Below are 57,671 nucleotides of genomic sequence, written 5' to 3'. Positions count from 1 at the left end.
AAAGCCATTACCTTATTTAGAAGCTGTGGCGGTTACTTTTTTACCCGATAAACAAAGTGAATTTCTGCAATTTATACAAGGTAATTTAGACTTTATGAAAAGCTTAGATGCTTCGTATAAAGATGAAATTTTAGCGACTGATGGCACGTTGCAACCCAAATATGCCAACCGCATTCACATGCAAACAGGTGCGTATTTGAATACAGAGTATTTAGGTATTTATTTAGAGGGGGAAACTAGCGAACCAACGCAATCTAAACTGATACGACAAGCCATTAACTACGGTTTTGATCGTGAAAAGATGGTCAAATTCTTACGTAACGGAATTGGTACACCGGCAGTAAACGGATTTATACCTAAAGGATTACCCTCTTTTAACAACCAACAAGGGTATAGCTACCAACCGCAAAAAGCCAAGGAATTACTAGCACAATACATTGCTGAAACTGGTAATAACAACCCTCAAATTACCATAACTACCAACAGTAATTATTTGGATTTATGTGAATTTATGCAACGCGAATTACAAAAATTAGGGTTACAAACGAAGGTAGATGTAATACCGCCCTCAACCTTACGACAAGGAAAAGCCAATGGTAAATTGCCTATTTTTAGAGCGAGTTGGATTGCCGATTACCCCGATGCCGAAAATTACCTGTCGTTGTTTTACAGTAAGAACTTTACCCCAAACGGACCTAATTATACGCATTTTAAAAGCGAAGCTTTTGACCAGCTATACGAAGAAGCCGTACAAGAAACCAATGACTCAAAACGCTACCAATTGTACCAACAAATGGATAGCATTATTATTGCCGAAGCACCCATAGTACCACTGTATTATGATGAAGTAATACGCTTTACCCAAAAAAATGTACACGGTTTGGGTATAAACCCTATTGATTTGTTGAATTTAAAGAGGGTTAAGAAGGAGTAGGCGAGAACAAGCAATTGCTTATAGCTTATTGTTGTGGACAGTTTTTTTTACCATCTTCCCATTTCCTCAAGTGTCTCAATGTCATAATATTTTTTTTCTTCAAACCCATCATTGTGTGCTTTCTCAAATAGAGCTATTACTTTTCTCTCATTTTCATCAAATTCATCTAAGTTGAGATTATCCAACCTACTTTTTATATTTTCCTTAATTAAACTAGGGTAAAATTGATATTCAGCGAGTTGGTATCCAACTCTACTTCCAGAAGTCATCCAACTACGCTTTATGGATAGCCATAAATATTTAATCAGTTCAGTATCTTTTTCAATTAATTTAGGGAAGTTTTCTTCATAATGGTCTTTGTAGTTTTTATATACAACATCTAAGATTGAGCCTATTTCATCTTCAGCCAAAAATTCGTTATTGGTTAATAATTGATTAAAAAGTTCTTTTGCTATCGAGTTTCTTTCAGATAAAATTTTTGTGATAAACTCTTGGTCTATTTCTTTTTCAGATTTGAAAAGATAGTACCATTCATTATTTGAATATAATTTTCCTTTTTCTAACTGTTCGTTGGCATATAATATTCTGTCGCATAAATAGAAAGAAGAAAAATTCTTGTTTAATCTAATATGCTCCAAGATTAAGTTTTTCCTTGCTTCTTGGTCACTTATGTTTTTTAACATATCGGAAGCATAATGTAAAACAGTTATCAAATCTGAGCCTATTCCCCAAAACATACCACTTTTGTATTGTAAGTTTTTAGAATAGGTTAAAATTGAAAGAATTATATTTTGAAGTTTTGTTTCGTTAGATCCTTTACTTTTTATTTCAATCCAATTTAAAAACTGAAATAACTGTCCTTTATCATTAATTTCTTTTAAGGTATGCTCGTTTTCTTCTATTGAGTTTCTATTTATAAAGCTATCAAAGACATCTTCTTGAATATCGAAATGTGATAATTGAAGATTAAAATATCTATTAAAGTAACTTTTGTCTGCAACTCTTTTTCCGCGAATTAGGTCTCTTGGTGAATCAGGATTGAAACTATTAGCAGTATCAACTATAAACAATCTTTTTAATATTCTTTTAATTATTTTATCAAAATCTGTATTCTCAATGTATGCTTCTGTAGACTTTTCCTTGTCCGTATGAAATCCGAAATTATTTATGTTGTTGTTACTTTTGTATATAAGACTTTCTTTATTGTCGATAACAAAATGATATGCTTTTTGGTCAAATACTCTTAAGGATTCGATTAAAAGAAAATCCAAAATATTTAATTCGTTAAATATTGAAGGTAATCGAAGTTTGATACTATTGTTATATCTGTAAATATCTCTTAATGAAGAAAAAAAATCTATAAAAGGTTCATCTTTGATTGAATCATTTAAATCTTTAATTTTATTTGTTATTTCCTCAACATTAAAAAGTTGATTTAAGTTATCTATAAATAATCTAGCTATATCTTCTCTGGATATAGATGGTAATGTATAATCGACTTGTACTATTTTTTCAATGTATTTTTTTCCATTTCTTCCAAATTGATTTTTCAGTGCAGTTTCGACTACATTTTGGTCATAAGCCAAAATGAAAATGGTATTTGCAAAATTTCCATTTAATTTAATCAATTGAAAAATATCAGTTATTTCAGTAGGTGTTAATCTGTCTATATCATCAATTGTTATATATAATTTTACTTTTGATTCAATTAGAATATCATCTATTTCCATTTTTAATTCAACAAGTTCTTTTTCTTTTCCTGCTGTTTTAAATAGGTTTTTTAACATTTTTATAGCTTCTCCTGCACCTGAATGTACATAATTAACCCAATTTAAGTATTCTAAAAATTCAGCAATTTTTTTTGAAGCGTTTTTTAGTTTCTCCGAATTGTTTTTGAGTTTCAGAATTAATTCTCTTAAGAATACAGTTTGTAGTTCTTTTTGTCCAGAGAACATCCAAGGATTGAATCTTAAAATAATAATCTCTTGGTCATTAATTTTTGAGAGTTGTTTAACTTCGTTTATTATGAAATTTAGTAGGGTTGACTTGCCAGAACCCCAAGTTCCATTAATTCCAAGAACTATACTTTCATTATTATCTTTAAATGAATTAACTAAACCAGATGCAATTTCATAGGCAAAAGGATGTCTTCCTAACTTATCTGTTGAATTTTCTTTTAGTGGTAAATCTGTATGCATTCTTTGGTTAGGTTAAATTGCATACAACTTGTTTACATCCATGCAAAATATATATTTAGTAATCCTTTTTTGGAGTATAAACGTAGTTATATAGCAATTTTAGTTTTTCAATTTTTAGCAATTTAAAAGATAAACTCAATGTAATCAATTTAAAGCAGTAAAAGTTATTGACTAGTTTTTAACAGTTTAGCAGAGTTTGTGCATAAAAATGTGGTTTTAAATGAAGTAATGTGATAGTGATGTAGAGATTGCTTCGTACCTCGCAATGACGTCCCGTTCGTCATTACGAGGGAGTGTGCGACCGAAGTAATCTTTTTGTTGGTAAGCCATATGGTTTAGATTGCTTCGTTCCTCGCAATGACGTATTGTTTGTCATTACAAGGGAGTGTACGACCGAAGTAATCTGCCAAAAAGAAGAAAAAAATAGAGCATCAACCTGAACTTGTTTCAGGTTCTCATAATGAGATTAGCTCACGCTGAACTTCGTTTCCTGTCTTATTGAAATAAATTCAGCACAAGCCATAGAAATGACAAGTTTACCTTAGATTGTTTCGTTCCTCGCAATGACGTCCCGTTCGTCATTACGAGGGAATTTACGACTGAAGTAATCTTTTTGTTTGGAATTCATATGTTTAGATTGCTTCGTTTCTCGCAATTATGTAATAAAAAAACCGGTATTTAAAATACCAGTTCTTTAATTTTTTGTTTGATGGTGTTGGCAATATTGGTTGGGTAACTGCGGTCGCCCATAAATACATCTGCCATAGCTTCGCTAAAGCGTTGCCCGTGTTTTTTTAAGACCAGGTTGCGTATTTTGGTTTGCTCATAAAACCATTTAGAAAGCCACAATCCGGTTTTAATTTCAGGTATAAGTTTTACCTCCAATTTTTGGTTGTATAGGGCTGCTGCTTCGGTTGGGTTTAGTTGTGCCTCGGCAATACTTTCTGCTGCCAATACACCACTATAAATAGCGTTAGAGATACCTTCGGCAGTAATTGGGTCTGCAAAACCCGCAGCATCTCCAATTAAAAACACGTTGTTTTTTACAAATCCGTCTGTACGAGGCGCTACCGGTATTTGAAATCCGTGTTGGGTTTGGTTTTTTACTTCTTTAATTCCCAGGGTTTCTAAATATTCGGTGTAAAACTTCTTAAGGTTTATTTTGGTTCTTTTTCCAGAAGCTACTCCTAATGATAAGTGATTTTTTTTAGGGAAGCTCCACGCATACCCATGAGGTATGGCATCTATATCAAAACGCACTTCATTTTTAAGGCGATTAAAATCTTCTTCAGAAACTTCTACTTCATATTCCAATGCAGGAATCAATTTACGTGTATCTTCTTTCCAACCTGCAAGTTTTGCAGTTGGGCTTAAAGCACCATCGGCAGCAATCACAAAAGTGGCTGTAAGTTGTGTTTGAGAGGTGGTAATGATGTTTTTACCATTACTAAACTCTAAGCTTGTTAACTTGTGCTCTTGCAATAACGTAACGCCTAATTCTTTGGCTTTTTCTACCAATAAATTGTCAAAAGAATCACGCATTACCATACTTATAATTGGATTTTCTCTTTTGTTAGTAAAGTGCAGAGAGTCGCCTAAAAAAACATCTATTTTATAAAACTCACGTTCTACAATATCGCTAATGTCAAAAGGTAAGTCTTTACGTCCGCGGTATACAAATCCGCCACCACAGGTTTTATAACGAGGTAATTTTTCTTTTTCAATAAGTACCGTAGAAATACCGTTTTTGGCTAAATGAAATGCAGCCGAAGCTCCAGCAGGACCGCTACCAATAATAGCAACATCAAAATGATTCATAAATTTTTTTATTTGATTTAACCATTGTTCATTTTTAAGAAAATCCTGTCAATTCGAGTGAATTTTACGATTGAAATGAGTAAAATTTGTATCGAGAATAGGGTTTTTCGACTTTTGAATCAGTTCTCGATACATTTTTTCTTCCTGTAACCAGAAAAAACACTCGAACTGACATTTTAAGTCTAAGTTCATTTAAAAATACACAATGGGTTAGTTAGTTTTTACGAATATAAGAATTACAGTTCGTTAAGTTGCTCATAATGATATTTTTATTGTCATTACGAGAGAGTGTACAACCGAAGTAATCTGCCTAAAAGGAGAGAATGAAAAAGGAAGTTAACCTGAACTTATTTCAGGTTCTCATGTAGAGATTCCTGTTTTCACAGGAATGACAGTTTAAATTTATCAAATTGCTTCACTTTTATTTCAATTACACTCAAGTAATACGCATTGACATACCACACGTCATTATGAGAGAGTGTACGACCGAAGTAATCTTTTTATTGGTAACCAATATAGTTTAGATTGCTTCGCACAATGACAAAAAAGGAGGCTCAAAGCCTCCTCATTATTATAATTCATTTACAAAATCTAAAAATACTTTTTTATGGCGTTCTAAATCCATGTTTGCAGATAATGCTACACGTGCAATATAGTCTTTGTCACCTTCTTTAGTAGTTCCTTGGGTTGAGGTGGCAGGTATGGTCCAATAACATCCTTTTAATTGTCCGTAACTCACACAATACTTGCTTTCCTCTGGAATTTCAGTGATCATTTTGTTGATCAATTGTAAATTCAATGCGCGCTTATAGGCTTCTCTTTCTTCTTCTGTATTTCCTTTAGTAGGTAAGTCTAATGAAAATACCGATGGCGTAAATCCTTGTGCAGCTAATTCTTCCGACACAAAATTGATTTTAGCCGTAGGTAATACTTCTTCAATAAAATTGACAAATTCACGTGTGTTTTTGTACGCTCCTTCAATGCGTTGTAACATCGATGGTAATTGTTTTGCTAAAATGTCAAGCTGTAAATTGGTTGCTTCATTATCGCATAATTTTATGTGTACATCAATCTTATCCATTAACGAAGCGGCTTTGGTGTTGGCAACACAATAACCAGCAGTACATTTACCACCACTTGGGAATTTAGAGCCGCTTACATACGCAATAGTTCTTACCGATGAAAGTATTTCATCATCACCTAAAAAGTGAACATTCGGACAAAAAGTTTGGTCTAGTACAAACACAGGATCCACCGCAATATTTCCTGTCGCCGTTTTACGTGGTACGCTCAATACTTCTTTTAATTTGATAAGGTCTGGAACTTCCACTCTTGGGTTGGTAGGTATTTCTGCAATGATATACGGAACTGCGTCTTGGTTGGCAATTTCATTCAATACCATATCAATGCTCAGTACCATGTTATTACCACCATCTACAGGTAAATCCATTACTTCAACATGGTCTAAACAAGCCGCTACACGACGCGCTTGGTCGTTCGTACCTCCGTAACAGTTAGGAGGCACCACAATTTTAATAGCCTTTTCTGGGTGATTTTCCAAGGCGTGGTCTATTAACCCCATCATAATAGCATATTGTATAGAAAGTCCGCTTGAACCTACTATTGCATTGGTTTTAGACTCGGTAATGTTTTTTACCGAATTGATTACCGCTGTTTTGTTCGCTTGCCTATCATACGCAACGTTATTTACAGGAAGTCCGGTTAACTGTTGCAACGCCACCAACGTGTTGGCAGGTGTCATAGCTATGGTTTCGCGTCTTCGTACATGCTGAATTTCGGAAATATAGTGTTCGTTATCTTTTCCGTTAACTAACAAAATACTTCCTAAATCGGCGTTGGTGTTGATAAAGAAATCCACCTTTGGTGATAGGGTAAAGTCACAAACATTCTCTTTTTCAGAAACGAATACTGTGCTTCCGTTAAAATCCGCAATATCGTCTACACTACCAATCTTTTTAACTTCGAATTGATATCCGTATACGCTTTTAACCAAATCCACATCAAAATGTGCTGGTAATTGATTGGTATATACAATTTGAGTGTTTGTGTTGGTCAATAAATTTTTACGTAACACCGCTAAAATAGGGGTGGTTTTTGAAGAAAAACTAATTACATTGTTGGCCTTTAAGTTATGCAAATTAGCAATTGTCCATTCTAAAACAGATGATAACGGGTGACCAAGTCGAATATAGTCATAAGCAGTAGGTAGTTCGCTTAAGGTTTCGGTGTCTGAAACATGGTTGCTGTATAAATTTTCAAACTCTTCTAAAAACTCGGTTTTAGCTAAGGATTCGTTGTAAATATCTAATCGGTGAGTTGTTAAATTCAACCAATCGGCAGGCATATTTTTAACAACGTCTTTTATGTAGTTTAGTAGTGTATTACTGTGCATAATTGTAACCTTAATTTAGGTCAGCAAAGATACGGTAAATAGAATTTTTAAGAATAAGGTATTGGGTATTATTACCAATTTACACGTGCCATAATAGGGAAGTGGTCGGAGTATTTGTGCTTAAAGGTTTGGTAATTATTTATTTCTGATGATGGATCGGTCAAAATAAAATCAATACGCATCGGAAAAACATAGTTAAAGCTTTTTCCTAACCCCGAACCTGCTTGTGCAAAGGCATCTTTTTTACCCTTGCTAATTTGTCTGTATACCCAAGAGTAAGCAGTGTTGTTAAAATCGCCACACACAATTTTTTTACCTTTCCATTGTTTTTCATGTGCTAAAAACTGTTCGGTTTGAGTGGCTTGTTTTTGGAATCCTATTTCCAAACGTTCAATAAGTTTTTCAGAGTTTTCTTGTCCGAAGTTTTCTTTTGTTGGATTTATTTTTAACGATTGCAAATGCACGTTATACACACGCACAGTATCTTTTCCTTTTTTGATATCGATGAAAATAGCATTGTTGGCACTTTCTTTAAAGTCTAATGAACCCTTGTTAATGATTGGGAATTTTGAGAAAATAGCCAATCCAAAGTTTTTGTGTTTAGATTTAGGGACAAAATATGAATACGGGTATTGTAGGTTTCTTTTATCAGAATGATGATACTCTTGAATGGCTAAAATATCCGGATCTTTTTGATTGATGAATTCCACTATCTTTTCATCTACAGCCTCGTCTTCAATCCACTTATAAAAGTTAAACATACGCACATTGTAGCTCATTACTTTTACATCGTCATTTAAGAAAGTTTTCTTTCCGGAAATTTTAAAGAAAGGCGATGAAAATACAAGTCCGATACCCAATACTACCCCTGAAAGAATTAGGTATTTTTTTAAGCGGATCAACCAATACACAAAAAAGCCGACATTAATAATAATCAATAGTGGAACAGCTAAACTCAATACCGAAAATAACGGAACGGTTTTAGGAGAAATATAAGGCAAAAAATAGGCAAACAACAGAATTGCTGCACATAGTGAGTTGACAAAATATAGGAGTTTGTCAAATAAAGAAAATGATTTTTTAGTAGCCACTAATTTTTTCCTTGTTTAAATAAAAACTCTTTTTCAGCTTTGGTTAATGCATCGTAACCCGATTTGCTAATCTTATCTAAAATAGCATCAATTTTTTCTTGATTATTTGATTTAGGGGCAGTTCTGTTTCGTTTGTTACCCGAATTATGAACTGTTTTTAGGGGCTTATTTTTTTTAGTAAAAAGCTCTTTTACAGGTTTAAAGATATCAATTTCTTTGTTACTAGCCTTGCGTACATATAAAAAACCGAATAGAGCGCCCCCTAAATGCGCTAAATGCCCGCCTGCGTTACCCGCAGGAATTTGAATAACATCTAACAACACCCAAAAAGAGGCTAAATGCCATAGTTTTATATAGCCTATTAACGGAATTCGTAATTGGTAATTGGGTAAATACGTAGCAATACCAATAAATATGGCAGAAATACCCGCAGAAGCACCCACTAAAATATTGTTATGGGCATCTTTGGCAAAGGCAGGTAAATAATTGTAGCTTACCAAGAATAGAATACCTCCAAACACGGTTCCGTATAAATAAAAGTTTAGGAGTTGTTTACCGGTAAAATATTGTTTAAACAAATGACCAATGTAATATAAAGCAACTAAATTTAGTAGAATATGAATAAAACCTCCGTGTAAAAATCCGTAGGTAACTATAGTCCAAGGTTTGGTAATAAAATCGTCAAAATTAGCAGGTAATGCAAACCATTTAATTAAAAAATTGGTACGCACTTGAAACATATAACCAAAGGTGTTGAATACAAAAACAAGGATGAAAACAGCTACATTAATATAAATTAACTGCTCTACAATACCTGCGTTTTTAAACCGATGTTTTAAGTTGTTTAATTCGTTCATTACCTAAATGTGAATTGATTTTTCCTCCAGTACCAAGCAATTAAAAATCCGATAACAGCACCACCAATATGAGCAAAGTGTGCAATATTTCCTACTGAATATTTGGTTACACCAAAGAATAAATCGGCAGCAATCATAATCGGAATAAAATATTTTGCGGCAATTGGCACCGGGAAAAAGATCAATGCCAGTTTAGCATTTGGGAATTGCATAGCAAAAGCCACTAGAATACCATAAATGGCTCCGGATGCACCTACAGCAGGAGTGTGGTATAACGAGTAAAACTCTCGCATAGTTTCATTAGGTAAAGTAATTATGCTTTCATTATACGAACCAGTATCTAACACATTTTGAATATCAGCTGCAGAAACACCTAAATTGATCAGTTGGTCATAAATACCGTTGAATTGGTAATAATTTACCAGTGTATAAATGACACCTGCACCAATACCTGCTGAAAAGTAAAAGAATAAAAATTTATTGCGTCCCCACATGTGTTCTAACGGAGAACCAAAAGCCCACAAAGCATACATGTTAAAAAGAATATGGTAAAAACCACCATGCATAAACATGTGGGTTACATATTGCCAAATACCAAAATGCTGGTTTTTTGGGAAGTGTAACGCAAATAAGTTGGTAAGATCCATGTTTAATAACATAGGAGCAACAAACATAATTACGTTGATAATAATAAGGTGTTTTATAGCTTGAGTTAAGTTTTGCATATTATTTATTAAAAATAGTATCTATTTCTGCTAAAGATAAGGTTTTAAATGTTGCTTTTCCAAAAGGAGAAATACTTGGTTCTTTGCATGAAAAAAGATCGTTTACTAAGTTTTCTTGTTCTTTTGCATTAAGAATAGTACCGGTTTTAATAGCTAGTGATTTGGCAAATGACTTTGCCATTACGTCAAAATGACTGAAACTAGCATCGGGTACTTCCATTTTAATATCGTCTAAAAGTTGTTCTAGTATTAAAGTGATTTGACTCTCGGTTATTGAAGTGGGTATTCCACCAATAACCACGCTTTCTTTGGTGAATTCGTTAAATACAAACCCTGCACTTTCTAAATCGGATTTTATGCTGTAAATCATTTCAATATCAGAAGAAGACAGTGAAATATTAACCGGGAATAACAATTGCTGACTACTGGCTTCTTGTACCGTAATATTGTGCAAGAACTCTTCATACAACACACGTTGATGTGCTAACGATTGGTGAATTAAAACCGCACCCGATTTAATAGAACTTAAAATATATTTTTTTTGAATTTGAAAGGTTTTGCCCGTTTCCGTTTCTTGTTCTGTGGTAAATAGTTGCTCTTGTTGTGGGGCTTCAAAAGTATCGGTATTCGTGTATAAAGATTCCCAACTACCTACTTCTTTTTTATACGAAGGTTGAAAGGGCCTTGCTCCGGAACTCGATGAAGCACCGACTGATTGCTGACTGATTTTTGCTTCCTCTTTAAAAGGGTTAAAGGTAGGATCTACAATAATTTTAGGAGTAGTAACTGGCTTTTTGTCTTTGAAATCATAAGGAGTATCCAACGTAGCATCTCTGTTAAAATCTAACACCGGAGCTACGTTATACTGACCTAAACTGTGTTTAACGGTAGCACGTAAAATGGCATACAAAGCTTTTTCGTTATCAAATTTGATCTCCGTTTTAGTGGGATGAATGTTAATATCAATACTTCCCGGAGGAACAGATAAATACAAAAAGTAAGAAGGGTGTGCATTATGCTCTAACAGTCCTTCAAACGCATTTGCCACAGCATGATTTAAATAGGAACTTTTGATAAAACGATCGTTAACAAAAAAGAACTGTTCACCTCTTTTTTTCTTAGCAAATTCGGGTTTGGCTGCAAATCCGCTAATGGTTAAAATATCAGTTTGCTCTTCAATAGGTACCAATTTTTCATTCATTTTACCTCCAAAAATTGCTACAATACGTTTACGTAAGTTGCTTTCTTTTAAGTGGTATACTTCATTACCGTTATGATGTAATAAAAATGAAATAGAAGGATGTGCTAAGGCTACACGCTGAAACTCATCAATAATATGACGCGTTTCAATGGTATCTGACTTTAAAAAATTTCTTCGCGCAGGTATATTGTAAAACAAATTTTTAACCGCAATACTTGTTCCTTTGGCAGTACTAATAACTTCTTGAGAAACTACAGTACTTCCTTCAATTTTAATGGCGGTACCTAAATCGTCATTTTCTTGTTTGGTTTTTAGTTCAACATGAGCAATAGCGGCAATAGAAGCTAATGCTTCACCTCTAAATCCTTTGGTATTTAAGTTGAATAGATCTTGTGCTTTACGAATTTTTGAAGTAGCATGACGCTCAAAACACAAACGTGCATCGGTGGCACTCATTCCTTTTCCATCATCAATTACCTGGATTAAAGTTTTACCGGCATCTTTTAATAGTAAAGTGATAGAAGTTGCTCCGGCATCAATAGAATTTTCAAGCAATTCTTTCACTACAGATGCAGGACGTTGAACTACTTCACCTGCCGCTATTTGATTGGCAACGTGATCTGGAAGTAATTGAATGATATCAGACATTAATTTTTGGATAAAAATATTGAAAGGTCAAAATCGATTAAAAACAAGAAAATAAACGTTAAGATCAAGGCAATAATAACGATGGTTTTATTAAAACGATACCCAGAAGATTTTAAATCATCCATTGCATCATTAAATTTGCCTTTCAAGCTTTTTTTCTTACCAACGGTAGTGCGAAACTCATCAAACTTATGCTTAAATTCATACGGATTGCCTTCACCTTTGTAATAACGTGGTTTGTAATCGAATTTTTTATTCTCTTTTTTAAAAATAGCCATAAATACTAGTATTGTTTAGTTAATTGTGCTCAAAAACCACACCAAAACAATAGCCTCAAATTTACTGAATTATAGAGAAGTGGTCAAGCAATGTTAATAACTATCATGAAAAGAAAAAGAACCAAGAAATTTAGTTGTTTATATTTCTTGGTTCTTTAGTTTATAAAGCTGTATGTAGTTAAAAACCGATGTTGTTTGAATGGATTTTTTGATTTTTAATAGCCGCCATTTTAATAGCCGCTACTGCACATTCAATACCTTTGTTTCCTAATTTTCCTCCCGAACGATCTATAGATTGTTGTTTGGTATTATCAGTTAACACACAAAAAATTACCGGAACGTCATATTTGATGTTCAGATCAACAATTCCTTGGGTTACACCTTCACAAACAAAATCGAAATGTTTGGTTTCTCCTTGAATAACGTTTCCGATGGCAATGATTGCATCTAACTTTTCAGTTTCAACCATTTTTTTGCATCCGTATATTAATTCAAAACTCCCGGGAACGTCCCAAGAAATAATGTTTTCTTGCGTAGCACCACAATCTAAAAGGGTTTCAATAGCACCTTTGTGCATGTTGCCGGTGATGTCTGCATTCCATTCAGAAACAACAATCCCAAATCGAAAATCTTTCGCATTTGGGATTGTGTTTTTATCGTAATAAGATAAGTTTGTTGTTGCCATTTTTTATAGTCATTGCGAATGAAATGAAGCAATCTCAAAAAGATTACTCCGTCATTCTATTCCTCGTAATGACGAAGAATTATGTTCTATTGAGCGTATTTAGCGCTGTTAATGTATTTTTCTATATCTCTACCTTGATCGGTTTTTGGATATTTATTTTTGATCGTTGTAAACAGCTCTTCTGCTTTTCCGTATTTTTTTAAAAGCATAGCTATTTGACCTGCTTTGAATAAAAATAATGGAGAAGTAAATTCATTATCTTTTTTGTTAGCTGCTTTTTCATAATATTCTAGAGCATCTTCAGGTTGGTTCACATCAGCAAAAGCATCACCAATAGCACCTAAAGCAGTTGGACCTAATAATTCATCATCAGAATCAAACTTTTCTAAATATTCAATAGCTTGTTCGTATTTTTTCATGTTTAAGTAAGAAATACCAGCATAATAATTTGCTAAATTTCCTGCTTTAGTACCACTATATACATCAGCAACATCTATGAAACCATATTTTCCGTCTCCTCCTTCTAATCCTAATACATATAAACTATCGGCAGCAGTTCCTGCAGAAGTTTGTGCTTTGTCAAAGAATGATCTTGGATATGCTAAATCATTTGAAGCCTTTACCTCAGTTGGCTCACTTACAAATTTAGTATATGCTAAATATCCTAAAATTAAGGCTGCAATAGCTATTAAACCATAAAATAAAGGCTTGCTATTTTTTTCAATCCATTGCTCAGATCTGTTAGCCGTTTCATCTAACGTATTAAATACTTCTGCAGTAGTACTTTGTGTTTCGTCAAATGTTTCATCAATAACTTCGTCTACAACCTTTTCTTTCTTAGGTTTATAACCTCTTTTCTTATATGTTGCCATAATTGCTTTAAAATTAGTGGCGACAAAAATAGTTTTTTTAATTGGATTTTAAAAACTGATTTTTCGTTAATTTGCGCTTCCTTTTGTAATTATAATATTGTTCATGTATCTGCAAAAAATATCATTAGTTAATTTTAAAAATATTGAAGCTCAAACTTTCGAATTTGAACAGAAAATTAACTGTTTTGTAGGTGATAATGGAGTGGGGAAGACCAATATTTTAGATGCTATTTATTATTTGTCTTTTGCTAAAAGTTATTTTAACCCCATAGCTGGTCAAAATATTAGACATCATCAAGATTTTTTTATGATTGAAGGAGAGTATTGGTTGCGTGATAGATTAGAAAAAATAGTTTGTTCTTTAAAAAAAGGACAAAAGAAGGTATTAAAACGTAACGATAAAGCTTACGAGAAGTTTTCTGAACATGTGGGGCAATTCCCGTTAGTAATCATATCGCCTGCTGATAGAGATTTGATTGTGGAAGGAAGTGAAACCCGAAGAAAGTTTATTGATGAAGTTATTTCTCAGCAAGATAAAAAATACCTGCAAGCGCTAATTGCTTATAATAAGGTGATTAGTCAGCGTAATGCGTTGTTAAAGTATTTTGCGGCTAATAGAACCTTTGATGCGCTAAACCTTAAAGTTTATGATGAGCAGTTAGTGAATTATGGTACTGTAATCTATGAAAAAAGAAAGGCTTTTTTAGAAGAGTTTGTATCTATATTTAATGAAAAACATCAAATAATTTCAGGCGATAAAGAGCAAGTAAATTTACGCTATAAAAGTCAGTTACACGAACACTCTTTGGAAGATTTATTACAGCAGAATTTAGAGAAAGATAAAATACTGCAATATACTTCTGCCGGAGTTCATAAAGATGATCTAAACTTTGAAATTGGAGAACACCCAATTAAAAAATTTGGATCTCAAGGGCAACAAAAAACATATTTAATTGCACTAAAACTAGCGCAATTTGAGTTTATAAAAAAACAATTGTCTATTACTCCTATATTGTTGTTGGACGATGTTTTTGATAAGTTAGATGAAAATAGAGTGTCGCATATTATTTCATTAGTAAACACCAATGAATTAGGGCAGATTTTTATTACAGATACACATTCTGAAAGAACAGAAAACGTATTACAGCAAAGTAACCAACCGTACCAAATTTTTAAATTGTAACCAATGACCAAACGAGAAAATGATAGCTTTTCTATAAAAGATTTAATGGGAAACTTTATCAAAGAAAATAAACTTGAAAAAGGATTTACAAAAATCCATATTCAAGAGGCTTGGGAAAAGTTAATGGGCGCAGGAGTAGTGTCATATACTAAAGAGGTTAAATTACAAAACGGAACTTTAATTGTAAGTTTAACATCTTCAGTATTACGAGAAGAATTAAGCTATGGTAAAGAAAAGATTATGAAAATGATCAATGAAGAAATGGGAGAGGAGTTGGTTAAGAAGCTAATACTGGTTTAGTTTTTTTATGTTTGCATCTTAAAATTAAAAACTATGAAATTAAAAACTTTAAAAATTACTTTAGTTTTAGTACTAAGTTTTCTATTTGTTAATTGTTCTGAAGAAAGAATTTCCGAACCGATTAATGAAATTGAATTAAATAAAACCAATATAACTTTAAATGTAGATGATACAGAGGTTCTTGAAGTTATTACGGAAATTAATGGTAAGAGTATTGAATGGATAAGTAGTGATGAAGAAATAGCAATAGTAGATTCAGATGGGATAGTGACTGCTAAAAAAGGAGGAGAAGTTATTATTATAGCTAAAGTAGATGAAGTAATTGCAGAAGCTTTGGTAACTGTAAATCCTGATGTTTTTGTTGTTGGATATATAAATGATGGTGATAAAGATATACCTGCTATATGGAAAAATGGAGAACTTCAACTGTTAGATGTAGGATTTGAATTCAAATATTTATACGGAACATCAATATTTGTGTCAGGACAGGATGTTTATGTTGGTGGGTATGGTTTTGATCTTGGTATAGATGATCAAGTTGCAATAGTATGGAAAAATAGTGAGCCAATAATTTTGTCTAGAGAAGGAGAAAATGCAATAACAAATTCTATATTTATAAGAGATAATAATGTGTATGTTTCAGGGCATGTCACATATTCTGGTTCAAATAACGGAATAATTTGGAAAAATTTTTCACAACAAAATATAATTGGAATAGAAGATGGTTCGATTGAAACTACCTCAGTTTATGTTTCTGAAAATGGAGATGAATATGTTTTAGGAAAAAGCATGTCTTATCATTATTATATGGTGTGGAAAAATGGAGAGCTTATTGAGCCAACATTTCAATCTGATCTTAGATCTGTTCAGTCTATTTACGAAAAAAATAATAATATTTACGTATTGGGGCATAGAGGGGAGTTTACTACATTTACTCCCACTATATGGAGGAATGGTATTCCAGAAAATGTTACCAATGAAACTGGACGTTATGAAGCTTCTTCTATGTTTGTTTCAGATGAAGGAGATGTTTATGTAATAGGTTCTAGGTTAGATTCAAGTAGAGAGAGCGGTATGGTGTGGGTAAACGGTGTGCCTCAAATGTTAGAGAGTACTACAGGTAATCATGTTAGACCTTATTCTATATATGTTGTTGGGGATGATGTTTATGTTTGTGGAATTGAGTGGTTCAACAATGGATATTCTTCAAAAGCAAAACTTTGGGTAAATGGAATTGAGAGTGAATTGCCAAACCAATCGGAAGATTCTGCAGCTTTAGCAGTTTTTGTTCGATAGAAGTCGAAATTGCATAGAATAATAAAAACTTGCTAATTTTTAGCGAGTTTTTTTATAATATAAATCCGTACCAATTATAGTAGAAAATAATTTTTAAATACTTGTAAAGAATAATTGCTTGCAATTTTAGATACAAAACGCGGAAAATCCACCAAAGCATTATCATTGGCTTTATCAGAAATAATTCTGAAAATAGAAAAAGGGACATCGTATTCATAACATACCTGAGCAACAGCAGCACCTTCCATTTCTACACATAAAACTGAATTTAAATTAGAGGTGATAAAATTTACTTGATCAGGCTTGCTTACAAATTGATCTCCACTAGCAATATCACCAATAAAAATAGAAGGATTGTGAATATTGAGTTTTATTGCTTCTTTCTCAGAAATAAGTTGTTTGTAATTATTGATAAACTCTTGACTTGCTTTTGATAATTGTTCTCTTTTAAAAGGGTGAGTTTCAAAAAATGTTTTTTGTAAAAGTGGTATTTCAAAGGTTTCGTACAACGGAAAAGTATCCATATCATGCTGAACCAAATTTTTCCCAATCACTATATCTCCAATATTTACATCAGAATTTACAGAACCAGCAACTCCTGTAAAAATGAGTTCATTTAAATTAAAATCATTGATGAGTTGTGTAGCTGTGGTAGCTGAGGCTACTTTTCCCCAACGTGAAAACACCAATACTACTTCTTTGTCAAAAAGAGTCCCGGTATAGTAGTTTCTTTTTCCTTTGGTATAGGTTTTAGTGTTTTCTGTATGATTTAATAATGCTTGAATTTCTTCTTGCATTGCACTCATAATTCCAACCATCTTGTAAGATTTATATTTATTTGATAGGGTAAAAATAATGAAACAGAAACAGATATATACAACAAAAAACTCGCTAAATATTAGCGAGTTTTTAAATAAAACTTGTGTAATTATTATTACTCTTCGTTTTCAACTACAGGGTTTGCTGGATCGAAAACATTTTGACCTTTTAACCATTGATTAAACCCTTCTTCACCCATAGCAGTTTTCATTGCTCTAGTGCTAACAGCTGTACCTTCAACCGAAACACTTGCTACGAATGGATAGCTACTGTATCTTACTACTCCATCAATTAATAAGTCATAATCTTGACCAGCTTGTTCTAAAGCTAAATCTAAAGCATCTTTTATGTTCCATCCAATGCCCAAGAAATAAGATTTGCTAGCCTTAACTTTTTTTCCGTCAGCTCTACTTAAATCTAAGTTTACATTTTTAGAACTGATAGTAGTAAAGTCTACAAGTCTCACGGTACAGCTAGAAAAAGCTAATCCAGCAATGATTAATAAAGCGTAAAGTTTTAATTTCATAGTAATTATTCAATTAATTATTTTTCCTACTCGTTTGGTTTTTCGGTTACACCTCGTTTTTAATGGTTTCTGAACTCCATTTTATTTCGTCTGCTAAACTATACAAATAAAACTTTTATGCAAATAAAAACTCGCTAAATATTAGCGAGTTTTTCTATTAATCAATTTAAAATCTATCTAAAATTTAGAACATTTCTCTACCAGAGAAGTGGAAAGCACCTTCAATAGCAGCGTTCTCGTCAGAATCTGAACCGTGAACAGCATTTTCACCAATTGAAGTAGCATATAGTTTACGAATAGTTCCTTCAGCAGCTTCTGCAGGATTTGTAGCACCAATTAAAGTTCTAAAATCTTCAACAGCATTATCTTTTTCTAAAATTGCAGCTACAATTGGTCCGCGAGTCATAAACTCTACTAATTCCCCAAAGAAAGGACGCTCACTGTGAATAGCATAAAAAGTTTCAGCATCACGCTTTGTCATTTGAGTTTTTTTCATTGCTACAATTCTAAATCCTGCAGCGTTGATTTTTTCTAAAATAGCACCAGTGTGTCCGTTTTCAACAGCATCTGGTTTAATCATTGTAAAAGTTCTATTTGTTGCCATCTTTTGTGTTATTTCAATTTAATTGATCTTGAAGCAAGTCTTGCACAAAATCGGCGCGAAATTACACAAATTTTTAATTAAATTGTATATTAGCCGCTTATGATTTTAAAAAACATAGAAGAGTTAAAGAATTATTTGCAAACATCAAGGAATATTGTAGTAATAGGACACAGAAATCCAGATGGTGATGCAGTTGGTTCAACCTTAGCTTTAAAACATTATTTAGATAAAAAAGGGCATACTGCACAAGTATTAATGCCTAATGAATACCCTGATTTTTTACATTGGATTCCGGGATCTGAAACCGTATACCGCTTTGACCGCCAAAATAATCAATGCGTGAAAGCGCTTGAAAAATCAGAAATTATCTTTTTGTTAGATTTTAATGCCTTACATAGAGTTGGCAGCGACATGGAGAATACGTTAAAAGTATATGAGAATGATTTTGCGTTGATAGACCACCATCAACAACCAGATGAATTTACTTACATGTATTCTGATACCTCTATGTCATCGACCTGTGAAATGGTTTATAATTTTATTGAAATGATGGGAGATGTTGATCTGATCGATAAAAATATTGCCACTTGTTTGTATACCGGTATAATGACTGATACAGGTTCCTTCCGTTTTAGATCAACTACCAGCAGAACTCATCATGTAGTAGCTGATTTAATTGATAAAGGAGCAGAGAATGATCGTATTCATAGCAATGTGTACGATGCAAATTCATATAACAGATTATTGTTGCTAGGACAAGCATTGAGCAATTTACAGATGCTTACTGAATATAAAACTGCATTTATAACGTTATCTCAAGCTGAAAAAAAGCAATTCAATTATGAGAAAGGAGATACAGAAGGAGTGGTTAATTATGCACTTTCTTTAAAAGGAATTGTTTTTGCGGCTATTTTTATTGAAGATGAAGAACAAGGAATTGTTAAAATTTCTTTCCGATCTAAAGGAAGTTTTTCTGTAAATCAATTTGCTAGAAATTATTTTGATGGAGGAGGTCATGATAATGCTGCAGGAGGTAAAAGTGAATTAAGTTTAGAAGAAACGGTTGTTAAATTTAAATCGTTGCTACCTAAGTATGTTAAACAATTAGAAACATCATATAATGATTAAGCAAATATTTTTTGTTTTATTAACGGTGTTGTTTGTTTCATGTAAAGAACAATTGGTAAGACGCCCCAAAAAACATTCAACCACTAATTTTTATAAAGAGATAATTGAGGAAAATAAAAAATTAAACACTTTAGAAAAACAAAGAATTGAAGCGTATTTAGTAAAAGATACAGTAACAGTTTATAAAGCATCTTCTAAAGGGTTTTGGTATACCTACGTAAAAAAAGATACTCTCAATACTGTTTTTCCAAAAGCAGAAGATGTAGTTACTATAATATATAATATTGTTGATATGCAGGGGAATACCATTTATCAACAGCAAGAGAGAACTTACAAAATAGATAAAGAAGATTTTATTCCGGCCTTACAAGATGGAATAAAATTGATGAAACAAGGAGAAACCGTTACATTTGTCATTCCATCATACAGGGCTTTTGGAGTGACGGGAGATGGAAATAAAATTGGAATTAATCAAACAATAAAAAGTACCCTAACATTAAAAAAAATAAACACAAATGAAATTAAATAAGGTAATAGCTATTGCTGCTTTAGGATTAGTAGTAGTATCATGTAACAGTCAATTAAAAACAAAAAGTTCATTAGAAAACGAAATTGACTCTGTTAGTTACGCTATAGGATTAGATATGGCAAGTCAGTTAAAAACTAATTTTGGAGATGATATTGATAAAGATGTATTAATTCAAGGTTATTTAGCTGGAATTGATTCTACTAATTTGTTAATTAAACATGAAGATGTAAGAAAAGTAATCATGCCATTTTTTCAGAAGAAAAGAATGGAAATGATGCAGAAGAAACAGGAGGAAATGGCTAAAAAAGCTGAAAAAGAGTTTGGTGAAAATAAAAAAGCAGGAGAAGAGTTCTTAGCAGAAAATAAAACTAAAGATGGTGTAATTACTACAGAAAGTGGATTACAATATGTAGTGTTAAAAGAAGGAAATGGAGAAGCTCCTAAGGCTACTGACAGAGTTAAAGTTCACTACCATGGTACATTATTAGATGGTACTGTTTTTGATAGTTCGGTAGATCGTGGAGAGCCATCAGAATTTGGGGTATCTCAAGTAATTAAAGGATGGACAGAAGGATTACAGTTAATGAAACCAGGAGCAAAATATAAGTTCTTTATTCCTCAAGAGTTAGCATACGGTGCTCAACAAAGAGGCGAAAAAATTAAGCCTTTTTCAGCATTAATTTTTGAAGTTGAATTATTAGAAGTAAAATAAGAATGGTAAAATCAATTAAATTATTAATTGTTTTATCGTTAGTATTATCAGCATGTAAATCGGTTAAATATCCAGAGTTAAGTAACGGTTTATATGCTGATATTCAAACCAATCGTGGTGATATTTTAGTTAAACTTCACGAGAAGGATGTTCCTATGACGGTTGCAAACTTTGTGTCCTTAGCAGAAGGGAATAATCCTAAGTTACCTGCGGAAAATCAAGATATTCCTTTTTATAACGGAATCAAATTTCATAGGGTTATTAAAGATTTTATGATTCAAGGAGGAGATCCAACAGGTACCGGAAGAGGGAATGCGGGTTATCGCTTTGATGATGAATTTCCTATGGATGAAGAAGGAGAATTACTGTTAAAACACGACGGTTCAGGAGTATTGTCAATGGCAAACTCAGGACCAAATACTAATTCTAGTCAATTTTTTATCACTATTAATGAAGCGCCTTGGTTAAATGGTAGGCATTCGGTGTTTGGTCAAGTTCAGTTTGGGCAAGAAGTGGTAGATAGTATTCAGCAAAATGACTATATTAAAGCTATTGAAATAATTAGAATTGGTTCGGAAGCAAAAAAGTTTGATGCCCCAACAGTTTTTCAATTTGAACTAAATAATAGCGAAGCAAGAAGACATGAGTATAAAAGAAAGCTTGCAATTGCTAAAAATAAATTCAAAGAAAAAATGGGCATTGCAGAAGCTTTTAAAACAGAATCAGGATTAAAGATTCTTACTTTGCAAGAAGGAACCGGTAAAAAAGTAAATCCGGCTATACCTACAACAGTGCATTATACCTTATATACAGCTGACGGTAAGAAAATAGATTCAAGTATTAGTAAAGAAAAACCGTTTGTTTTTACTATTAATAAAGATCCGTTAATTGCAGGATGGAAAGAAGGAGCTTCTAGAATGGCTGAAGGAGAAAAATCTAGACTATTTATACCTAGTTATTTAGGGTATGGATCGGTAGGAAGACCGCCTATTATAGACCCAAACACCGATTTAATTTTTGAAATAGAGATATTAAAAGTTGGAAAATAGTTTTTTAAATACAATTTTAACAAAAGATAAAGAATTACTTATTTATCTTAACAATTTAGGAAATGAACAATGGGATTCGCTTTGGTTTTTTATAACCAATCAGCTTAATTGGATTCCGTTATACATTATTATATTATTTTTTATTTATAAAAAATTAGGGGTTAAAAGAACCATTTTTGTTTTTTTATTTATCGCCTTATTAATTGCTTTTTCTGACCAGATTACAAACCTAGTAAAAAATCATATAGGTAGGTTACGTCCTTGTAACACACCAGAACTAACTTCTTTTTTACGCGAGTTTACGTATAAACCAAGAGGACTAAGTTTTTGGTCGGGACATGCGGCTACTTCTACAACTTTTACAGTATTTGTAATTCTTTTATTAAGAAAAACATATAAATATATTTATTTTCTGTTGCTTTTTCCTTTAGTATTTGGGTTTAGTAGAATTTATTTGGGAGTTCATTACCCAATAGATGTAGCCTCAGGTTATGTGGCTGGTGCTATTATGGGTTCTCTATTGTTTATGCTTTTCAAGTTTTTATTTGAAAAAGTCTTTAAAGAAAAATTAATCTAAACTGCATTTTTCAAATAATTCATGCTTGCAAAGCTATGAAATACCTATGTTACTTAGTGAAAATATACACCTAAAGTTGATTTGCATATATTTTGTCAATAAATTTAGAATTTAATAACCTAGCAACGCCCATATAGTTGGGTTTAAATTTAATTTTGTCACCTACCTTATATTTAGGTTCTCCTTCTTTAGTTTTATTATTACCAATGTCAATCACTAACATGTCAGAAGTAACTCCAACAAAAGTAATGTTAGTATCATCTGTTTCTAAATCACTTTTATCAATATCTAACATTCCAAAATCTAAAATAGCTTTATAAGAAGTTTTTGATGTGTTTGTATTATCAACCTCAGAAGTATGGCCAATACTAGCATTGCTAATATTACCATCTGGTACAATTTTTTTCTCTTCTAACTCAATAATATTTGCATAAAATTCAAAAGTATTTGTAAAAAGATTTTTAAAAGGCTTGTTATTTAACGGACTTATGCCAAAAAAAGCAGTTTCTCCAATTCTACAATGATTTAGTTCTTTAGGTGTTTCTTTAATGTCTATTAAAGGTAAGGTAATAGAAGATCCACCAGAAATATATTTTAAATCCTTTTCAAATTTTAAAGAAATCAATTCTTTGTATAAAGATAGCTGTAATAATTTGTCATAAGTAGGTTCAACTCCATACATACATCCTAAGTTTGAGCCTATCCCTATTACTTCAATATTTGATAGTTCAAAAACTTGTTTATAAAAATGTAAAATATTATCTCTTTTTACACCTTCGCGTAATTCTCCAAGCTCTATCATTATAATTATTTGGTGAAGCTTGTTTTGTTCTTTAGCGGCTTTATTTAAAGCTTTAATGGTAGATAATGAGCTGTTTAAAGAGATGTCTGCAAACTTTACAATATCATCAGCATACATTTCAGCAGGAGGTTTTATGTAAATGGTTTTAATATCGGGATTTACTTGGCGTAAATTTTTTAAACTTGTGAGTCTAGAGTCCCCTACTGAACTGATATTTTCAATAACATCTTTAGTTAATATGTGTTTTAGGAAAGTTTTATCTCCAGAAAATACTTTGGTAACTAAACTCCATTCAATATTATTATTTTTAAAAAAATTACTTAATTCTTTAATGTTACTTTTTATTCTTTCAGAGTGAATAATTAATTCTGCCATTTACTATTTTTCCTGTTCTAAAAGGTATTGTTCTTTATATTGTGCTTTTTTAAGTTGCTCTCTTCTTGCAACAGAAGGTTTTGTGTATTCTTTTCTGTTTCTAATTTCTTTTAAAAGCTTTGTGTCTCTGTATTTTCTACGATATCTCTTAATGGCTCTATCTATATTTTCGCCTTCTTTGACTTGTACTATTAACATAATTCTTAAATTTTTAATTAAACATTTATCCTAAATATGATTTTAATACCTTTACTTTTGATCGGTGTTTTAATCGTCTTATAGCTTTTTCTTTTATTTGTCTTACTCTTTCTCTAGTAAGGTCGAAAATTTCTCCAATTTCAGTTAAACTCATGGCTGTTGTATTACCTAATCCGTAATATAGTTTTACAACATCTGCTTCTCTAGGAGGTAGGGTTTCTAAAGTTCTGTCTATTTCTATCTGAAGAGATTCGTTAATCAATTCATTGTCTGGTTTAGGAGATTGGCCTGTGTTTAAAACATCATAAAGATTTGAGGTAGTTTCACCATCTCTCAAAGGAGCATCCATAGATAAATGCCTTCCTGCATTTTTCATAGATTGCTTAACATCGGTAACAGTCATATCTAAAACTGAAGCAATTTCTTCAGCAGTTGGCATTCTCTCATTATCTTGCTCTAATCGAGCAGCGGCTTTGTTGATTTTATTAATACTACCAATTTTGTTTAAAGGAAGTCTCACAACTCGTGCTTGCTCAGATAATGCCTGAAGAATTGATTGACGAATCCACCAAACAGCATATGAAATAAATTTAAAACCTCTAGTTTCATCAAAACGTTTTGCAGCTTTAACTAAACCGATATTTCCTTCATTAATCAAATCGGAAAGTTTTAACCCTTGGTTTTGATATTGTTTAGCAACAGAAACGACAAAACGTAAATTAGCACCTACCAATTTGTCAAGAGCTTGTTGGTCTCCTTTTCTTATACGTTGAGTTAATTCAACTTCTTCATCAACAGTAATTAAATCTATTTTACCAATGTCTTGTAAATACTTGTCTAAAGATTTGGTTTCTCTATTAGTAACTTGTTTGGTAATTTTTAGTTGCCTCATACGTTTTCTTTTTTTAATCTCATTTCTAAATACGGATTCGTAAATCCTAACTTTTCATATAAGAACTTAGCAGGATTGTCTTTTTCAACATGAAGAGCAATGTCTCCTTGTGTGTAATCAATTGCATGCTTCATTATTTTTTTACCTAAACCTTTTCCTCTGTAGCTATTATGGGTGGCTATATACACCAAAATGTTTTCGGGTATATATTCATCCATACCAGTTTTATTAATAACAACAGCTGCAATAATTTGGTTATTATTTTCAATAGTAAATACATAACCGCCAAGACCTGTTCTTTCTTTGGCGGCATAGTTTATAGCTTTGGTAATGGCAGATTTGCTATCACCATATTCTTCTAAGTGATGAAATAAAAAGTTAGCAACACGTTCTATTTCTAAAGGGGTAATGCGATTAAATGCATCATAGGTTTTTATCTCCATACACTAAATAAATAAATGACAATCGTCACAGTTTTTAACTTCTCCATAATAGGTTTCTCTATACTTGTGTAAAGTTTTAATAGGAAAGCCTAAAAGGTATTTTTTTATATAGGTTACATTTGTAATAAGTTTTCCCATTTTGGGAGTAAATCTTTTTTCTGTTCTTGTTTTTCTTTTGATATATAAAAGTTTCATATAGATAAAAATAGTTTAGCCGAATACGGTTTAAAACCGCTCGGGATTAAAAAAATAAGTTAAGGGAATGATAAAAAGTGCTGTTGTTAAACTAACAACAGAGGTAAATTTTAGATATTCTCTTTTGGATTATATGAAACTACGACCCTGGAGGAACGAATTTGCTAGATTGGTTTCTGAAAACCGAATAATAAAAAGTAAATACGCGTTGGTTTTTTTTCTCGTGGATTGAAAACATCATAGACTGCAAATTTACTAAATTTTATGGAGGTATGCAAAAATGATAGGTATTGTATTGATAACCAACAAAAAAAATCCCGAGTTTTAACTCGGGATTTAAGAATTATTCTTCTATTTCAGTTCTGGTTTCTGAAGGTTTCTCACCTTTTTCAATTTTTATGGTGAGTTTATTGGCTTTTTCATCCAAATCCATAAAAATGGTATCTCCCTCATCTAGTTTTGCGGTTACAATTTCTTCAGCTAAAGCATCTTCAATATATTTTTGAATAGCTCTTTTTAAAGGTCTTGCTCCGTATTGTTTGTCAAAGCCTTTATCAGCAATATAATCTTTAGCTTTTTCGCTTAAGTTTAATGTATAACCTAAATCAGAAATACGATTAAGTAGTTTCTTTAATTCAATATCAATAATTTTATGAATATCTTCTCTTTCTAAAGAGTTGAAAATAATAACATCATCAATACGGTTTAAGAATTCAGGAGCAAACGATTTCTTTAACGCACCTTCAATAATGCTTTTAGCATTGGCATCTTCTTGTTCTTTTTTAGCCGCAGTACCAAAACCAACACCACCACCAAAGTCTTTTAACTTACGAACTCCAATGTTTGAGGTCATAATTATAATAGTGTTTCTAAAATCAATTTTTCTACCTAAACTATCAGTAATATGTCCATCATCTAAAATTTGAAGCAGCATGTTAAATACATCAGGATGCGCTTTTTCAATCTCGTCTAATAAAACAACCGAATAAGGTTTACGTCTTACTTTTTCAGTTAATTGTCCACCTTCTTCGTAGCCTACATATCCTGGAGGTGCACCAATTAAACGAGAAATGGCAAATTTTTCCATGTATTCACTCATATCGATTCTAATCAAAGAATCTTCAGAATCAAATAATTCACGAGCTAATACTTTTGCTAATTGTGTTTTACCAACACCGGTAGAACCTAAGAAAATAAATGAACCAATTGGTTTATTAGGATCTTTTAATCCTACACGGTTACGCTGAATGGCTTTAACTACTTTGGTGACAGCTTCGTCTTGACCAATTACTTTTCCTTTAATTAGGTTTGGTAATTCTGCTAAACGATGGCTTTCTGCTTCGGCAACTCTATTTACAGGAATACCTGTCATCATTGAAACTACTTCTGCAACATTATCTTCAGTCACTGTTTCTCTGTGTAATTTAGATTCTTCTTCCCATTGGCGTTGAGCAGATTCTAAAGCAGCTTCCATGTTCTTTTCATCATCACGTAGCTTAGCTGCTTCTTCGTATTTTTGACCGCTAACTGCTTTGGTTTTGCGCTCTCTAATTTCTTCAAGTTTCGCTTCTAAACTTAATACTTGTTGTGGTACAACAATGTTTGTTATATGAATACGAGATCCTGCTTCATCTAAAGCATCAATAGCTTTGTCTGGTAAATAACGATCTGTCATATAACGATTGGTTAATTTTACACAAGCTTCAATAGCTTCATCTGTATATGTTACATTGTGATGTGATTCGTATTTAGCTTTTATGTTATGTAAAATTTGAATGGTTTCTTCTACAGAAGTAGGGTCTACAATTACTTTTTGAAAACGACGCTCTAATGCTCCATCCTTTTCAATGTTTGTTCTGTACTCATCTAAAGTAGTAGCTCCAATACATTGAATTTCGCCGCGTGCTAAAGCAGGTTTTAGCATATTAGAAGCGTCTAAAGAACCTGTAGCACCACCTGCACCTACAATGGTATGAATTTCATCAATGAATAAAATAATATCATCATTCTTTTCAAGTTCATTCATAAGAGCTTTCATGCGCTCTTCAAACTGACCACGATATTTTGTTCCAGCAACTAAGCTAGCCAGGTCAAGAGATACTATTCGTTTATCAAATAGTATTCTTGATACTTTTCTATTTACGATGCGTAAGGCTAAACCTTCTGCTATGGCAGATTTACCTACTCCAGGTTCACCAATTAGCATTGGATTGTTCTTTTTACGTCTACTTAAAATTTGAGAAACACGCTCAATCTCTTTTTGACGTCCAACTACAGGGTCTAATTTTCCTGCTTCTGCTAAAGCAGTTAAATCGCGCCCAAAATTATCTAAAACAGGAGTTTTAGTTTTTTTAGCTTGTTTGCTTCGTTGAGGTTGTTGCTCGAACGGATTGCCTTTATCATCTTCAAAATCATCACCTGATGTTTCTGCTGTTGGACTAATTGGTAAGTCTCTTTCGTCTAAATGTAAATCTTTATACATAGCTTTTACTTGATCATAATCTAGGTCATACCTTTGCAAAAGTTTTGTAGTAGGGTCATTTTCATTACGCAATATGCAAAGTAACAAATGAGCACTATCAATAGCATCACTTTGGTATAACTTAGCTTCTAAAAAGGTTGTTTTTATTGCTTTTTCTGCTTGACGTGTAAGGTGTAAGCTTCTTTTGTTTTTGGTTTCTAAAGTAAGTTCAGATGGATTTAGCCTTTCAAGTTTATTTCTAACCAAGTTTAAATCAACATCAAACGAGTTTAAAATATCTATAGCTTTTCCATCGCCTCTTTTGATTAATCCTAATAAAAGATGTTCTGTTCCAATAAAGTCGTGACCTAAACGTAAGGCTTCTTCTTTACTAAAAGTAATAACATCTCTTACTTCTGGTGAAAAATTATCGTCCATATGCTTAATTTCTATCGTTCTGTGTAAAGTTAATGAGAATTTTATTAAAAAAGCAAAAAGAGTGCCAGTTAAATCTGCTGACATATTGTCTATGTATAAAAAAGGAACAATATGAACCAAGAATCTGTTAAAAACCAGTGTAAATTGTTAATAACTAGCCTTAAATTAATGTAAATAATACTTTGGTGGTTTTCATGAAAATTATATCTTGCAATGTTTTAAAAAATATCGCTTAATTGCGGCTTTGAAAGTGAATTTTATGTGATAATAGAATTCACTTTTTTAACGAAAATGAGTACTAATATTATAAAAAGAGATATATGGCAGACGGTGAAAAGTTGATTCCGATTAATATTGAAGAGCAAATGAAATCTGCGTACATCGATTATTCGATGTCGGTTATTGTATCCAGAGCATTACCAGACGTTCGTGATGGATTAAAGCCGGTACACCGAAGAGTATTGTACGGAATGCATGAATTAGGAATTAAATCTACAGGAGCCTATAAAAAATCTGCAAGAGTAGTAGGAGAGGTGTTAGGTAAGTATCATCCGCACGGAGATACTTCTGTATACGATTCTATGGTACGTATGGCACAAGATTGGAGTGTGCGTTATATGATGGTTGATGGTCAAGGTAACTTCGGTTCGGTTGATGGTGATAGTCCAGCAGCAATGCGTTATACTGAGGTTAGAATGCAAAAAATATCAGAAGAAATGCTGTCTGATATAGAAAAAGATACTGTTGATCATAAACTAAACTTTGATGATACGTTAGAAGAACCCACTGTATTACCAACACGTATACCAAACTTATTGGTAAACGGAGCATCAGGTATTGCGGTTGGTATGGCAACTAACATGGCTCCTCATAACTTAACTGAAGTTATTAATGGTACTATTGCCTATATTGATAATAGAGATATAGAGATTGACGAGTTAATGCAACACGTTAAAGCGCCTGATTTTCCAACCGGAGGTATTATTTACGGTTATGATGGTGTAAGAGATGCTTTCCATACAGGTAGAGGACGTATAGTAATGCGTGCCAAAGCTACTATTGAAGAAGTGAAAGGACGTGAGTGTATTATCGTAACGGAAATACCATATCAAGTTAACAAAGCAGAAATGATTAAGAAGACTGCAGATCTTGTTAACGATAAAAAACTAGAAGGTATTGCTAGCATCCGAGATGAATCTGATAGAAAAGGAATGCGAGTTGTGTATGTATTAAAAAGAGATGCGGTACCTAACGTAGTTCTTAATAAATTATTTAAATACACACAATTACAATCATCTTTCAGTGTAAATAACATTGCTTTAGTCAAAGGGCGTCCAGAGCAGTTAAACTTAAAGCAATTAATTCATCATTTTGTTGAGCATCGTCATGAAGTAGTTGTTCGACGTACAAAATTTGAATTAGCAAAAGCAGAGGCAAGAGCTCATATTTTAGAAGGATTAATTATTGCTTCTGATAATATTGATGAAGTAATTGCAATTATTAGAGCATCTTCAAATGCAGATGAAGCACGCGAAAAATTAATTGAGCGTTTTGAACTAACAGAAATTCAAGCGCGTGCTATTGTAGAAATGCGTTTACGTCAGTTAACTGGACTAGAGCAAGATAAATTACGTGCAGAGTATGATGAAATTATCAAAACAATTGCCGATTTAAAAGATATCTTAGCAAATGAGCCTAGAAGATACGATATCATTAAAGAAGAATTAACTCACATTCGTGATAAGTATGGAGATGAGCGTCGTTCTACTATAGAATATGCAGGTGGTGATATGCGTATTGAAGACATGATACCAAATTCACAAGTTGTAGTTACTATTTCAAATGCAGGTTATTTAAAGAGAACAAATTTAGATGAGTATAAGGTTCAAAGTAGAGGAGGGCGTGGTCAAAAAGGAGCTACTACTAGAAACGAAGATTTCTTAGAGCATTTATTTGTTGGTACAAATCATCAATACATGTTATTCTTTACTCAAAAAGGTAAAGTGTTCTGGATGCGTGTGTTTGAAGTGCCAGAAGGAGGTAAGAATTCAAAAGGTAGAGCTATACAAAACCTTATAAATATTGAGCAAGATGATAAAGTAAAAGCATTTTTATTAACCGAAGATCTAAAAGATGAAGATTACATCAATAGCCACTATGTAATTATGGCTACTAAAAAAGGTCAGGTTAAGAAAACACCTTTAGAACAATATTCACGTCCACGTGCCAACGGTATAAATGCAATTACCATTAAAGAAGGGGATGAGTTATTAGAAGCAAAGTTAACTACAGGTGATAGCCAAGTAATGTTAGCTTTAAAATCAGGTAAAGCTATTCGTTTTGAAGAAGAGAAAACAAGACCCATGGGTAGAACTGCATCTGGAGTTAGAGGAATAACTCTTCAAGGAGAAAAAGATGAGGTAATAGGTATGGTTTCTGTAAATGACATGGAAAGTAATATTTTAGTGGTTTCTGAGAAAGGATACGGAAAACGTTCAAAGTTAGAAGATTACCGCATTACTAACCGTGGAGGTAAAGGAGTAAAAACATTGAATATTTCAGAAAAAACAGGTAACTTAGTGGCAATCAAAAATGTAGATGATTCTAATGATTTAATGATTATCAATAAATCAGGAATTACCATTCGTATGGCTGTAGAAGAGTTGCGTGTTATGGGGCGTGCTACACAAGGTGTAAGATTAATCAATATTAAAGATAACGATAGTATTGCTGCCGTAGCAAAAGTTATTCATGAAGAAGAGGAAGAGGAAAATGGCACGGAAATTGAAAACAGTTCAAACGAAAATTAACATAACAATTAATAATTAATAGTTTTTTAAAATGAGAAAACAAGTTTTAGCGCTTTCTTTAGGATTAATAGCTGTTGGTTCTTTTGCACAGAAAAAAGAATTAAAAGAAGCAGAAAAAGCACTTAAGGATAATAATTTTGCGTCAGCAATTTCAGTATTAAACTCTGCAGAAAGCCTAATTGCGAATGCAGATGATAAGTATAAGTCAAAGTTTTACTTTTTAAAAGGTCAAGCTTTAGCAGGTAAAAAAGAGTATGCAGCAGCAGCAGATGCATTCAATCAATTATTTGATTTTGAGAAAAAAACAGGAAGTAATAAGTATTCTAATGATGCACGTCCTGTTTTAGATAAAATGGTTCAGTCAGTATCTAACAATGCTGTAGATTTATATAATAATAAAAAGGACTATGGTGCTGCTGCAGAAAGTTTTTATTTAACTTATAAATTAAGTCCTAAAGATACTGCTTTTGCTTTTAATGCAGCCGTAAGTGCTACTCAAGCAAAAGATTATGATAAAGCTTTAGAATACTACAAAGAGTTGAGAAAAGTTGGTTATACAGGTGTTGAAACTCAGTATGTGGCAACTAATAAAGCTACAAGTCAAGTAGAGAGTTTTTCTTCTAAATCTCAAAGAGATTTAATGGTAAAGTCTGGTCAATATATTAAACCAGAAGTACAAGTTTCTGAAGGGAAAGCAGCTACTATTGTTAAAAATATTGCTTTAATTTTAAAAGAGCAAGGAAAAACTGATGAGGCAATGGAAGCTTTAGCTGAGGCAAGAAAAGCAAATCCTAAAGACTTAAACTTATTATTAAATGAAGCTGATATGTACATTAAGCTTGGTAAAATGGATAAGTTTGGGAAATTAATGAATGAAGCTGTAGCTTTAGATCCTAATAACCCAACTTTATACTACAACTTAGGAGTAGTAAACTTTAACCAAGGTAGAGTAGAGGAGGCAAAAGAATTCTATAGAAAAGCAATCGAATTAAAGCCTGATTATGGAGATGCATACATGAATTTAGCGGTAGCTGTTTTAGATAAAGACAAAGCTATTGTTGAAGAAATGAACAAAAACTTATCTAACTTTAAAAAATATGATGCGTTAGCATTACAGCAAAAAGAAGTTTATAAAGAAGCATTACCATATTTAGAAAAAGCAGATGGTATAAATAGAACACCTGATACTGTTAGAACTTTAATGAGTATGTATGAAGTTTTAGAAATGACTGATAAAGCTAAGGAGTATAGAGATTTATATAAGTCAATGCAATAATAACTTTAGAAATATAAAAAAAACCGAAACTTTTAAGTTTCGGTTTTTTTTATATCATTTTTTTAATAACTCTTAATTTATGTGAATGCTGATGTGTATCCACATTATATATTCCGCTATGATCAAGCTTATCAATACGCACTTTACCATGAGCATGTATAATATTGTAATCATTCATGATAATTCCAACATGGGTTATTATTCCTTCCTCATTATCAAAAAATGCTAAATCTCCTGGTTCACTCTCCTCAATAAAACTTAATACTTCTCCTTGTGATGCTTGTTGTTTAGCATCTCTCAATAAATTATGACCGCAAAGTTTATAAACTGTTTGAGTAAACCCAGAACAATCAATTCCAAAAGGAGTTTTTCCTCCCCATAAATACGGAACATTTAAAAATAAATATGCTGTTTCAACAATAGTTGATTTAGATAATACTTTATTATTGACTTTTCCTTCGTACTTATAGCGGGTATTGTTAATGTGAAAAGACTTATCTTTAAAAAAGGGTAAATTAGCTCCTAAAGGAATGGTCGTTAAATTGTGATGATTATCCGTAATAAAATCAATTAATTCACCAGCATAATGCTTCTTCTGGTTGTTTAACTGATTAAAAATATCCTCAGATATTTCTTCGTATTGCTTATTATCTATAAAACCTTCATAGTCATCAAAAGCTAAACGGATTTTACTCCATTTTTTATCTTTTTCCAGTACTTCAAAATGTTCGCCAAATACCAATTGGTTAACCATTTCTGAAGCATCTGAAGCCTCTATACGTAAGGGAACAATACTTAAATTACAAATTCCGTAAGACATTTATGAATTTCTATTGATTATTTATTATTTAATTGAGTGGAAATAGTTTTTCTAGACGCTACAAAAATGGATGTCAATTCTTTTGCTTCTTTAAGTGTATTTTTAGACTCGGAATCTAAGAGCAAGTTTCTGTCAATAGCATATTGAATCCAAAAAACACATTCATCAACTTCTTCAATAACAATACTCAACTTTGCTACAAAAGCTCTTTTTGATTGCCCCAAACAAGCAGCACGATAATTGCTACCAACCGAAGTTGATGCTCTAACTAATTGTGCTTTTATATGGTTTCCTAAATAAGTATTAGGTAATTGAAGAGCAACATCTACACCTTTATGGGCAAAAATTCTTGTTCGATGTAAGAGTTGCTCTTTCATTAATAAATAATAATTAAAAAATCATATTTTTTCAATAACCATTGCGCTAGCACCACCACCACCGTTACAAATTCCGGCAGCTCCAATTTTAGCATTGTTTTGCTTTAAAATAGAAGTTAGAGCAATAATAATTCTTGCACCTGAAACGCCTAACGGGTGTCCTAAAGAAACAGCACCACCATTCACATTTACTTTATCGGCAGATAATCCTAAAATTTTCATATTTGCTAATCCAACAACAGAGAAGGCTTCGTTCAATTCAAAGTAATCAACATCCTCAATAGAAACTCCTGCTTTAGCTAAAGCTTTTGGTAATGCTTTTGCAGGTGCAGTTGTAAACCATTTTGGTTCGTGAGCAGCATCAGCATATCCTCTAATTTTAGCAATTGGAGTAATTCCTAATTCTTTTGCTTTATCAGCAGACATCAATATCAAAGCAGCACCTCCATCATTAATTGTAGAAGCATTTGCAGCGGTTACTGTACCCTCTTTGGTGAATGCGGGACGCAAAGCAGGGATTTTTTCCATTTTTACGTTCTTGTATTCTTCATCTTCAGCAAAAATAATAGGCTCTCCACGTCTTTGTGGAATCTCGACAGGAACTACTTCATCAGCAAATTTACCTTCACTCCACGCCTTGGTAGAACGGTTATAAGATTCAACAGCAAAAGCATCTTGGTCTTCTCTTGAGAACTTATATTCTGTAGCACACTCATCTGCACAAACACCCATAGCTACTTGCTCATAAGCATCTACTAAGCCGTCTTTTTGCATACCGTCTTCCATCTTTACAGGACCAAATTTTGTACCTACACGGGCGTGTTGGTAATGCGGAATCATACTCATGTTTTCCATACCTCCTGCAACCACAATATCAGCATCTCCTAATGCAATAGACTGTGCAGCTATCATGATAGATTTCATTCCAGATGAACACACTTTGTTAACAGTTGTACATGGTACCGTATCGGGTATACCTGCAAAAATAGCAGCTTGACGTGCCGGAGCTTGTCCTAAGCCTGCAGAAACCACATTTCCCATAAATACTTCTTCAACCATTTCTGGTTTTAGGTTAATTTTATCTAAAGCTCCTTTTATAGCAATGGCACCTAATTTTGGTGCAGGTATAGTTGATAAGCTTCCTAAAAAACTTCCTATGGGTGTACGGGCAACCGATACAATAACTACTTCTTTCATCTGAGTGTTTGTTTGTTTAAAAAATCTCTTGCGAAAATAACCATTTTATGGCAAGTACTCAAATAATTCCAAAAGGTTATATTTACATTTTCAATCAAATTAAATGGAGAAATTAATTAACAGATTATATAAAAATAACGCTAGTGTATATAAAGTGTTGCTATTTTTAATTACAGCAGCAGCCATTGTGTATTTATTTCCTAAAGAAGGACAATTTAAGTATGATTTTACACAAGGAAAGCCATGGCAATATGAAAACTTATACGCTCCGTTTGATTTTGCTATTCAAAAAACAGAAGAAGAAATAACCAGGGAAAGAGAAGAAATTGAAGCATCGGCTAAACAATATTTTGTAATAAAAGAAGAGGTAAAAGAGGAGGTAAGCAAAGAATTTGCTAAACAAATGAGTTTGTTAGTCCCGTCAGACTCACTTTCAACAAGAGAAATAAATAAACTAGCCCAAAAAGGAAGAAAAATTATAGAAGAGGTATATGAAAATGGATTTATTGATGAAGCTAGTAAAAATAAAGTTGAAGCTAAAGACTTTGCTATTGTAATTAGAAAAGGAAATGCCGTGGAGGATGTTCCTTTTTCCAAGATTACACAATCCAGAGATATTTTAACAATAATTACAGATAATCTAACAGGTATTAAAAGCAATTATGGTAGAAACTACACTTTTAATACATTATCAGAAATATTACAACCTAATATTACATTTGATCTAGATTTTACGCAAAAAGAGCTAGAAGAGGCTTTAAAAACATTATCCTTAACAAAAGGAAAGGTGTCAAAAGATGAATTGATTATCTTAAAAGGAGATATTGTAGAGGGAAGAAGTTTTAATATATTAAAATCATTTGAAACAGCCTCTAAATCACAAATATGGACACAATCAAACTATAACTGGATAGTTTTTGGGTATACGGTGTTGGTAGCTTTAGCATTGCTTATGTTATTGCTATTTTTACAGCGTTATCGCCCAGAAATTTATGATGATAACAATAGGGTAACCTTTATCTTTTTCAACATGTTTTTGATGATATTGGTGCAAACACTTATTGTAAAATCTAATCCGGATTTTTTATACGTGGCGCCGTTAAGTATTTTACCCATTGTACTCAAAGCTTTTTTTGATGCTCGTTTAGGATTGTTTACGCATGTGTTAACTGTGTTACTTTTAGGGTTTATTGTACCTAACAGTTTTGAGTTCATCTATTTGCATATTATTGCAGGTATTGTTACTATTTTAACCGTTTCAGAACTATATAAAAGAGCTAATTTATTTATTTCTATAGGGCAAATCACCTTAATTTATATGATTACTTATTTTGCATTTTCCATTATAAAAGAAGGAAATGCAGATAAGATTAATTTAATGTACTTTGGATTATTTGCAGCCAACGGATTGTTATCATTCTTAGCGGTATTTTTTATTTATTTTTATGAAAAAGTATTCGGACTGGTTTCTGATGTTACTCTTTTAGAGCTGTCGAATACCAACTCTAAATTATTACGAGAACTAAATGAAAAAGCACCAGGAACCTTTCAGCATTCAATGCAAGTTGCCAATTTAGCAGAGGCAGCAGCTAATGAAATAGGGGCAAACTCCATGTTAGTGCGCACAGGAGCTCTGTATCATGATATAGGTAAGATGAGCAACCCCATGTATTTTACAGAAAATCAATCTACAGGAGTCAATCCACATGATGATCTGGCTCCAAAAGACAGTGCTCGTATCATTTTAGATCATGTAATTAAAGGAGTTGAAATAGCTAAAAAGAATGGATTACCTGATAGAATTATTGATTTTATTCGCACACATCATGGTACTAGTTTAGTGTATTATTTTTATAAAAAAGAAGAAGAGCAAAACCCGGATGTAAATATTAAAAAGTTCCAGTATCAAGGGCCAATTCCTTTTTCAAAAGAAACGGCTATTTTAATGATTTGTGATGCCGCAGAGGCGGCCTCTAAGAGCTTAAAAAAGCCTACAGCGCAAGCAATAGATGAATTAATAGATAAAATTGTTGAAAAACAAAAAAACGATAATCAGTTTATAAATTCAGATATTACGTTTAGAGAAATAGAAAAAATAAAAAAAGTTATAAAGAATAAGTTGATGAATATCTATCACTTACGAGTTGAGTACCCAGAATAATAAATATTTTTTCAAAAAATACTTGTAAGATTTGAATTCTAACCTTACATTTGCACTCGCAATTTTTAACTCACGTAGTTAAGGAGAGGTGGCAGAGTGGTAATGCAGCAGCCTGCTAAGCTGTCATCGTTTTTCGATGCCCGGGTTCGAATCCCGGTCTCTCCGCAAAAAGTTGCAATCGGGGTGTAGCGTAGCCCGGTCATCGCGCCTGCTTTGGGAGCAGGAGGTCGCAGGTTCGAATCCTGCCACCCCGACATAATAGATTTAATGGTCGCGTAGCTCAGTTGGATAGAGCATCTGCCTTCTAAGCAGACGGTCACAGGTTCGAATCCTGTCGCGATCACTACAGTACTAATTAATTAGTATTAAAACCTTGCAAACCTTATGGATTGCAAGGTTTTGTAGTTTTTAGGCAGTAATATTATTTGATATTATTTGATATTATTTGATATAAAAAGTTCGTAATTAGGTTAGTGTTTAATTTCTTTTTTTAATAACAGGTAAAACAGCCAGTACTCATATCAATGATATAAGATTATTACAAGCCAAACATTTATTAAAATCTGGAAAATATAATATTTCTGAAGTTTCTCTTTTATTATATTATAAAAACATAGAAGAGTTTAGTTGATTAAAAAAAAATAGGTGTAAGCACTTCTAAATATATAAAACACAAATAAAAAACTCGTTAATAAAACGAGTTTTTTTAATATCAATATGTTACTTTTATTTTCCAAAAGTGTATGTAAACCCAAAGTTGATTCCAAAAGAAGAATAAGGGACTGTTTCTGCTAAAAATGAATTATCTGTTTTGTTTCTACTATCCACATAATTCGTTTCGTCTGAAATAAGAATTGATAAAGTTTGGATATTGGAATCGGAAGACAAAATCGATGAATTGTTTATAGCTGCAATCAATTCATGATTAGTTAACTCTTGTTTCCCGATTCCTTCTATATCCAAAATAGCATTAAAATCTTCTAGTGTGGCCTTATCTCTTCTAACACTTATACCAAAATACTCTGCCTCAATAAAAACTGATAACTTTTTGTTTAAATGATATTTATAACCTATGGCAGCTGTAAATCCTAAAGGTACTTTGCCTTTAAAATCTCTAACAAATTCGACATCCAAAGTAGAATTAGCTGATACATTTTGTAAAGTATTTGCGGGTAAAAATGCTTTTGCATTTCCTATTACCTCAGTTTTTCCTCCAACTTTTATCAATGGGCCTATTCTTCCATATAAATTATCATTATATCTGTAAACAAGAGTTGGCATTATTCCAAAAGCTTTTCCTCTTCCTTTAATATACAGTTCTTGTCCTAAACTCGGTAGTTTAATATCTCGCTGTGTTATATCAGCTCCATGTAAATAACCAAAACCAATATCTACTCCAAAAGTTTTATCAAAGTAATAACCAAAACGCAGTTGTGTGTTAAAACCCTCACCATAACTTCCATATACAGCCTCTTCATAGGTTTCTGTCTCTATTTTCCCCATAAGCATATTTACTGTTCCAACAGCATAACCTCCAGAGCCTGATGCATAAAATTGGGCACAAGTAACTGTCGTAAAAAAACAAATTAAGTATAATAAATTGTGTTTCATGATTTTTTGATTTAATTATTATAAGTATTCTTTTATTTTTAAAAGAATCTCTTCTGAATTTTCTGGAGAACTAACCCAATCTAAAATTTGTCCTTTATTATCTAGAAAGAATATGTTATCAGTATGCACAATTTCATATCCTATATCAGAATTTTCATCTTTTATTTCCAAATAGCCTACAGGAAATAGGCGAATAGTTTTGTGTATTTCTTCTTGAGTACCTATTAACCCAATAAATAATGGATTATACATTTTTGCATAATTATAAGCATCTAGGGGTGTATCATTTTCAGAATCTACATCTATAAATATTAATTGAATATCATCTAAGGCTTCAGCGTTTAATTCTTTAAAAGCTAAACGAGCATAAGACATGGTAACGGGGCATACAGATCTACATTTTGTAAATCCGAAATAGATTAGATTGATTTTTTTTGATTCTTTAGAGTAAACCCACTCATTTCCATTGTAGTTTAACGTAAAGTCTCCTCCCTTATGCAAACTGTCAAAAAAAAACCAAATAGAATAAATACTTAATGAGATACAGAGAAGAATTATAATTCTATATCTTGTAGACTTTTTTTTGATAAAAGCTATCAGGCTATTCATGGATAATGGATTGTCTTCCTTTTACATAAACTCCAGACATAGAAACTCCAATTCCTACTAAAATAGTTACAACTAAAACTGTCCAACTAATAGCATCAACACCTAATAAAAAAAAATTTTTATTCCATATACCCCAAACAGGTATTGTAGGTTTCCATAAATGTACTTTCGCAAATGCCACAGCAACCAAAAGCCCATTTATTATGGTTGTAGTAGTAGCTAAATTATATTTCTTGTAGACAAAATATAACCCTATAATACTAGGTGTATAAACACTAATATTAACTAACCAAACTGAAAGAGGTATTTTATAATTCCAACAAATTGCTTGTCTTATATGATCACTATCATGAATAACAATCATAAGTATCATTATTAAATTTGCCCACTTTAAAATGCTAAGATTTTTTTTATCGTCCATGTCATTACTTTGTTAAAAAAACAAAAATGAAAGAATTTTAAAAGTAGTAGGTAACCTTCAATTCCCAAAAAGTATACTTAATTTTACCTGCCTAATCCTATTTTTTTTCTATAAGTTGATGGAGTTATTGTGGTATGTTTTTTAAAAAAGCGTCCAAAAGCAGAAGTACTACTAAAGTTTAATCTAAAGGCTAAGTCACTTATTTTAATAGAAGAATCATTAAGTAAAATATAAGCCTCTTTTAGTAAATGATCGTCAATAATTTGATGTGGTGTTTTTCCACTGGCTTTATAAACAACTCTAATTAAATGTTTATTAGTTATAAATAATTTGTCAGCATAATATTGTACATTTCTAGCGTTTAAAATATGCTGTTTAACTAAAGTTGTAAATTCATAATAAATGTTTATTGGCTTATTTTTTAAAATTTCGCTTTTATCTTTTTTAATATTTACAAGTGTAGCTACTTCTAAAAGAATATTAAAAATAATAGTTCTTATAATATCTTTAACATAAGCTCCATGCTGTTTTTGTCTTTCTTCTAAATATTGTAAAAGACTTAAAATTTTTTGTGTTTGATTTTCTTCCAAAGATAGATTGTTATGTGAGGTTGTATGGTATAGCCCCATTTTTTCAATAATATAGGGTATTGAAATACTTTTTAATAAGAAGTTTTTTTCAAAAAAAAGAGCTTTTACTTTAAATGTTCCTTTTAATTGAATTATTTTGATCATTGTAGAAGGAGCGGCAATTAGTAATGTATTCTTTTTACATTCATAAATTGTGTTATCTAACTCAATTTCAATTGTACCAGAGGTACAAATAAAAATAGAGTAATAATCAATTCTGAAAGGTAATATAGGAAAATCTGAAATTGTTTTTCCCGAAGAAACATAATAAGGTTCTGTACAGGTAATCCCATGAAAAAAAAGTGTTTCTTGAATACTTTTATAATATTTCATAACAAATAATATATATTATCTTGATTATTATTTTTTAAGAAAATTATCTAACTTCTGAACAATTTCTTTCCATAGAGTTTTTTTCATGTTTTTTTTAAAATAACCAAAATGATCAATTTTTTTTAAATCAAACTCACTTGGTACTAGTTTTGTAAATGTTATTTCTTTTTCACTTTTTACATGACGCCAAAATGCTTGTGTGTTTTTTTTATTAGATATTGTATCGTCAACAGAGTAATAAACGTGCATAGGAAATTTAAAATTTTGATAATGCCCTATGGGAACAGTCTTACCATAAAATTTTTTATCAAAAAAATAATCTTCTTTTTCTAACCAATTACGCCATTCATATACAATATTCTTGGGTAAATTTTCCATTAAACCAAAAGGTTTAGCTTTAACATATTTTGTTAATAAAACACTTAATGGAGAAAAAAAATAAAAGAAAAAATATGCTTTTAGTCTATAGCTTATAGGCATATTGGGATAATAACCAGCAGATACAGCAACATGAATAGCACCTTTTACATTTTCTAAATTTTTTATAAAACCTATCTGTTGTCCGCCAGCACTGTGAGCAACAAATAAAAAAGGTAAAGAAGCATATTTCTTTTGTAAATATTTTTTTATTGCAGGCATATCTTTAATACCATAATCTGTATATTTATAAGTACAGTTTTTTAGATTATCAGAGGAGTTAGTGCCTCTATAATTCCATATGCAACATAAATAATTATGCTCTGTTAAATACCTTATAAAAGAGTAGTAAAACTCTTTGGGTACAGCTGTTCCACAGTTAAATTGTATAACTGCTTTAGGTTGTTTTGGTATAAATAAAACTCCTTTTAAAATAACACCATCATCACAAATAGTTTCAAACGCTTCTTTAATCATTAGTTTTGTTATTTATATCTTAAATATCATACAGGTAGAAACAGCATGTGCATAAATTTTTCCTTGTTTGTCTTTTAAACTAGCCTCAACTAAAGCGGTAGTTCTTCCTTTATGTATGATTTTACAATCAGTAATCATCTTTCCAGTTTCAATTGTGATTTTTTTAATAAAATTTACCTTAATTTCTACTGTTGTATAACCATAACCTTTCGCTAACATAGAATGAATAGTACAACCTATAGCAGAATCTAAAACAGTGGTAATAACTCCTCCATGTACGCTACCTATAGGATTGTAATGAAATGTTTGAGGAATAAACTCAAATGAAATATTGGCTTTTTCTACATTTTGTATTTTAAAATCTATGGTTTTTAAAATTGGAGGTACAGGTAAACTCCCTTTATGCATAGATTCCATATAGTCTAATCCGCTTAATAAAAGACCTTCTTTTACACTTTCTAAGGGGTCTTCCCAATTATATGTTCTTTTCATAAGTTTATTTTATTAACTAATAACTCTTCTTTTAATAAATAAGTCATATCATCAAAGGATGTTTTATCATGACTTATTCTAGTTAGTTGTAAAAAAGCCATTAACTCTGCAATAATCATTTTTGCTTTTATGTGTGAGTTTGAAAATTGTTTTATTTGCTTTTTTTGTTGACCTTCTTCTATAATTAACTGTGTCCAATCAATAACTTTATTAGCAAAAGATAAAACCTCTTTTTGTAGTTGTTTATCTAATGTGTTTACAGAAGATGTTAATGCTCCTACTATGCAAACTTTATTAGCTAGTGCTAATTTTTTATAATAAATAATTAATTTTTCAAGCTTGATAACAGGGGCCTCATGTTTCAATTTCAAAATAGTATTTGTTAATGCTATATCGTGTTTATGTATTATAGCAATTCCTAAATCTGTCTTTGTAGGGAAATGATAATGAATAGATGAAGTTTTAATACCTAATTCTATAGAAATATTTTTGAAACTAAAAGCATTGTACCCTCTTTCTAAAAGTAATTTATCTGCAATTTGTATTATTCTTTCTTTTGTTTTCATTCTATCTATTTATAGGTAGGTAAAGGTAAAAAAAATCCGCATAAAACAAAACCCAGTTTATTGCTACTACAAATATCTTCTGTTTTTTGGTGTTTTCTGAATGTCAATGCCTTTGTAGTTTTTTGCTACCAATACAGTACATTCTTTATTACCCCTTTAAAGAGTTATTTTTAGCTATCAGAAAAAAATATCACGAACTAAATAGACCTTTTATTAACAAAAAATATATAGCTCTCAACCTTTTCTCTTTGCTTCCATCGTCAATTTACTAGTGTAATTTCCAGCAATTTTTAAAAGTATTTTCAATGTGTTTCTGGTGTTTTATTTTTTATTCGTTTCTCTTTGGAATTAAAAGCCTCAACAGCGTGAAGAAAATATAAGGCTGTGCACATCGCTCTTTATTTTATTTATTTATTCTATTTTACAATAAGTTGACAGAAACACTTTTATACTAAATAGAGAATTTTAGATATAAAAGACAAGATCAAGGTTAATCTTTGTTAGTTTAGCGAATAGGAGATCGTTTATTTAGTTACAAGTTTATGAATGTTTTTATGAGAAAGGTGTTAGTATATCTCTCTTTACTCATTTGTGTCTAAAGTACGTTCTCTATGCTCAACAGCCCATTCTACCATTACGTCTAACACTTTATGAAAAGTTTTACCCGATTCTGTAAGCTCATATTCAACAGTAACTGGTATAGTATCAAACACGGTACGTTTTATCATACCGTTAATTTCTAAATCTTTTAACTCTTTAGAGAGCATTCTAGGAGAAATCTTGTCTATATTCCTTTCTAGCTCTTTAAAGCGTTTTTTACCGTACAATAAACTACCTATAATAGGTAATTTCCATTTGCCACTAATAACATTTAAGGTGTCATTTAATGCTAATATGTATTGTACAGAACATCTTTTAACTTCTTCTATTTGACGTATTGCTTCCATATATTTTATTGATACTATACTAAAGTATACTAGTATACTTTAGTATAGTAATTACTTTTGTATAGCAAATATATATATTTTTGATGTATAAATTTTAAAATAAGAAAATGAAACATTTAGTAATTGTAACACATCCAAATATTGAAGATTCGGTTATTAATAAATCTTGGATAAATGAATTAAAAAAACATGATGATAAAGTAACCATACATCAATTATATAAAGAGTATCCAAATTTTACAATTAATGTTCAAAAAGAACAAGAATTATTATTAAGCCATGATAATATTATTATTCAATTTCCTTTACATTGGTTTAATACCCCTTTTTTGTTAAAGAAATGGATGGATGAAGTTTTAGCTTATGGTTGGGCTTTTGGGCCTAATGGAGATAAATTAAAGAATAAAAAAATACGTTTATCAGTTTCTACAGGTGGAACACAAACAACTTATGATAGCTTTGTTTCGTTATCAGATTTATTAAAATCAGTTACAGTATCTTTTGAATTCTGTGGCTCAGAAGTGTTGCCAATGCATGTGTTTTTTGGAGCGAATGATAATCCAACCAAAGAAGATATTGATGCGAATGCAAAAAAATATGCAACATTAGTAACTAACTAAAATTTTTTAAAATGAAAAGTACAATAAAAATTTTAATATTACTTTTAATCACATTTGCTATATTTTCTTTTACAAGTAGGGTAATAAAGGAAAAAGAAGTAAAAATTAAAAGTAGCACAATTAGTTGGAAAGGATACAAAGTAGCTGGTTCTCATACAGGAATTATACAATTAAAATCTGGAGTATTGAAGTTTGATAATAATATGTTGGTAGGAGGTGAGTTTGAAATAGATATGTCTTCAATTGTTTGTACTGATTTGTCTGGTGAGTATAAAGAAAAACTAGAAGGTCATTTAAAATCAGATGATTTCTTTGGTACTGAAAAACATCCTACAGCTACCTTAGTATATACCAACGTACAAAAAAAAGAAAACAATACTTACTCAGTTACTGCAAACTTAACTATTAAAAACAAAGTACACCCTGTTTCTTTTGATATGGTGGTTTCTAAAAACAATGCAACAGCTTCGTTAAAAGTAGATAGAACCAAATACGATATAAAATATGGCTCATCTAGTTTCTTTGATAATTTAAAAGATAAAGCTATTCATGATGAATTTGATGTAACAGTTGCGTTGCAGTTTTAAAAACTATACATTGAGCACACCCCATTATAGGGTGTGTTCAAGTATCAATTAACAACCCATGAAACGTTCTCAATTTTTAAACCTCATAGGGCTAGCTTCTCTAAATTTGAGTATGAATACATTACACGATTTAAAAAAACTAACAGCTTTTTTTCCTGTTTCAGCAACCACCATGCCAGTATTGTTTTTAGGTCATGGTAGCCCGATGAACGGAATAGAAGAAAATCAATTTACAAAAGGATTTCAAAACATTTCAAAAACATTGCCCAAGCCAACAGCCATCTTATGTATTTCGGCACATTGGTATACCAAAGGAACTAAGGTTACTGCAATGCAAATTCCAAAAACAATTCATGATTTTGGCGGATTCCCTCAAGAATTGTATCAGCAACAATATCCCGCAAAAGGAAGTCCAGAATTAGCCTTAGAAACTCAAAGTATTTTACATCCTACACCAGTAGAACTAGATCATGACTGGGGATTAGATCATGGTACGTGGACGGTTTTAAAGCATCTATTTCCTAAGGCAGATATTCCTGTTATACAACTAAGTATAGATTATTCTCAAAATACACGTTATCATTTTGAATTGGCACAACAATTACGCTCGTTACGTAACAGAGGTGTTTTAATTGTAGGAAGCGGAAACATCATTCATAACTTAAGATTGATAGATTGGAAGAATTTTAATAAAGATAATTATGGCTATGATTGGGCTATAGAAGCTCATGAAACCATAAACCAATATTTGTTAGAGGGTAATTATAACCCTTTAATTAATTATGAAAAGCAGTCTAAAGCCTTTCAATTGGCAATTCCTTCGCCAGATCATTATTTGCCTTTGCTCTATGCATTAGGACTTCAACAAAAAAATGAAACTGTACAGCTTTTTAATGATAAACTATTAGCAGGTTCATTGAGTATGACTTCTTTAAAAATAAGTTAAAATAGTTTTTAAGACTACTTTTACAAGTATTTAACATTTCTTTAACTTCGTTTGGTTCGGTTTGTTCCGAACTTAAGTGTATTTTTGACTAAATTTTTAAAATAAGATGATCACTTGTAGTCAAAAAAGAGCTTTAATAGAAAAGTTAGGAGTTTTATTAGAAAGTAAAGAGCAATTGGCTCCAATTGCAGCTCAAATAAAAGCTTATATAATCCTTAAAGGAAAGTCAGGGACGACTTTTGATGATTTAGTAAGAGATTTATGTGCTAGTAAAAGTACAATTTCAACACATTTAAACCATTTACAAGACTTAAAAAAGATTGTGTATTTCACAAAAATTGGTGATAGAAAGAAATATTATATCATTAATAAGGATAGCATTTTACAAAGTATAGATGAAATGGTTGAAGCATGGGATAATCAAAAACAATTACATCTTGAAATAAGAGATTATAAAAACTGTATTAATAAATCAGAAACTATAGAAGAAACCTCAAAATTTGACCTAGATTTTCACGATGATTATATAGAATTTCTTGATGAAGCTACAAAATCACTACAAAAACTGAAAGCTAAAATAATAGAAAAGAACAGCAAAATTTAACCAAACAACATGAGAAAAATCAATCAATATTCAGTAATAATATTACTATCAATAATAGCTTTATCTAGTTGTGCTAATAAAGAACAAACAACTAAACAACAAGCACCTCCAGCTACATTTCCGGTAACAAAAATACAACCAACAACAGTAACTGGCTTTAATGAATATCCAACAACAATTGAAGGTATTGTAAATAGCGATGTAAGAGCCAAAACCTCTGGTTATATACAAAAGGTACTAGTAGATGAAGGACAAAAAGTAAAAAAAGGACAAATTCTATTTAAACTCGAAACACAATCTTTAAGTCAAGATGCAAGTGCGGCAAAAGCAAGAATAAATGTAGCTCAGGTTGAGGTAGATAAACTTATTCCTTTGGTTGAAAAAAACATAATAAGTCCAGTACAGTTAGAAACTGCAAAAGCAAATTTAGCGCAAGCAAAAGCAAATTACAGCAGTGTAACAGCCAATATTGGGTATGCAACTATAAAAAGTCCTGTAGATGGATATGTAGGCGCTATTAATTTTAGAGAAGGATCTTTAGTAAGTCCTAGCGATCCCACTCCACTAACAACAGTTAGCGATATTAGTAAAGTATATGCTTTTTTCAGCTTAAATGAAACCCAATATTTAAACTTTTTGCAAAATGCAGAAGGTAAGACACTAAATGAGAAGTTATCGAATTTTCAAGAAGTAAACTTAATTTTAGCAAACGGAACTACATATAGCGAAAAAGGTAAAATTCAAACTAGCTCTGGGCAAGTAAACCCAAATACAGGAACCGTAAGTTTAAGAGCTATTTTTAACAATCCAAACCAGCTTATTACCAATGGTAACAGTGGTAAAATACAAATACCAACTGTTTATGAAAATGCCATTGTTGTACCGCAAGCAGCTACTTACGAACAACAAGGAAACATCATGTTGTTTAAGTTAGGAGAAGCAAATAAAGCTGTAAACACCATAGTAAAGGTTAAAGCCTCTGTAGACAATTTATACGTTTTAGAAACAGGTGTAAAACCTAATGATAAAATTATAACATCTGGTGTAGGAAAACTAAGAAACGATATGGTAATTACACCAAAAGAAGTTCCTTTTACAGAAGTAACAAAGCCAGTAGCCACATTATTTAAAAACTAGAATCCCTACATTATGTTAAAAACATTTATTGAAAGACCTGTTCTTTCAACAGTAATCTCTATAATTATAGTAATGCTTGGTGTTATAAGTATCACCAGCTTACCTATAGAAGAATATCCAGATATTGCACCACCAACCATAAAAGTTGCTGCTTCCTACCCAGGAGCAAATGCAGAGACGGTTTTAGAAAGTGTTATCATTCCTATTGAAGAACAAATTAATGGTGTAGAAGGAATGACTTATATAACCTCTACAGCATCAAATAATGGTACAGCAGATATCACTGTGTATTTTGATCAAAGTATGGATGCAGATATTGCAGCGGTTAACGTTCAAAACCGTGTTGCAAGAGCAAACCCGTTATTGCCACAAGAAGTAAAACAAACAGGTGTAACCACACAAAAACAAGAAACCAGTGCACTTATGTTCCTGTCTATGTATACAGATAGTGAAGATTATGATGCTACATTTATTCAAAACTATTTAAAAATAAACGTTATACCAGCTTTACAACGTGTAAAAGGGGTAGGTGATGTAAGTGTGTTTTCTCAACAAGATTATGCAATGCGTATTTGGTTAAAGCCAGAAAAACTTGCAGCTTATAATTTAATACCTTCAGATATTCAAGCCGCATTACAAGAACAAAATCTTGAAGCTGCTGCTGGTGCTTTAGGAGAAAATAACGGTGAAGCTTTTTCTTATGTATTAACCTACAGCGGACGTTTTAAAGAAGAACAACAATATGGAGATATTGTTATAAAAGCTCTTGGTAATGGTGAGTTTTTACGATTAAATGACGTAGCTACTATTGAGCTTGATGCACAATCTTATGCCTCTAATGCAGAAAGTTTAGGGCATCATGCTGTATTCATGGGAATTTTTCAAACAAAAGGATCAAATGCTCAAGAAATTATTGAAAATGTAAAAACCACGTTAAAGGGTATTGAAAAGAATTTACCTGATGGGTTGCATATTTTTGTCCCTTACGATACTAGTTTATTTTTAAATGCTTCTATAGATAAAGTGATTAATACGCTAATGGAAGCATTCTTATTAGTGTTTTTAGTAGTGTTTCTCTTTTTACAAGATTTTCGTTCAACATTAATTCCAGCAATTGCAGTTCCAGTGTCTATTATTGGTACTTTCTTTTTCTTAAATGTTTTCGGATATTCCATTAATCTGTTAACCTTATTTGCATTAGTATTAGCTATTGGTATTGTGGTAGATGATGCCATAGTGGTAGTAGAAGCGGTACATGCTAAAATGGAAAATGAAGATAAAAATCCTAAAAGCGCTACACTTAAGGCTATGAATGAAATATCAGGAGCTATTGTATCCATAACCTTGGTAATGTCTGCAGTATTTATTCCGGTAACTTTTATTTCTGGGCCAACAGGAGTGTTTTATGAGCAATTTGGGGTAACACTAATTATTGCTATTTTAATTTCTGCAGTAAACGCATTGACCTTAAGTCCTGCATTATGTGCTTTATTGTTAAAAGAACATAAACATGATGAGGAGTTAAAAGGCAAAAATCCTTTACAACGTTTTTATACTGTTTTTAACAGAGGTTTTAATGCAACCATTAATAAATACGAAAACTCATTAGCATTTTTATACAAACAAAAATGGGTGTCGGCAGTATTATTAATTATTGCAGCCGTAGGAATTTTTTGGGCATCAAAAACAACACCTACTGGTTTCGTACCTAATGAAGACAGAGGAATTATATTTGTAAACATTGAACTACCAGCAGGAGCATCTTTAGATAGAACCGATGCTGTTACTAAAGATTTGTATGCAAAAACCCTTAACATGGAAGGGACAGTAGGCTTATCCTTTGTTAAAGGACGAAGTTTGATAAGTGGTGCAGGTAGCAACTACGCTATAGGGTTTTTAAAATTAAAAGATTGGAGCGAGCGTAAAGATCCTTCATTATCTTCTCAAGCTATCATAGGAAAATTATTTGGTATTGCATCAACCATACCAGAAGCTAACATAATATTCTTTTCACCACCAAGTATTAGAGGGTTTGGTAACTCAGCAGGTTTTGAAGTGAATTTATTAGACAAGTTTGGTGGCGAGTTTACAGATTTAGACAAGGCCAACCAAGAGTTTAGTATGGCAATAATGAAGCATCCAGAAATACAGTACGCACAGTCGGCTTTCAATACAAAATATCCACAGTATGAAATGGAAGTTAACGTGCCTTTAGCTAAAGAAAAAGGCGTTCCTGTAAATAGTATATTTTCAACTTTACAAGGATATATAGGAGGTGTGTATGCTTCAGATTTTTCAAGATTTGGAAAACAGTTTAGAGTATACATTCAATCGTTGCCAGAAGATAGAGCAAAAGCAGATGATTTAAACAGTATGTATGTAAGAACAAGTACTGGAGAAATGACACCTATTACGCAATTTGTAAGTTTAAAACGCGTATATGGTCCGCAATCTGTAACTCGTTTTAACTTATTCAATTCAACTACAATTACAGGAGCAACGAACCCTGGTTTTAGTACAGGAGATGCTATTAGAGTTATAGAAGAAGAAGCTGCTAAATTACCAAACAATTATACTGTGGCTTACTCTGGTTTAACAAGAGAAGAGGTGAATGCAGGGAACCAAACTACGTTTATTTTTGTGTTAAGTATTTTATTTGTCTATTTCTTATTAAGTGCACAATACGAAAGTTACCTATTACCCTTAGCCGTTGTATTGTCATTGCCTTTTGGAGTTTTTGGAGCCTACATAAGCACCAAGTTTTTTGGACTACAAAACAACATTTACTTTCAAATTGCCTTGATAATGTTGGTAGGTTTATTAGCTAAAAATGCCATATTAATTGTAGAGTTTGCTCTTCAAAGAAGAAAAGCAGGAGAAAGTATTGTTGATGCAGCTATTCATGGAGCCAAAGCGCGTTTACGACCTATTTTAATGACATCTTTTGCCTTTATTCTAGGATTAATGCCATTAGTATTAGCAAAAGGTGTAGGTGCCGAAGGAAACAACTCTATTGGTACTGGTGCTGCTGGCGGAATGTTAATAGGAACCATTTTAGGAGTATTTGTAATTCCTATATTATTTATGCTTTTCCAATGGTTACAAGAAAAAGTATCAAGTAAGCCTGCTATTGAAACTGTAAAAAACTAAAGACGCTTAATTATGAATTCAATTATAAATAAAACCCTTATAGTAGTGGTAATGGCCACTACATTACAAAGCTGTTTTGTAGCTAAGGACTATACGCGTCCGGAGTTAAAAGAAACAGAACATTTATACCGAACCGATAACTTACCCAAAGACAGCTTGTCTATGGCAGATGTATCGTGGAGAGATATGTTTACAGATACTTATTTAAAAGAGTATATAGAAGAAGGTCTTCAAAATAATTTAGACATTCGTGTGGCTTTACAACAAATGGCGGCTGCAGAAGCCTACATGAAACAAGGTAACGCAGGTTATTTACCTACAGTAAGTGTAAAAGCACAAGCTACGCACCAAGAACTGTCTTCTAATAGTCAGTTTGGATCATTATTTTCTTCTTTAGACCAATATGAACTTTCAGGAAACCTGTCTTGGGAAGCAGATATCTGGGGAAAAATAAGAAGCAATAAACGTGCAGGTGCAGCTAGCTATTTGCAAAGTGTTGCTGCGCATCAAGCTGTAAAAACCCAATTGGTTTCAGCAATTGCGTCAACCTACTATCAATTATTAGCTTTAGATGCACAATTAAAAATCACTAAAGAAACAATAACAGCTAGAGATAGTAGTGTAATAACTATTAAAGCTTTAAAAGATGCTGGTAATGTAACACAAGTAGCAGTAGACCAAAATATAGCACAGTACAATAGCGCTAAAGCGTTACAAATTGATTTAGAAGTGGCTATTTTTAAAACGGAAAACGCACTAAAGCTCTTATTAGGCAAACCTTCAGGTAGTGTTAGTAGAGGTGTTTTAGGCAACCAAAACTTAGAATCAGATATTATAGTTGGTGTTCCGGCAGTGTTGTTAAGAAATCGTCCGGATGTAATGGCTTCAGAATTCGGGTTAATTCAAGCTTTTGAAATGACCAATGTTGCTAAAAGTAATTTTTATCCGTCGTTAACATTAACAGCTACAGGCGGGTTCCAAAGTTTGGATATAGATAAGTTGTTAGATACTAACTCTTTATTTGCCACTCTTGTAGGAGGATTAACCCAACCTATTTTTAATAAAAGACAAATTAAAACACAGCATGAAGTTGCAAAAGCACAACAAGAACAAGCTTTGTTAAACTTTAAAAAGACTTTATTAACAGCAGGTAATGAGGTATCTAATGCACTATATAGCTACAATGCAGAAACCGAAAAGTTTGAGTACAGACAAAAAGAGGTGGAAGCTTTGCGTAATGCAGAAAACAATTCTGAAGAATTATTAACAAGCGGTTTTGCTAACTATTTAGATCTTTTAACAGCAAGACAAAGTGCTTTAAATGCAGAATTAAACGTTATAGACAATAAACTACAACAGCTACTAAGCGTAGTTAATTTATACGAAGCGTTAGGTGGTGGTTGGAAATAAAAATTCAGTTTTATTAGTTTTTTTAGTTGATTTTTTATGATTGGCAAAGAACAAATTATTACGTTCGCAGCCAATAAATTTACCCAATTTGGCAGCAAGAGGTTCTCAATGGATGAGCTTGCTGCTTTATTGGGTATTTCAAAAAAGACTATCTATAAATATTTTGATAGTAAAGAAGAATTGGTTACTGCAAGTATTGAATATTTAATATGTGAATATAATGAAGCAATAGAAAATTTAATTAATACTGAAAAGGATTCTATAACTATCATTATTTTAATGTATCAAAAAGCCTTTGAACGTTTAGTATATTTTAAACCTTCATTTATTTTTGGATTAAAAAAATACTACCCTTCAGCCAATAAAGTATTTAATGATTTTAGAGATAACTTTGTAAAAGTTAGAATATACAACCTTTTAAAAACAGCGGAAAAAAAAGGGATTTTATTAGATGATGTAAACTTGAATCTTTTTTGTGATCTTTTTTTTAAAAGATTTGAAGAAATAGCTTTTATTCACAATAACCTCTTTGAAGAATATCCTACCAAAGATTTATTAAATCATTTTATAGTGTATAGCTTAAGAGGAATTACAAAACCAAATTATACAAACCCTTTTTTTAAGTAAGAATAACTTTAAAAAAGGGTTTATACTTAATAAAATATTTTGAATTCAGATCTCCTGTTTAACTTATGTTTATTTTCAGGACAGTTTTTATTGTTATAACAATCATTTAATAATTGATTTTCACCATAGCCCTTACCTTTTAAACGGGCTCTTTCCACACCTTTTTCTACTAAATAATTAATGGTAGCTAAAGCTCTTTTATTAGAAAGGTGTAAATTATGTTTACGCGTAGCTCTACTATCGGTATGCGATAGAATTTCTAGTTTAATAGTAGGGTCTTTTTTCATGGCTGCAGCAATTTTATCCAGCTCACGTTGTGCATCTTCCCGAATGTAATATCTAGCAAAATCAAAGTAAATAGGGTTAAAATTCAGCTTTGGTGTAAAAGAAGATGTATCTTCTTTTATGATAACATCATGTATGCCGGTATCTTTTTTAACAACTGTTTCTGCTTGTTTTTCTTGCTCAGGCGCTGAGGTTATTATTTCTTCTAGAGGGGATTGATGCTTCACAATAGGCATCATTTCACACAGTGAATAAATATCGTCTTTTCCTTTTCCTCCGGGTCTGTTGGAAGAAAAATATCCTTTTTTTGTTGTATCATCTATAATGAAACTAAAATCATCAAACGGACTGTTAATGGGTTCACCTAAGTTGTAAATGCTTTCTGCAGAAATATCTTCTGATAAATTAACAACAAAAATATCCAATCCACCTAAACCAGGTCTACCATTTGAAGCAAAGTATAAATTGCCATTTTTACTCATAAAAGGAAAGGTTTCTTTTCCTTCGGTATTAATTTTATTTCCTAAGTTTTTTGGTTTTCCAAAAGAACCATCTGTATGTATTGTCACTTCATAAAGATCAGACAATCCAAAGCCACCAGGCATATCAGATACAAAATAAAGCTTAGTTTCATCAGCGTTTAATGTTGGATGTGCTACTGAATACTCATCGCTGTTAAATGGAAGTTCTTGAATATTAATCCATTCCCCTTTACCATTCTTTACGGCCTTGTATATTTTGAGTTTGATGGTTCCGTCTTTATCTTTATTAATTTTGTTGTTGGTAAAGTTATTTCTGGTAAAATAAATGGTGTTACCGTCTGTAGTAAAAGTTGAAGTAGATTCATGATATTGTGTATTTATTGAGTTAGAAAATTTGATGGGATAATTAAGAGTACCATCATTTATAATTTCACTAGTAAAAAGGTCAATGAAAAGTCTATCATCCTTTTTGTTTTTTGAACTTTTATCAGCCATTTTTTCTGATGAAAAAACCAATTGATTATGATAAAAAGTAGGAGCAAAGTTTGATAGAGGGGTATTAATATCAAGGTTTTTTATTTCATATCTCCCTGATTGTATATGAATTTTTTCAAGATAATCTAAATTACTTTCAAATAATTGTCCTCTTTTATCAGCTTGCTTTTTCAATTGATGAAATTGAGACATAATTGCATCTGCTTTATCATAATTGCCAGTAGCTTTTAAAGTATGAGCATATCTGAAATAATATTCAGAATCTATACTTTCTTCTGTTTTAAAAAGCTTTTCATACCATTTTTTAGCATTTGAAAGATCTGCCGTAAAATAATAGGAGTTGCCTAACTTTTGATATAAACTATAATCTTCTAAACCATTTTTAGCAATCTTTTCATAATCACTAATAGCACTGCCAAAATCTAAAGATTGATAATTTTTATCCGCTTTTTTAAGACTTACTTTTTGTGCAAATATAAAATAGGGTAATACTAGCACTATGTATAATAATTTTATTTTCAGTGTTTTCATAATTAAAAGATTTTAAAAGAAACGGGGTGAAAGAATTTTGTCCTTACCTTTATTAAACTCAAATCGTAATAAGACCTCAAAAGAGCCATCATTAAATGCGGTATTGCCTAATTCTGTTACTTCTTTATCATATGCAAAGCCCAACATTAAAGTATCACTAACTTGTAATCCTACAATTGCGCTCCAAGCAGCATCCCATCTGTATGCAGCTCCTAAAGTTAGTTTTTGTTTAAACCAAAAGTTGGCAGAAGCATCTATTTGTAAAGGAGAACCAGATACTGCCTTTGTAAGTAAAGCAGGTTTAAAGTTCCAATCTTCTCCTAGGTCAAAGACATAACCGGTAATTAAATAAAAGTTCATTCTTTCTTCAGCTATAAAATTATTTGAACTAGTAGATTCTTTAAAATGTTTAGTTTCAAGAAAGTTAGGAACAGAGAGTCCCATATAAAATTTATCATTATAATAATAGATTCCGGCTCCAATAGTAGGAGAAAACTGATTGTTAATATTATTACCAGAAACTAATTGTGTGGTATATTGATTAAGTTTCATAAAATCTACGTTGAGTAAATGACCTCCTAACTTTAAACCAAAAGCAAGTTTATCTCCATCATAAGAAACAGGTATGGTGTAAGAAGCCATAGCATCTATATAGGTTTCTTGTGTAGGGCCAATTTTATCATGTACAACAGAAAGACCAATACCAATTCGGTCATTTCTTAAAGGACTGTGAAGAGAAAGTGTTTGCGTTTTAGGAGCACCTTCTAAACCTACCCATTGTGATCGGTGTAATCCTGTAATGTTTAATACGCCTCTGGACCCTGCATAAGCAGGGTTTACAGAGATCGTATTATACATATATTGGGTATATTGAGCATCTTGTTGTGTATAACCTAATTCACAATAGATTAATATGAGGATGAATAGATAGATTTTTTTCATGATTTACGTTTTAATTAGTGGCTCATTTTTTACTAAAATTAGTAGTTGAAAGCGACTATTTTCTTCTATTCTTGCTCAGAGGTATCTATATATAGATGTACAGTTTTAAAGCTTCGATAAAGACCGTTTATCGATTTATATATATATAACCTGCTTTTTGTTTGTCTGTTCCATTGTTATAATTAATTACATAGAAATACGTACCTGTTGGTAATTTTGAATCGGTATATATCGTTACACGACCATTCGAAACTCCTTCAAAATAATTAGAGGCAGGGTTATAACCTTTGGTTGACCAAACTAAAACACCCCATCTGTTGTAAATTTTAACAGTATTATTAGGGTACTTTTCAATATTACCTATTACTAAAATATCATTTACACCATCTCCATCTGGAGTAATAAGCTGGTACACTTCTAAATCATCACCTACTTCAGTATTACTAACACCGGTATTGGCTTGTAAATAATCTGGAGTTCCGTTTCCATCACTGTCAAAAGCATCATTTGGATTATGGTCTTTATTTGAATCAGGATTTTCTTCTGATGTTGCTATTCCATCATTGTCATCATCCGTATCTAAATAATCAGCAACACCATCATTATCTGTATCATTTAATCCGTCTGATTGGTAATTGTCTCCCAGTTCATAAATAGTATCTACAGAGTCATTATCATCATCGGTGTCTTGGAAATCAGGAGTTCCATCGCCATCGCTATCTATTGGTGAGTTAGGATTGTCTCCAGCTTCGTATTCATCTGCTAAACCATCATTATCACTATCTAAGTCCAAAATATCTGGTGTTCCATCATTATCAGTATCTAAAAGATTGTTCGGATCACTTCCTGCTTCTACGTCATTTGGTATACCGTCTCCATCACAATCTCCTTCTGGGATCGCAGCAGGATTAGGATCGCACGCATCTAATGGATCAGAACCATTCATAGTTTCCATGCCATCATTCAATCCATCATTATCACTATCAGGATTTGAAGGATCAGTTCCCATAATTGCTTCTTCACCATTTGTTAATCCGTCGTTATCACAATCTTGATTGTCATCATTCAAACAAGCAATTACAGTAAGGGTAATAGTGGCTGTGCTACAGGTAGGTGTTGGTAAATCATCATCACAAATAGTATAAGTGAATGAGTCAATTCCTACAAATCCGTCAGCAGGAGTATATGTAAATGTTCCATCATTATTATATACAATTGTTCCGTCATTAGCAGAAGTGCTATCAAACGTAGTTAAAGTAGCGTTATCTGATAGATTGTCATTATCCAATACATTACCTGTAGTTAATGATACGCTTTCTGTAGCTTGATAGCTATCATTGTTAGCCGTTGGATTTTCAACATCATTTACTGTTACATTCACGATAGCTGTATCACAAAGTGCAGGTGTTGCATCATCACACACGGTATATTCAAACGAGTCATTTCCGTTGAAATCAGCATTCGGCGTATAGGTTACTTCTCCCGTTGCAGGATCAATAGTTACCGTTCCGTTAGCTGGCGCTGATGAGATGCTTACCGAAGCAGGATCGATGGTACTATCGATATCTGAATCGTTGGCAAGTACATTGATAGTAACCGCAATATCTTCATTAGTTGCAGCGTTATCATCCGTTGCCACTGGCGCATCGTTTGTAGCATTCACCGTTACATTCACGATAGCTGTATCACAAAGTGCAGGTGTTGCATCATCACATACGGTATATTCAAACGAGTCATTTCCGTTGAAATCAGCATTCGGTGTATAGGTTACTTCTCCCGTTGCAGGATCAATAGTTACCGTTCCGTTAGCCGGAGCTGAGGAAATGCTTACCGAAGCAGGATCGATGGTACTATCAATATCTGAATCGTTGGCAAGTACATTGATAGTAACCGCAATATCTTCATTAGTTGCAGCGTTATCGTCTATTGCTACTGGCGCATCGTTTGTAGCATTCACCGTTACATTCACGATAGCCGTATCACATAATGCAGGTGTTGCATCATCACATACGGTATATTCAAACGAGTCATTTCCGTTGAAATCAGGATTCGGTGTATAGGTTACTTCTCCTGTTGCAGGATCGATAGTTACGGTTCCGTTAGCTGGAGCTGATGAGATGCTTACCGAAGCAGGATCGATGGTACTATCAATATCCGAATCGTTGGCAAGTACATCGATAGTAACCGCAGTATCTTCATTAGTTGCAGCGTTATCGTCTATTGCTACTGGCGCATCGTTTGTAGCATTTACCGTTACATTCACGATAGCTGTATCACAAAGTGCAGGTGTTGCATCATCACACACGGTATATTCAAACGAGTCATTTCCGTTGAAATCAGCATTCGGTGTATAGGTTACTTCTCCCGTTGCAGGATCAATAGTTACCGTTCCGTTAGCTGGCGCTGATGAGATGCTTACCGAAGCAGGATCGATGGTACTATCGATATCTGAATCGTTGGCAAGT

Annotated in this window: 53 protein-coding genes and 3 tRNA genes (1 of these 56 running past the window's edge); 23 read left to right on the top strand and 33 right to left on the bottom strand. The window is 32.2% G+C overall.

What is annotated here, in order from left to right:
- Positions 1-934: the 3' portion of an ABC transporter substrate-binding protein gene (locus SLH33_RS03580; RefSeq protein WP_320418146.1), read on the top strand. The gene continues 677 nt to the left of window position 1, outside the view; the window shows 934 of its 1,611 coding nt (coding positions 678-1,611); its start codon lies off the left edge, out of view; the stop codon is at positions 932-934.
- Between the two features lie 47 nt (positions 935-981).
- Here SLH33_RS03580 and SLH33_RS03575 read toward each other — a convergent pair whose 3' ends face one another.
- The 10 genes from SLH33_RS03575 to SLH33_RS03530 form a co-directional block, all read right to left on the bottom strand.
- Positions 982-3,132: a P-loop NTPase fold protein gene (locus SLH33_RS03575; protein ID WP_320417705.1), complete on the bottom strand. Its 2,151-nt coding sequence runs from the start codon at positions 3,130-3,132 to the stop codon at positions 982-984.
- Positions 3,133-3,810: 678 nt separating this feature from the next.
- Entirely contained in the window at positions 3,811-4,950 is a 1,140-nt protein-coding gene (locus tag SLH33_RS03570; RefSeq protein WP_320417704.1) for a geranylgeranyl reductase family protein, read from the bottom strand.
- A gap of 571 nt (positions 4,951-5,521) precedes the next feature.
- Entirely contained in the window at positions 5,522-7,363 is a 1,842-nt protein-coding gene (locus SLH33_RS03565; RefSeq protein WP_320417703.1) for a cystathionine beta-synthase, read from the bottom strand.
- Positions 7,364-7,434: 71 nt separating this feature from the next.
- Complete coding sequence (locus SLH33_RS03560) at positions 7,435-8,454, bottom strand: endonuclease/exonuclease/phosphatase family protein (protein ID WP_320417702.1); 1,020 nt, start codon at positions 8,452-8,454, stop codon at positions 7,435-7,437.
- Positions 8,454-9,311 (bottom strand): rhomboid family intramembrane serine protease, encoded by an 858-nt coding sequence (locus tag SLH33_RS03555; protein WP_320417701.1) that lies wholly within the window; start codon positions 9,309-9,311, stop codon positions 8,454-8,456. Before SLH33_RS03555 ends, SLH33_RS03560 begins: the two co-directional genes overlap by 1 nt.
- Positions 9,311-10,036: a rhomboid family intramembrane serine protease gene (locus SLH33_RS03550; RefSeq protein WP_320417700.1), complete on the bottom strand. Its 726-nt coding sequence runs from the start codon at positions 10,034-10,036 to the stop codon at positions 9,311-9,313. The genes SLH33_RS03555 and SLH33_RS03550 overlap by 1 nt, the downstream gene beginning before the upstream one ends.
- Position 10,037: 1 nt before the next feature.
- Positions 10,038-11,885, bottom strand: coding sequence for a DNA mismatch repair endonuclease MutL (gene mutL, locus SLH33_RS03545; protein WP_320417699.1), 1,848 nt, complete (start codon positions 11,883-11,885; stop codon positions 10,038-10,040).
- The gene (locus SLH33_RS03540; protein ID WP_320417698.1) at positions 11,885-12,163 is read right to left on the bottom strand and encodes a riboflavin synthase subunit beta; all 279 of its coding nucleotides are present in this window, start codon (positions 12,161-12,163) and stop codon (positions 11,885-11,887) included. The genes mutL and SLH33_RS03540 overlap by 1 nt, the downstream gene beginning before the upstream one ends.
- A 178-nt stretch (positions 12,164-12,341) precedes the next feature.
- On the bottom strand, positions 12,342-12,848 hold the full coding sequence (gene ribH / locus SLH33_RS03535) for a 6,7-dimethyl-8-ribityllumazine synthase (protein ID WP_320417697.1): 507 nt from the start codon (positions 12,846-12,848) through the stop codon (positions 12,342-12,344).
- A gap of 86 nt (positions 12,849-12,934) precedes the next feature.
- Complete coding sequence (locus SLH33_RS03530; RefSeq protein WP_320417696.1) at positions 12,935-13,720, bottom strand: tetratricopeptide repeat protein; 786 nt, start codon at positions 13,718-13,720, stop codon at positions 12,935-12,937.
- A 103-nt stretch (positions 13,721-13,823) separates the two neighbouring features.
- Between SLH33_RS03530 and recF the strand changes: the two genes are divergently transcribed.
- Genes recF through SLH33_RS03515 form a run of 3 tightly spaced genes read left to right on the top strand, consistent with a single transcriptional unit; the run spans position 13,824 to position 16,499 of the window.
- A complete protein-coding gene (gene recF / locus SLH33_RS03525; protein ID WP_320417695.1) occupies positions 13,824-14,903 on the top strand; it encodes a DNA replication/repair protein RecF in 1,080 nt (359 codons plus the stop codon).
- Between the two features lie 3 nt (positions 14,904-14,906).
- Positions 14,907-15,203 (top strand): DUF721 domain-containing protein, encoded by a 297-nt coding sequence (locus tag SLH33_RS03520; RefSeq protein WP_320417694.1) that lies wholly within the window; start codon positions 14,907-14,909, stop codon positions 15,201-15,203.
- A 33-nt stretch (positions 15,204-15,236) separates the two neighbouring features.
- Positions 15,237-16,499: an Ig-like domain-containing protein gene (locus tag SLH33_RS03515; protein ID WP_320417693.1), complete on the top strand. Its 1,263-nt coding sequence runs from the start codon at positions 15,237-15,239 to the stop codon at positions 16,497-16,499.
- A gap of 74 nt (positions 16,500-16,573) precedes the next feature.
- Here SLH33_RS03515 and SLH33_RS03510 read toward each other — a convergent pair whose 3' ends face one another.
- The 3 genes from SLH33_RS03510 to SLH33_RS03500 form a co-directional block, all read right to left on the bottom strand.
- Positions 16,574-17,317 (bottom strand): 5'-methylthioadenosine/adenosylhomocysteine nucleosidase, encoded by a 744-nt coding sequence (locus SLH33_RS03510; RefSeq protein WP_320417692.1) that lies wholly within the window; start codon positions 17,315-17,317, stop codon positions 16,574-16,576.
- 116 nt (positions 17,318-17,433) lie between these two features.
- Entirely contained in the window at positions 17,434-17,844 is a 411-nt protein-coding gene (locus SLH33_RS03505) for a hypothetical protein (protein WP_320417691.1), read from the bottom strand.
- Positions 17,845-18,028: 184 nt separating this feature from the next.
- The gene (locus SLH33_RS03500) at positions 18,029-18,448 is read right to left on the bottom strand and encodes a nucleoside-diphosphate kinase (RefSeq protein ID WP_320417690.1); all 420 of its coding nucleotides are present in this window, start codon (positions 18,446-18,448) and stop codon (positions 18,029-18,031) included.
- Between the two features lie 99 nt (positions 18,449-18,547).
- Between SLH33_RS03500 and SLH33_RS03495 the strand changes: the two genes are divergently transcribed.
- Genes SLH33_RS03495 through SLH33_RS03475 form a run of 5 tightly spaced genes read left to right on the top strand, consistent with a single transcriptional unit; the run spans position 18,548 to position 22,443 of the window.
- Positions 18,548-19,576 carry a bifunctional oligoribonuclease/PAP phosphatase NrnA gene (locus tag SLH33_RS03495; protein WP_320417689.1) on the top strand — a complete coding sequence of 343 codons (1,029 nt, stop codon included), beginning with the start codon at positions 18,548-18,550 and terminating at the stop codon, positions 19,574-19,576.
- A complete protein-coding gene (gene gldI, locus SLH33_RS03490) occupies positions 19,569-20,105 on the top strand; it encodes a gliding motility-associated peptidyl-prolyl isomerase GldI (protein WP_320417688.1) in 537 nt (178 codons plus the stop codon). Before SLH33_RS03495 ends, gldI begins: the two co-directional genes overlap by 8 nt.
- On the top strand, positions 20,092-20,817 hold the full coding sequence (locus SLH33_RS03485; protein WP_320417687.1) for an FKBP-type peptidyl-prolyl cis-trans isomerase: 726 nt from the start codon (positions 20,092-20,094) through the stop codon (positions 20,815-20,817). The genes gldI and SLH33_RS03485 overlap by 14 nt, the downstream gene beginning before the upstream one ends.
- 2 nt (positions 20,818-20,819) lie before the next feature.
- A complete protein-coding gene (locus SLH33_RS03480; protein WP_320417686.1) occupies positions 20,820-21,866 on the top strand; it encodes a peptidylprolyl isomerase in 1,047 nt (348 codons plus the stop codon).
- A complete protein-coding gene (locus tag SLH33_RS03475) occupies positions 21,856-22,443 on the top strand; it encodes a phosphatase PAP2 family protein (protein ID WP_320417685.1) in 588 nt (195 codons plus the stop codon). Before SLH33_RS03480 ends, SLH33_RS03475 begins: the two co-directional genes overlap by 11 nt.
- A gap of 70 nt (positions 22,444-22,513) precedes the next feature.
- Here SLH33_RS03475 and SLH33_RS03470 read toward each other — a convergent pair whose 3' ends face one another.
- The 6 genes from SLH33_RS03470 to SLH33_RS03445 form a co-directional block, all read right to left on the bottom strand.
- Positions 22,514-23,620, bottom strand: coding sequence for an alanine racemase (locus SLH33_RS03470; RefSeq protein WP_320417684.1), 1,107 nt, complete (start codon positions 23,618-23,620; stop codon positions 22,514-22,516).
- 3 nt (positions 23,621-23,623) lie between these two features.
- A complete protein-coding gene (gene rpsU / locus SLH33_RS03465) occupies positions 23,624-23,818 on the bottom strand; it encodes a 30S ribosomal protein S21 (RefSeq protein WP_320417683.1) in 195 nt (64 codons plus the stop codon).
- Positions 23,819-23,843: 25 nt separating this feature from the next.
- Positions 23,844-24,710 (bottom strand): RNA polymerase sigma factor RpoD/SigA, encoded by an 867-nt coding sequence (locus SLH33_RS03460; RefSeq protein WP_320417682.1) that lies wholly within the window; start codon positions 24,708-24,710, stop codon positions 23,844-23,846.
- Complete coding sequence (locus tag SLH33_RS03455) at positions 24,707-25,153, bottom strand: GNAT family N-acetyltransferase (RefSeq protein ID WP_320417681.1); 447 nt, start codon at positions 25,151-25,153, stop codon at positions 24,707-24,709. The genes SLH33_RS03460 and SLH33_RS03455 overlap by 4 nt, the downstream gene beginning before the upstream one ends.
- Positions 25,154-25,156: 3 nt before the next feature.
- Complete coding sequence (locus SLH33_RS03450) at positions 25,157-25,348, bottom strand: hypothetical protein (protein ID WP_320417680.1); 192 nt, start codon at positions 25,346-25,348, stop codon at positions 25,157-25,159.
- A gap of 343 nt (positions 25,349-25,691) precedes the next feature.
- Positions 25,692-28,247: an ATP-dependent Clp protease ATP-binding subunit gene (locus tag SLH33_RS03445; protein WP_320418145.1), complete on the bottom strand. Its 2,556-nt coding sequence runs from the start codon at positions 28,245-28,247 to the stop codon at positions 25,692-25,694.
- 320 nt (positions 28,248-28,567) lie between these two features.
- On the opposite strand from SLH33_RS03445, the gene gyrA reads away from it, so the two are divergent.
- Positions 28,568-31,057: a DNA gyrase subunit A gene (gyrA, locus tag SLH33_RS03440; protein ID WP_320417679.1), complete on the top strand. Its 2,490-nt coding sequence runs from the start codon at positions 28,568-28,570 to the stop codon at positions 31,055-31,057.
- A gap of 31 nt (positions 31,058-31,088) precedes the next feature.
- Entirely contained in the window at positions 31,089-32,333 is a 1,245-nt protein-coding gene (locus tag SLH33_RS03435) for a tetratricopeptide repeat protein (RefSeq protein ID WP_320417678.1), read from the top strand.
- A 49-nt stretch (positions 32,334-32,382) separates the two neighbouring features.
- On the opposite strand, the gene SLH33_RS03430 is transcribed toward SLH33_RS03435, so the two are convergent.
- The 3 genes from SLH33_RS03430 to SLH33_RS03420 are packed head-to-tail and all read right to left on the bottom strand — an operon-like array spanning position 32,383 to position 34,727.
- The gene (locus SLH33_RS03430) at positions 32,383-33,153 is read right to left on the bottom strand and encodes a C40 family peptidase (RefSeq protein ID WP_320417677.1); all 771 of its coding nucleotides are present in this window, start codon (positions 33,151-33,153) and stop codon (positions 32,383-32,385) included.
- 17 nt (positions 33,154-33,170) lie between these two features.
- On the bottom strand, positions 33,171-33,530 hold the full coding sequence (locus SLH33_RS03425) for a four helix bundle protein (RefSeq protein WP_320417676.1): 360 nt from the start codon (positions 33,528-33,530) through the stop codon (positions 33,171-33,173).
- A gap of 21 nt (positions 33,531-33,551) precedes the next feature.
- Positions 33,552-34,727 (bottom strand): acetyl-CoA C-acyltransferase, encoded by a 1,176-nt coding sequence (locus SLH33_RS03420; RefSeq protein WP_320417675.1) that lies wholly within the window; start codon positions 34,725-34,727, stop codon positions 33,552-33,554.
- Between the two features lie 103 nt (positions 34,728-34,830).
- Here SLH33_RS03420 and SLH33_RS03415 point away from each other — a divergent pair, with 103 nt between their 5' ends.
- From SLH33_RS03415 to SLH33_RS03400, 4 genes are all read left to right on the top strand, one after another.
- A complete protein-coding gene (locus SLH33_RS03415; RefSeq protein ID WP_320417674.1) occupies positions 34,831-36,888 on the top strand; it encodes an HDIG domain-containing metalloprotein in 2,058 nt (685 codons plus the stop codon).
- An 82-nt stretch (positions 36,889-36,970) separates the two neighbouring features.
- Positions 36,971-37,053 (top strand) — tRNA-Ser (locus tag SLH33_RS03410).
- Between the two features lie 14 nt (positions 37,054-37,067).
- Positions 37,068-37,142, top strand: a tRNA-Pro gene (locus SLH33_RS03405).
- A gap of 15 nt (positions 37,143-37,157) precedes the next feature.
- A tRNA-Arg gene (locus SLH33_RS03400) sits at positions 37,158-37,231 on the top strand.
- A 383-nt stretch (positions 37,232-37,614) separates the two neighbouring features.
- On the opposite strand, the gene SLH33_RS03395 is transcribed toward SLH33_RS03400, so the two are convergent.
- From SLH33_RS03395 to SLH33_RS03360, 8 genes are all read right to left on the bottom strand, one after another.
- Positions 37,615-38,499, bottom strand: a complete 885-nt coding sequence (locus SLH33_RS03395) for an outer membrane beta-barrel protein (RefSeq protein WP_320417673.1) — start codon at positions 38,497-38,499, stop codon at positions 37,615-37,617.
- Between the two features lie 18 nt (positions 38,500-38,517).
- Positions 38,518-39,108 carry an SCO family protein gene (locus SLH33_RS03390; RefSeq protein WP_320417672.1) on the bottom strand — a complete coding sequence of 197 codons (591 nt, stop codon included), beginning with the start codon at positions 39,106-39,108 and terminating at the stop codon, positions 38,518-38,520.
- On the bottom strand, positions 39,101-39,472 hold the full coding sequence (locus SLH33_RS03385) for a hypothetical protein (protein WP_320417671.1): 372 nt from the start codon (positions 39,470-39,472) through the stop codon (positions 39,101-39,103). The genes SLH33_RS03390 and SLH33_RS03385 overlap by 8 nt, the downstream gene beginning before the upstream one ends.
- Before the next feature lie 140 nt (positions 39,473-39,612).
- A complete protein-coding gene (locus SLH33_RS03380) occupies positions 39,613-40,491 on the bottom strand; it encodes a helix-turn-helix domain-containing protein (RefSeq protein ID WP_320417670.1) in 879 nt (292 codons plus the stop codon).
- Positions 40,492-40,518: 27 nt separating this feature from the next.
- Positions 40,519-41,385: a serine aminopeptidase domain-containing protein gene (locus tag SLH33_RS03375; RefSeq protein ID WP_320417669.1), complete on the bottom strand. Its 867-nt coding sequence runs from the start codon at positions 41,383-41,385 to the stop codon at positions 40,519-40,521.
- Positions 41,386-41,397: 12 nt separating this feature from the next.
- Positions 41,398-41,877 (bottom strand): PaaI family thioesterase, encoded by a 480-nt coding sequence (locus SLH33_RS03370; protein WP_320417668.1) that lies wholly within the window; start codon positions 41,875-41,877, stop codon positions 41,398-41,400.
- Positions 41,874-42,443: a TetR/AcrR family transcriptional regulator gene (locus SLH33_RS03365; RefSeq protein ID WP_320417667.1), complete on the bottom strand. Its 570-nt coding sequence runs from the start codon at positions 42,441-42,443 to the stop codon at positions 41,874-41,876. Before SLH33_RS03365 ends, SLH33_RS03370 begins: the two co-directional genes overlap by 4 nt.
- A 581-nt stretch (positions 42,444-43,024) precedes the next feature.
- Positions 43,025-43,390 carry a helix-turn-helix domain-containing protein gene (locus tag SLH33_RS03360; protein WP_320417666.1) on the bottom strand — a complete coding sequence of 122 codons (366 nt, stop codon included), beginning with the start codon at positions 43,388-43,390 and terminating at the stop codon, positions 43,025-43,027.
- A 107-nt stretch (positions 43,391-43,497) separates the two neighbouring features.
- On the opposite strand from SLH33_RS03360, the gene SLH33_RS03355 reads away from it, so the two are divergent.
- The 8 genes from SLH33_RS03355 (at position 43,498) to SLH33_RS03320 (ending at position 52,471) form a co-directional block, all read left to right on the top strand.
- Positions 43,498-44,010: an NAD(P)H-dependent oxidoreductase gene (locus SLH33_RS03355; protein ID WP_320417665.1), complete on the top strand. Its 513-nt coding sequence runs from the start codon at positions 43,498-43,500 to the stop codon at positions 44,008-44,010.
- An 11-nt stretch (positions 44,011-44,021) separates the two neighbouring features.
- Positions 44,022-44,597 carry a YceI family protein gene (locus SLH33_RS03350; protein WP_320417664.1) on the top strand — a complete coding sequence of 192 codons (576 nt, stop codon included), beginning with the start codon at positions 44,022-44,024 and terminating at the stop codon, positions 44,595-44,597.
- 112 nt (positions 44,598-44,709) lie between these two features.
- Complete coding sequence (ygiD, locus tag SLH33_RS03345) at positions 44,710-45,543, top strand: 4,5-DOPA dioxygenase extradiol (RefSeq protein WP_320417663.1); 834 nt, start codon at positions 44,710-44,712, stop codon at positions 45,541-45,543.
- Between the two features lie 106 nt (positions 45,544-45,649).
- Positions 45,650-46,147, top strand: coding sequence for a transcriptional regulator (locus tag SLH33_RS03340; protein WP_320417662.1), 498 nt, complete (start codon positions 45,650-45,652; stop codon positions 46,145-46,147).
- A 9-nt stretch (positions 46,148-46,156) separates the two neighbouring features.
- The gene (locus tag SLH33_RS03335) at positions 46,157-47,284 is read left to right on the top strand and encodes an efflux RND transporter periplasmic adaptor subunit (protein ID WP_320417661.1); all 1,128 of its coding nucleotides are present in this window, start codon (positions 46,157-46,159) and stop codon (positions 47,282-47,284) included.
- A 12-nt stretch (positions 47,285-47,296) separates the two neighbouring features.
- Entirely contained in the window at positions 47,297-50,434 is a 3,138-nt protein-coding gene (locus tag SLH33_RS03330) for an efflux RND transporter permease subunit (RefSeq protein ID WP_320417660.1), read from the top strand.
- Between the two features lie 12 nt (positions 50,435-50,446).
- Complete coding sequence (locus tag SLH33_RS03325; RefSeq protein WP_320417659.1) at positions 50,447-51,844, top strand: efflux transporter outer membrane subunit; 1,398 nt, start codon at positions 50,447-50,449, stop codon at positions 51,842-51,844.
- Positions 51,845-51,880: 36 nt separating this feature from the next.
- Positions 51,881-52,471 carry a TetR/AcrR family transcriptional regulator gene (locus tag SLH33_RS03320; protein WP_320417658.1) on the top strand — a complete coding sequence of 197 codons (591 nt, stop codon included), beginning with the start codon at positions 51,881-51,883 and terminating at the stop codon, positions 52,469-52,471.
- 26 nt (positions 52,472-52,497) lie between these two features.
- Here the strand turns inward: SLH33_RS03320 and SLH33_RS03315 are convergent, their stop codons facing one another.
- The 3 genes from SLH33_RS03315 to SLH33_RS03305 form a co-directional block, all read right to left on the bottom strand.
- Positions 52,498-54,264, bottom strand: coding sequence for an OmpA family protein (locus SLH33_RS03315; RefSeq protein WP_320417657.1), 1,767 nt, complete (start codon positions 54,262-54,264; stop codon positions 52,498-52,500).
- A 12-nt stretch (positions 54,265-54,276) separates the two neighbouring features.
- A complete protein-coding gene (locus SLH33_RS03310; protein WP_320417656.1) occupies positions 54,277-55,206 on the bottom strand; it encodes a type IX secretion system membrane protein PorP/SprF in 930 nt (309 codons plus the stop codon).
- 127 nt (positions 55,207-55,333) lie between these two features.
- Positions 55,334-57,671, bottom strand: a 2,338-nt coding sequence (locus SLH33_RS03305) for a tandem-95 repeat protein (protein ID WP_320417655.1), incomplete at its 5' end; no start/stop codon positions are given.

Origin of the sequence: Tenacibaculum sp. IB213877 (genome assembly GCF_034043975.1) — a bacterium.
Classification (GTDB): Bacteria; Bacteroidota; Bacteroidia; order Flavobacteriales; family Flavobacteriaceae; genus Polaribacter.
Note: the sequence above shows the minus strand (reverse complement) of the source record. Positions and strands in the feature narration are given on the sequence as shown.

What these genes read in the sequence shown, in the direction of transcription:
- SLH33_RS03575 (WP_320417705.1), bottom strand. Translation starts at nt 3,132, where the DNA reads ATGCATACAGATTTACCACTAAAAGAAAATTCAACAGATAAGTTAGGA.
- SLH33_RS03570 (WP_320417704.1), bottom strand. Translation starts at nt 4,950, where the DNA reads ATGAATCATTTTGATGTTGCTATTATTGGTAGCGGTCCTGCTGGAGCT.
- SLH33_RS03565 (WP_320417703.1), bottom strand. Translation starts at nt 7,363, where the DNA reads ATGCACAGTAATACACTACTAAACTACATAAAAGACGTTGTTAAAAAT.
- SLH33_RS03555 (WP_320417701.1), bottom strand. Translation starts at nt 9,311, where the DNA reads ATGAACGAATTAAACAACTTAAAACATCGGTTTAAAAACGCAGGTATT.
- SLH33_RS03550 (WP_320417700.1), bottom strand. Translation starts at nt 10,036, where the DNA reads ATGCAAAACTTAACTCAAGCTATAAAACACCTTATTATTATCAACGTA.
- mutL (WP_320417699.1), bottom strand. Translation starts at nt 11,885, where the DNA reads ATGTCTGATATCATTCAATTACTTCCAGATCACGTTGCCAATCAAATA.
- SLH33_RS03540 (WP_320417698.1), bottom strand. Translation starts at nt 12,163, where the DNA reads ATGGCTATTTTTAAAAAAGAGAATAAAAAATTCGATTACAAACCACGT.
- ribH (WP_320417697.1), bottom strand. Translation starts at nt 12,848, where the DNA reads ATGGCAACAACAAACTTATCTTATTACGATAAAAACACAATCCCAAAT.
- SLH33_RS03530 (WP_320417696.1), bottom strand. Translation starts at nt 13,720, where the DNA reads ATGGCAACATATAAGAAAAGAGGTTATAAACCTAAGAAAGAAAAGGTT.
- recF (WP_320417695.1), top strand. Translation starts at nt 13,824, where the DNA reads ATGTATCTGCAAAAAATATCATTAGTTAATTTTAAAAATATTGAAGCT.
- SLH33_RS03520 (WP_320417694.1), top strand. Translation starts at nt 14,907, where the DNA reads ATGACCAAACGAGAAAATGATAGCTTTTCTATAAAAGATTTAATGGGA.
- SLH33_RS03515 (WP_320417693.1), top strand. Translation starts at nt 15,237, where the DNA reads ATGAAATTAAAAACTTTAAAAATTACTTTAGTTTTAGTACTAAGTTTT.
- SLH33_RS03510 (WP_320417692.1), bottom strand. Translation starts at nt 17,317, where the DNA reads ATGGTTGGAATTATGAGTGCAATGCAAGAAGAAATTCAAGCATTATTA.
- SLH33_RS03505 (WP_320417691.1), bottom strand. Translation starts at nt 17,844, where the DNA reads ATGAAATTAAAACTTTACGCTTTATTAATCATTGCTGGATTAGCTTTT.
- SLH33_RS03500 (WP_320417690.1), bottom strand. Translation starts at nt 18,448, where the DNA reads ATGGCAACAAATAGAACTTTTACAATGATTAAACCAGATGCTGTTGAA.
- SLH33_RS03495 (WP_320417689.1), top strand. Translation starts at nt 18,548, where the DNA reads ATGATTTTAAAAAACATAGAAGAGTTAAAGAATTATTTGCAAACATCA.
- gldI (WP_320417688.1), top strand. Translation starts at nt 19,569, where the DNA reads ATGATTAAGCAAATATTTTTTGTTTTATTAACGGTGTTGTTTGTTTCA.
- SLH33_RS03485 (WP_320417687.1), top strand. Translation starts at nt 20,092, where the DNA reads ATGAAATTAAATAAGGTAATAGCTATTGCTGCTTTAGGATTAGTAGTA.
- SLH33_RS03480 (WP_320417686.1), top strand. Translation starts at nt 20,820, where the DNA reads ATGGTAAAATCAATTAAATTATTAATTGTTTTATCGTTAGTATTATCA.
- SLH33_RS03470 (WP_320417684.1), bottom strand. Translation starts at nt 23,620, where the DNA reads ATGGCAGAATTAATTATTCACTCTGAAAGAATAAAAAGTAACATTAAA.
- rpsU (WP_320417683.1), bottom strand. Translation starts at nt 23,818, where the DNA reads ATGTTAATAGTACAAGTCAAAGAAGGCGAAAATATAGATAGAGCCATT.
- SLH33_RS03460 (WP_320417682.1), bottom strand. Translation starts at nt 24,710, where the DNA reads ATGAGGCAACTAAAAATTACCAAACAAGTTACTAATAGAGAAACCAAA.
- SLH33_RS03455 (WP_320417681.1), bottom strand. Translation starts at nt 25,153, where the DNA reads ATGGAGATAAAAACCTATGATGCATTTAATCGCATTACCCCTTTAGAA.
- SLH33_RS03450 (WP_320417680.1), bottom strand. Translation starts at nt 25,348, where the DNA reads ATGAAACTTTTATATATCAAAAGAAAAACAAGAACAGAAAAAAGATTT.
- SLH33_RS03445 (WP_320418145.1), bottom strand. Translation starts at nt 28,247, where the DNA reads ATGGACGATAATTTTTCACCAGAAGTAAGAGATGTTATTACTTTTAGT.
- gyrA (WP_320417679.1), top strand. Translation starts at nt 28,568, where the DNA reads ATGGCAGACGGTGAAAAGTTGATTCCGATTAATATTGAAGAGCAAATG.
- SLH33_RS03435 (WP_320417678.1), top strand. Translation starts at nt 31,089, where the DNA reads ATGAGAAAACAAGTTTTAGCGCTTTCTTTAGGATTAATAGCTGTTGGT.
- SLH33_RS03430 (WP_320417677.1), bottom strand. Translation starts at nt 33,153, where the DNA reads ATGTCTTACGGAATTTGTAATTTAAGTATTGTTCCCTTACGTATAGAG.
- SLH33_RS03425 (WP_320417676.1), bottom strand. Translation starts at nt 33,530, where the DNA reads ATGAAAGAGCAACTCTTACATCGAACAAGAATTTTTGCCCATAAAGGT.
- SLH33_RS03420 (WP_320417675.1), bottom strand. Translation starts at nt 34,727, where the DNA reads ATGAAAGAAGTAGTTATTGTATCGGTTGCCCGTACACCCATAGGAAGT.
- SLH33_RS03415 (WP_320417674.1), top strand. Translation starts at nt 34,831, where the DNA reads ATGGAGAAATTAATTAACAGATTATATAAAAATAACGCTAGTGTATAT.
- SLH33_RS03395 (WP_320417673.1), bottom strand. Translation starts at nt 38,499, where the DNA reads ATGAAACACAATTTATTATACTTAATTTGTTTTTTTACGACAGTTACT.
- SLH33_RS03390 (WP_320417672.1), bottom strand. Translation starts at nt 39,108, where the DNA reads ATGAATAGCCTGATAGCTTTTATCAAAAAAAAGTCTACAAGATATAGA.
- SLH33_RS03385 (WP_320417671.1), bottom strand. Translation starts at nt 39,472, where the DNA reads ATGATTGTTATTCATGATAGTGATCATATAAGACAAGCAATTTGTTGG.
- SLH33_RS03380 (WP_320417670.1), bottom strand. Translation starts at nt 40,491, where the DNA reads ATGAAATATTATAAAAGTATTCAAGAAACACTTTTTTTTCATGGGATT.
- SLH33_RS03375 (WP_320417669.1), bottom strand. Translation starts at nt 41,385, where the DNA reads ATGATTAAAGAAGCGTTTGAAACTATTTGTGATGATGGTGTTATTTTA.
- SLH33_RS03370 (WP_320417668.1), bottom strand. Translation starts at nt 41,877, where the DNA reads ATGAAAAGAACATATAATTGGGAAGACCCCTTAGAAAGTGTAAAAGAA.
- SLH33_RS03365 (WP_320417667.1), bottom strand. Translation starts at nt 42,443, where the DNA reads ATGAAAACAAAAGAAAGAATAATACAAATTGCAGATAAATTACTTTTA.
- SLH33_RS03360 (WP_320417666.1), bottom strand. Translation starts at nt 43,390, where the DNA reads ATGGAAGCAATACGTCAAATAGAAGAAGTTAAAAGATGTTCTGTACAA.
- SLH33_RS03355 (WP_320417665.1), top strand. Translation starts at nt 43,498, where the DNA reads ATGAAACATTTAGTAATTGTAACACATCCAAATATTGAAGATTCGGTT.
- SLH33_RS03350 (WP_320417664.1), top strand. Translation starts at nt 44,022, where the DNA reads ATGAAAAGTACAATAAAAATTTTAATATTACTTTTAATCACATTTGCT.
- ygiD (WP_320417663.1), top strand. Translation starts at nt 44,710, where the DNA reads ATGAATACATTACACGATTTAAAAAAACTAACAGCTTTTTTTCCTGTT.
- SLH33_RS03340 (WP_320417662.1), top strand. Translation starts at nt 45,650, where the DNA reads ATGATCACTTGTAGTCAAAAAAGAGCTTTAATAGAAAAGTTAGGAGTT.
- SLH33_RS03335 (WP_320417661.1), top strand. Translation starts at nt 46,157, where the DNA reads ATGAGAAAAATCAATCAATATTCAGTAATAATATTACTATCAATAATA.
- SLH33_RS03330 (WP_320417660.1), top strand. Translation starts at nt 47,297, where the DNA reads ATGTTAAAAACATTTATTGAAAGACCTGTTCTTTCAACAGTAATCTCT.
- SLH33_RS03325 (WP_320417659.1), top strand. Translation starts at nt 50,447, where the DNA reads ATGAATTCAATTATAAATAAAACCCTTATAGTAGTGGTAATGGCCACT.
- SLH33_RS03320 (WP_320417658.1), top strand. Translation starts at nt 51,881, where the DNA reads ATGATTGGCAAAGAACAAATTATTACGTTCGCAGCCAATAAATTTACC.
- SLH33_RS03315 (WP_320417657.1), bottom strand. Translation starts at nt 54,264, where the DNA reads ATGAAAACACTGAAAATAAAATTATTATACATAGTGCTAGTATTACCC.
- SLH33_RS03310 (WP_320417656.1), bottom strand. Translation starts at nt 55,206, where the DNA reads ATGAAAAAAATCTATCTATTCATCCTCATATTAATCTATTGTGAATTA.